A 57,671-nucleotide genomic window follows, 5' to 3' on the forward strand; every position below is an offset into this window, starting at 1 on the left:
GACCACCCGAATTCAATAAACGACCACCCGAATTCAATAAACGACCACCCGAATTCAATAAACGACCACCCGAATTCAATAAACGACCACCCGAATTCAATAAACGACCACCCAAATTCAATAAACGACCACCCGAATTCAATATATTTATTGCATAAATTCTCAAAACCTTACCTGAAACCTGATTTACTAAGGTTTTAGCTTTAGTTTTACCCCACCCTAACCATCACTGCGATTAAGTAGGTAATCTTTGGGATTTAAGAAGAAATTCGACTTGTGTGTACACGGTAGCGCCTTTAGGCAGGAAAGTGTCAAGAAATTGTATTCGAGATGACTCAGAAATTTCTCGATTAACTTCTACTCTAGTTATTAGAGTAGTTAAGGTCTGAAATCAAGTTATGGATACAACACGTCGTAACCTCATCTTCGGAATGCTGGCAACAAGTTCAGCGTTGGCAGTTACAACTCCAGGAGTTAAGCAAGCTTTATCTCAGATTACAGATATAGTTAACCCAGCGATGCCTGCGGCGGGCTACGCCTACGCTCAAGGCAACACAACCAAAAAATCTGTTTTGATTACAGGCTGTAGTTCTGGAATTGGTCGGGCAACAGCACTTGTTTTTGCCCGCTCTGGATACCAGACAATTGCTTCAATACGAAATCTTCAGACCAAAAACGCCAGAGCAGCGTCTGAATTGCGTAGTATTGCCAAAAATGAAAATTTAGATTTGCATGTGGTTGAAATTGATATCACCAGCGACCAGTCTGTTCGTGAAGGCATTCAAGCTGCCGCCAAAATCAACGGGAATCGATTTGATGTGGTGATCAACAATGCTGGAATTATGCTGCCGTTGCCAGTTGAGCTATTGCCTGCAACTGCGTGGCAGATGACCTTTGACACAAACGTTATGGGTGCATCACGAATTGGGCGCGAAGTGCTTCCCTATATGCGTATCCAGCAAGATGGCTTGATTGTGCAAATCACTAGCGGAGCCGGGCGCGTGGTCTTTCCACTGCTTGGCTCTTACTGCGCGAACAAATTTGCATTAGAGGCAATGTCTGATGCAATGCGCTATGAACTCGCACCATTCGGCGTGGATGTAGTTGTTGTGCAACCAGATGATACTAAAACACGACTGTTTGCCAATGCACGAAACTATTTGCAGCAAACTTTGAAAGCAATGTCATCATCGGTTCCTGGTTACTAGTGCATACGATGTTTGCAGTGCAATATGCACACAGCTATTACAAATATATTAGTCGTAATAATAGTGAAGAAATCACCGGAGGTTTAGATTTTCCTCATAACGACTATCCAGACTACTGGGAATTTTTATATTATTCATTTGTAATTGGCATGACTAGCCAAGTTTCAGATGTGGAGACGACATCACGCGAGATGAGGCGCTTGACATTGCTACATAGTATATTATCCTTCTTTTTCAATACCACCATTCTGGCTATGAGTATTAATATTATTGCCTCGTTAATCTAAAAATTATTTCATGGCAACAGAACGAAATAAACTTCCCATGACACTATTCGTCAGACACTAAAAAAAACTACGATATCCACTAAGAAAAGCCTGGTTTTTCCAGGCTTTTCTTAGTGCAAGCTTTAACTATGATACGTCTTGAATTAAAGGCTTTCAGGCCATTCTTTGCGAAAATCGTATCTGCCAGGAGCAAGTATATTGTTTGGGTCTAAAGCCTGCTTCAAATCTTGTAGTAATTTTCCATAGTCATCTTTTACGGGTGGTAAAGAATTCATCGTCGAAGTACTTAAGCGATATGGAATATAACCCTCTAACATCAACTTCTGCATCATCTCATCCTGACATGCGATCGCACGTTCATCTTCTCCTACCACATCTCTGTCGTAAACAATGGCTACAGTCATATCGATACTTCTTTCTGTTACGCATTGCAGTCCTATATTTGGCTCAAACTGATGTAGCTTTGCAGTTTCTTCAATAATTTTCAAAGCTGCTCTCACATGCTGTCCATCAAAAGGTACGCTTGGAGCCAACCAGATAAGCCCACAGCGATCTCTGTCCGGGTCCATATTTGACGGCACAGGCTCTCGCTTTCTCCAGTAGGTCATAGAAATAACTTTGTCCGTTGGAATGCCGCGCTGGAGATTTTTGTTATAGAAAAAATCCATGATGTCTCTCAAGTCAATTCCAGTTATCCATTTATAGATTGGTCGAATTATTTCGGCTATTCTTGCTTTGCGATCGTCAAAAAAAATAATTTTATTAACTGTTTTTTTCAATGCTCGTTTAATCAACTTTCGTTCTATTCCACCCTGTTGTCTGCTAGCAGAATACAAAGCTCCCTCGCCAATCCATAAACCACCACCCCATGTCTTTCTCAATGTCTGCATTAAATCTTCTGAAAGGGGTGTTTCTCCATCAGTTTCTTTCCAAGGATACTGCTGTTTAGTTGATAGCATTCTATAGTCATTAAATATGACAAAACTGTTTCTTAATAGTCCCTGAAACTTCAAACTTTGTAGTGTATCTATAAATTCTTCAAAAGCAGAATCATCCTTAAGAGAATAGAAAAAAGATTGGAAATATTGGGGACGTGGAAGTAACCACATTGTCATTTGGGTAACAATACCAAGGTTGGACTGAGTAAATATGCCATCGAAATAAGGCCCTATTCCCCAACGGTTAACCTTACCGGCTTTGGCATTTGGAAAGCGCTCGAATCCAGTGTGAATACATTCTCCTGTTGGTAAGACAACTTCAAGTCCACAGACGTGAGCAAACCTGTCTCCATAAGGCCCTTTAGCAATCCCCCTTTCTAAGGTATTTCCCACTAAGCTGGAATCGGCGACGCTGCCAGTTACAGACATCATTAAATTTGATTTCTTCTTTTGCAAAAACTCGAACAATTGGCCTTGTGTGACACCAGGCTCTACAGTCACATAAGCCAACTTCTCATTATAATCAACAATTCGATTTAGTCTACCCAACTCCATAATCACACAGCCATCTTGAGTTGGAACTTTTGACCCATACCCCCAGTTTTTTCCTTTGCTAACAGGGTAAATTGGTATCTTATATTGATTGGCAATTCTTACACATTCTTGTACTTCAGCACAATTGCCCGGTCGAATAATGGCGAGAACCTTCTGAGTAGTAGCGAATGTTGCAGTTTGTGCAGCAAAGATTGATGCTTCATCGACTATGACATTCTCTGAACCCAAGATATCTCCATACGCCTTAAGTGTATCTACCAAGTTTTCCATATCTTATCTTCCTTCCTGTATTTCATGGCTTTAAGTTCTTCTATATACTGTGTGAAACTTACAGTAATCGTTATTTTTGTTTTAGAGGATTAGGACTTACGCATAAGAGATCCCCCAACTCCATTAAAAAGGGGAGCCACTGCGCCTTTGCGGTTTCGCGACTTGTAGCAAGTGGCGTGGATTTAGGAGGATCTAGAAAGTGTTGATACCTACAATAGGACTTTTAAAACCTCATCTTAGACCCAGACTGTCTAATTAGTACTTTGAAGAATGAAAGAAGCTGTTCTTAGGCTGACTTTTCACGGTATCTGAAGAACCTCTCTCTAAATCTCTCTCCTTTTAGGAGAGAGACTTTGAATTTTCCCCCTTCCCGTGTCGGGAAGGGGGTTAGGGGGTTAGGTTTTCGTGGACTTATCCACATAACGTGAAAAGTCAGGTTCTTAGGTGGATAGTGAATAGAAAGAATTATTGAACAATAACTCTTTCTATTCATTCCCCCTGCTCAAGAACAGATTCTTTGGAATAAACTATTTCACAAGAAGAGAGTCAGGGGTTTTAGACTGAATCTGATTAATTCTGTTGATTAAGTCAGGGCTTTTGGGCAATCGTAATTTCTCCTGGACATAGCATTAAACTAGTATCATGGTCAAAATGAATGCGCCCGTTCAATCTCATCTTACGTGCTCTTACTTGAGCAGCTTGATGTTCAAGATCCCCTCTGATTCTTTCCTTGTCCGAAAAATATTGTTGGGCAACGATTGAAGAGTTAATGTTGTAATTAAAAGATTTTTCACCCCTAATGTTAACGAAACCTGCTTCAGTCAACCAACCATATAACTCTTCTCTGGTGAGAAAATGACGATTGCTTGTCAGATCAGTCATATTGGCGAAAGTATCTTTAACTTTGGCAATCTCGCGTAGTTCGTCCCGTTCTTCTGCGTCATCAAACAGCATCCCAAGGTTAACAGGTAAATAAAGTTAAAGGTGCAAGTACCAACCAAGGACATACGCGCTTGCCAAACTTTGTCCAAAACAAAAGTGAATTGAGCAAACCACAATCATAATAATTTTGTCCAAAAGCTATTCTATGTTGCCTAGACTGTATTACTATAAGCAAAGTAAAACAGCTGCTAAAACACTTTATTCATTGCTTTTGGAATAGCACGTATGTTTTAGTTTCAGTACTACTTACGGGTAACTTACTAGAGTTGTCAAGGATAAATTCATAAATTATGCGAATTAAAAATAAATTTATATTTTTACTGGCGTTGTTGCACGAATAAGTCTAAGAGTAGGACGAACGGCATCTAAATATTGACGAGCCTGAATAAGAGTAGAATGCACCAAGACCGCAATCAGATATGACTTTCAGGAAATTAAATGTTCATCCTCATCATCGCTAAAATCTGAGTGTAAATGACAGCTTTGAGTAGCGCCAACCAGATTTATGGATAAAATCCTTGTTTAGAGGGACATGACGCTAGCTCGAAAGAAATTATTACACTGAACATCATCCCACCGCTATAATTTCTGTAGGGATGCGATTAATCGCATCCCTACTCCCTCGATTCTTAACGCAGGGATTCAATAATTACTACTGTTGTAATTAAACACAACAGAATAATTCCCAGTGGAAGCAAAAACTGTTGTAAAATGTACAACAATATGGGTATGATTTGTAAGATACCCAAACCACTTGATAAAACGTAGGCGATCGCAATCCCAAACAGCACCAACAAGAAATATTTCAGGGACTTAGAGGCAAAACGGAATAGAAGCGTATCCTGATTTGTATCCATAATTTCACTCCCGAAAGTAGCTGAATTTTTAGCATTCTGATTGCAATCATGATGACGATCTTTGTCTAACATCATTGAACCTCCTGTATAGGAAAGACTTACATATTTGGTTGTAAATACGCTCTACAGAATCTAGTTAGTTAATATTTACTGCCTGTTTAATAGAGACCACTTTCATGAGTCATTAATATGGAAAGGGAATAAATAACATTTGTGATTTACTAAACTTGCAGTAGTAACGCTGGTAAAATCTCTCCTCAACCACCTTTTCTTGGCGCTTAACTTAACTTCACCTGTATTAATTACAAGAGTAATACACTCTCTAATCCTTTGCAGTCCGATAAAGTAAGTTTCCTACCCGGTAGGAAAAAGTAGTTTGTAGTATGACGAGTAGGAAAAAGTAGTAAAAATATGGTTATAATGCAGTAAAAAGGATACATCAAGTTAACAAATGGGTGCAGAAGAAGCCTTAGAGTTTGTAGATAACTTGGTTTTTCTCAAGAAGAGAGAACACCTAGATAAAACTCAAAGGATTATCTTGCGTCATTTGTGGGAAGATGAAAAACGGACTTACCAAGATATCGCCAATAGCCGTGGTTATACAGAAGCGCATTTAAAAGCAGTTGGTGCAGGGCTTTGGCATCTATTATCAGATGTGCTAGGAGAGAAAGTCTCAAAATCAACCTTCCAAGGCGTGGTTCAGGGATTTTGGACAACTCAACAGTCGCAAAAAGTTTCCCATATTCCAAATTTAGCGAATAATGGCGCTAAACCCCAAGATATAGATTCTAACTTTCTAGGGCGCGATCGCCAAATAGCCGAACTCCACACCCTCGTCAGAGGGGGAGCAAAAGTTATTCTTATCCAGGGTGAAGGCGGTGTTGGTAAAACCACCCTAGCACGTAAGTATTTTAAAACTAAAAAATTTAATTTTCTTCTAGAACTGTGGATGGCCACAGAAATCCAAAACATTACTCCAGTAGAGAGTGTGGTTGAAGAATGGTTGCGGCGAGATTTTAACGAAGAACCAGGGCGCGACTTTGGTATCAACTTAGAACGACTACGGCGGAAACTACGACAGCAAACTCCCAAAATTGGGGTATTTATCGACAATTTAGAAACTGCTCTCGATAAAAATGGCAAGTTCCTTGAATATCGCCGCCCTTACGTTGAGCTATTAAGAGTATTAGCAGATGCAGATGTGCATTCAGTTACTTTAATAACAAGTCGTGAACGCTTACGTGAGTCTAGTGTAGAGCTTCATCTTTACCCACTAGAAGGTTTAGATGATGAGGCGTGGCGACAGTTTTTTAGCCGCAGCCACATTAATTGTGATTCTACTATTCTCAGTGAAATGTGCAGAGCTTATGGAGGTAATGCCAAAGCAATGCAAATTCTCAGAGGAGCAATACTGACAGATTTTCACGGTGATATCCATGTCTATTGGCAGGAAAACTGTACAAATTTATTAATAGAAAGAGAGTTAAAAAATTTAGTCACTAGTCAATTTACCCGTCTCCAAGAAAATGACATAGAAGCCTATCGTCTCTTATGTCGTTTAGGATGCTATCGTTATCAAGATATTTCTTCTATACCCGTTGAGGGAGTTTTATGCTTGCTTTGGGATGTTCCAGAACAACAATCTAAACGTGTAATTAAAGCTCTACAAGATTTGTCTTTGATAGAAGCGAAAAAAGGACAGTACTGGTTGCATCCGGTAATTCGTGATGAAGCGATCGCTAGGTTAAGGTTAGTCGTTGAAGAATGGGAATTAGTCAACCGAAAAGCCGCACAATTTTGGACACAACAGGTTGAAGTCGTCAAAGATATCACAGATGCCTTAACCGCTTTAGAAGCTTATTATCACTATGTAGAAATTAAGGATTTTGAGCAAGCTGGTGATGTAATTTTGCAAGGACGAGGTAAACAGTGGAGTATAGGGTTGCCTTTGGGTTGTTCGTTTTATCAACTTGGACTGCTCCAGAAAAATTTCTCTGTAATTAAACGGTTAATAGACGATATAAAATCGCAAGAAAGACTAATTGAACTTTACAATATTCTTGGGTATACATATCGAATTATCGGGTGTATTAGAGAAGCTATAGAATGCTATGATAAATCAGAAGAAATATTAGACAAGTTAGATAAAAAGCCAACGAAAATCTCTATTTTGTTTAATACAGGGCTTTGCAAACTTGAATTATGGGAAATAGAAGCAGCCGAAAATTGTTTCAATTCTGTTTGTAGCCTTGCTGAAGAAAATACCAATCTTGATGATTACATGACTTATGCTCAATGCTGTCTAGCTTTAATTAAATCATGTTCTGGCAGTACAGAATATGCTTTTCATGTTGCTAAAGAAGCTTTTTCTGCACTGTCATCATCAAATAGAGTGACTTTATGGGGAATAGGGCATAGCTTAGTACAGCTTTGTTTAACTTATAAAAATTTAGGTAATCTTAAAAAATCATTTGAGTTGTGCAAAAGAGCTATATCTCATTCTGAAGAAAACAACTTTACTCAGATTAAGGCTAAAGCTATAAGTTGTCTGGCTGCGCTTTTTGGAGAAGAGGGAGAATTTGACAGAGCGCTTTTTCATCATTTAGAAGCAATAGAAATTCTTGATAAAATAGGTGCTAAATCAGACTTAGCTGAAGCTTACTATCAAAGGGCATTGACTTATCAAAAAATGGATGAAATCAACATGAGCAGGAAAAATTTTATTCAGGCGATCGCACTTTTTAACGAAATGCAAGCACCCAGGCAAGTTGAGAAAGTAAAAACAGCAATGGGGTATTTTGAAACATAAGCGATACTATTCAATCTTTTGAATTTTGAATTGTTATCCATGTTCTCGAATCACCTGGCTAAACTCATTGACTGCATCAAACTGATCAGCCATGCGTGAATACTGCGCCAGCAATTCTATATCTAAGTCTGGGAAAAAAGAACTTTGGGATACTTTTTGATATTCCTCGTCTCGTAAACAATATACCGAAAGTAACCCATCTTCCCAAAACCAGACTTCTGGAACTTTCAGACGTTTGTATATCTCCAACTTATTAATTCCGCCACTGGTGACAATAATTTCAATAATCAAATCTGGAATCGGTTTTTTAGTTCCAAAGTTATAAGACTCATCTGGTTCTCGTCGCGTACCATCTTTGCGTTTGCCGAGTGTAGCACTTCCTCTAACGTAGAAACGGATTTTCTTTTCTCTTAAATATGCCTCCAATAAAAGACTTGTAATACTTTTAGCATCTTCATGGTCATCGGAAAGTGGAGACATAATTTCTAAAATTCCATCTAAATAAGTTAGTCGCGCACTTGTACCTTCTAAGTCTACGTCTAGCTTTTCTAGTTGATCCCAACTGACGTTATACAGCAAAACATAGGAAGTCTTTGGAATGACAGATTTGGTGATGACTGGGAAATTCATGGGGCGATCGCTCCTGGAGAGGTCTATAAGTATTACCATATAGTAATTCTAGGCAAAATAAAGCGATCGCTCCTACAGAGGTTTTATGTCCCTAACGCTTGAAGACTTGGAAAAAATGCAGCAACAGCATCCCGACTTTCGCATGGAATTAGTCAAGGGTAATATTATTGTCATGAGTCCATCAGGATACGAATCAGATGAAGTCGCAGCAGAAATGGTAGCCCAATTACGTAACTGGGTTAGACCGCGCAAACTGGGACGAACAGCAGCTTCTAGCGCTGGTTTCAGGTTGCCAAATTCAGATTTGCGCGCACCGGACGCCTCATTTGTTTTAGCCGAACGCTTGCGTCGCAGTCCCAAGTCTTTTGCTCAATTGGCTCCCGATTTGACTGTAGAGGTGAAGTCTCCTAGCGATAATTTAGAGGATCTAAGAGCCAAGATTAAAGAATTTTTGAGTTTAGGAACTAAGGTAGGAATTTTGCTCAATCCAGATGAGCGGATTGTTGAAGTTTACAACTTTGGACAAGAGGCAATAATACTTCGTGATGGCGATGTTTTAACAGTTCCCGAACTGCTCCCAGGATGGGAAGTACCAATTATAGATTTGTGGCCTCCAGAATTTGACTAGGATAGTAAAGGGAAACCCATATTTAAAAATAGGGGTTTAAAAGAAGACTATACTGAAATTTTGAACTAAAAAGCCACTATTCCCGATTGATAAACCGGGGTTTAATTTCCTAGCAAGACCCTGTTAATTTACTCCTCACTCCCCGAAGAAATTTATCGCCAGAATGATGCTCATTAGTACTACTAGCATCTAAGCTAGTACGGGTGAACTATATACAGTATGGAATGTCTGACTTAATTCTGTTTTGGCATCGGCGTGATTTACGCATTTCTGATAATACGGGACTAGCTGCGGCAAAACGGCAGAGTCCGAAAGTGGTGGGCGTGTTTTGCCTTGATCGGCATATTCTGGAACGGGATGATGTTGCTCCTGTGAGAGTAACTTATATGATTGGCTGTTTGCAGAAACTCCAAGAGCGATATGCTAAAGTTGGCAGCCAGTTATTAATACTCCACGCCAATCCTGTACAAGCGATACCAGCTTTAGCAGAGGCAATAAATGCCAAAGCTGTTTTTTGGAATTGGGATGTAGAGCCTTATTCGCAAGAACGCGATCGCATCATTATAAATGTCCTCAAAGAAAAAAACATTGAGTTTCTTAATAAAAACTGGGATCAGATCCTCAACTCCCCAGAGGAGATCCGCACGGGTGGTAACAGTCGTTACACAGTTTACACACCCTTCTGGAAAAATTGGATTACCAAACCGAAGAGTCAACCAGTAGAAACTCTGCAAGATGTTGAAGGGTTAACGGAAACGGAACAGGAAATTGCAAAACTTGCAGGAGCCTTGACACTACCTTCAGCCAAAGATTTAGGATTTATTTGGGATGGAGAATTAATTATTCCACCGGGAGAAGCGGCGGCGCAAGAACGGCTAGAGGAATTTACTACTAAAGCTATTACCGAATACCAAGAACAGCGAAATTTTCCAGCAGTAAATGGCACATCGCAACTGAGTGCAGCTTTGAAATTTGGGGTAATTGGCATTCGCACCGTTTGGCAAGCCACCATAGAAGCGCAAGAAAATAGCCGCAGTGAGGAAGCTGCCACCGCTATCCGCACATGGCAACAGGAATTAGCTTGGCGGGAATTTTATCAACACGCAATGTATAACTTCCCCGAATTAGCTGATGGTGCTTTCCGCGACATCTTCAAAAACTTTCCTTGGGAAACTAACGAAAAACACTTCCAAGCTTGGTGTGAGGGGAAAACAGGCTATCCCATCGTGGATGCAGCAATGCGCCAGATGAATGAAAGCGGCTGGATGCACAACCGCTGTCGAATGATTGTCGCCAGTTTCCTCACCAAAGACTTGCTAATTAATCCCCAATTGGGAGAAAAATACTTTATGCAAAAGCTAATTGACGGTGATTTATCTGCCAATAATGGCGGTTGGCAATGGAGTGCTTCTAGCGGTATGGACCCTAAACCCGTGCGGATTTTCAACCCAGCCAGTCAAACACAAAAATTTGATCCAGAAGGGGAATATATCCGGCAATGGGTCTCAGAATTGCGGTCTGTAGATACAGAATATTTAGTTACTGGTAAAATTCCACCTTTAGAACGTCATGCTGTTGGCTATCCTGAAGCAATTGTGGATCATAAAATACAGCAACAGCAGTTTAAACAGCGTTATCAACAGCAAAAAAACATCAGTAGTGCTGAGTAAAATTGTCAGTTTTTGTACAGTTTAAAGGATTTGCAGATTTGATTGCACTCTTTAGTTATTTAGAGTAGAGTTTCCTCCAGAATCCTAAGATAAATAAAGCACTAAATTTTAATAAACCTAACACAGGAGTAGGTTCTGGGACAGACGTGAGTTTAATATTATCAACCAATAGTCCAGAATCAAAAATGCTATCTCCTACATTAATAACTCCAACTCCCAAACTATATGTTCCTGTATTCGGCAACTTGAAGGAAAAAGTTTGAAAGCCAGTTTCTTCAAAAAACTCTGTCAAGGAAGTTGCCGATGCAGCCTCGCTCACATCACCCAGTTCTAATAAGGAACTGATTGAGCCATCTGAAGAGGGAGTGATTGAAACAAAGGAGAAATCTGAAAAAGGAACTGGTGGTAATACCTCATTGGTCAGAAAATTCCAATCGAAACTCAAAATATCTCCAGCTTGACCTGTAAATGTTTGTTGAATAGTGGAGCCTTTAGTAACTTGTCCCTCACCAAGATCATTCAGACTTCCAGCTTCTAATCCCAGCAATTGTTCTATAATTGAATCATCAAATGTGGCACCCCCAGTTGACAACAAAGCTTGCGAAGTTCCTTGGGTTGGACCACTGCCAAATGTTGTGGTTTCAATACTGGTAGAACCTAATGTTGTCCATCCAGTAAAATTGCCAGTTTCAAAACCACCGTTTATGAGTGTTGCATTAGTAGAGGAACTGGGAAAAGGAAATGTTTTTAATGATAATGTGTATGAACCAGATTCAAAGTGATCACCTATAAGGTTAATGTCTCTTAAGCCAGACACGGCCAAGTTCAGGTTGCCAGTTGCGGGTATCCTTCCGGTTAGTATGGGTTGAACATTATTGTCAGATTGGTCATCGTTGATTGCTAAAATATTACCAAAATTATCCAACTGTCCTAGAAGTGGATCGAATGACTGTGAATTTACCTCTACATTAAATAAGTTTCCGATATCAAAACCTGAGAATGTATAAAAGTCAGCGTTCTCATTCTTTAGTTGCCCCTCTACACTACTAATGCCAGATGACAGAACGTTTGTGGTAGCAAAAGAGTTATTAGTCTCGCTTTCAGATGCCGCATGAACAGGTGGAGCTATAACGAGAAAACTGAGCGAAATTGAATAACTACTAATAGCTAGCGTGGAGAGTAATTTCATGATATTTACCTTGGAAAATTACATTCGATCGCATAAGTGTTTTCCTGCTTACCTGCTTATACCAGGGCAAGCGCACGTAATTTATGAAACCCTTGCTGGATAAAGATATTGATGAAAAAATGAAATAGTCAATACTTCGTCAAAAATATAGGTAGTCTAGGTTTTGCCAAAACAGCCCAATAAAGAAGTATGCAATACTCTTAGAGGATGTTTGAAAAGTCCTCTTGTCGGTATCAAAAATTTTAGATCCCTCTAAATCTCCCGGTAAATTGGGAGACTTTGATTCCGGTTCCCCCCCTCTTTTTAAGGAAGGTTAGGGGGGATCTAGCGAAACACTTTTCAAACAACCTCATAGGGCAACATCATTTCATTGTCCTCATGTCCAAGCATATGGCAGTGCCAGACGTAGGTTCCAACGAACGAGTTGCCGAAGGGGAGATTCTCTGCTGCTTGAGCTCCAAACGGAACGATCAGACGGGTTACCTCATATGGGTTGGCTAGCACTGTATCCTTCCATCCGGCCTCATTGGGCGCCGGTGGTCTTGCCGGACCGATCGCAAAGGGGGTGGGATCAGGTGGTGGATAGCCACCTGGCACCGTCGATCCAGTTAAACTTATTCCATGCTTGCTGATGACTGTACGAGGTCCGTTAGCAAAGTATGCTTTTAGATACTTTGCTGGATTAATTTTTTGTCGATTAAGGATCTGGAATGGGACTAGATGCAAGTGCATTGGGTGAGAAACAGGCTGAAGATTGATGATGTTCCACTGCTCCACGGTATCCACCTTCGGCCGCTCCATCAGTTCCGGGTTTTTAAGTGGCTCATCCCAATAGAGATAGTTAAGCAGCAACACAATCGGCCCGGCTGATCCTGCAATCTCCACCAGTGTCAGAAACCTTTGCCGTATCGGTTTAACAGCTATCGGCTTTATAAGTGGTTTGTACAGTCGCAGTCTCTTGGGAACTGGCTTGGGGGCAGCAGCACCTGCGTTCACTGTGAATTGCATGATTTCGGGCAGTTGGGGATTAAATATGATTAAGTTAGCCCTGCCAGATGGATATGGTGAAATAGCGTCATTTTCCAAGATGATCTTGTCTCCCGGCAGACTACTAGAGAAATCGATCAGCACATCAGCTCGCTCGCCAGGAGAGATCAACAGACGAGACAAATACACCGGGGCGTTTAGCATACCCTGGTCAGTGCCAATTTGAATGATTGGCTGCTTCGACGACAGCTTGAGGTTGTAAGTCCGGGCACTTGAGCCATTGACAATTCGGAATCGGTACAAGGTACGGTCTACATTGAGGTTCGGCCACGCCTTTCCGTTTACAGTAGCAACGTCAACAACATACTCTATCAACCAGGGGGGCTGTTTGGGGTGAGACACCGAGCCATCGGTGTTGAAAGAACGGTCTTGTATTACCAGAGGTATTTCATAAGGATCTCCAGCTGGCAGACCAAGTGGCCCATTGCCACCCACGGGATCGTCAATGTCCCTGATTAGGTAAAACCCTGCTAGACCAGCCAAGACATTTAAACCAGTAATTCCCATCGCATGATCGTGATACCACAGGGTAGCTGCTTCCTGATTGTTGTTGAAGTTGTACAGGTAATTCTGCCCTGACGTAAACGTGTCCATTGGGTATCCGTCACTTTTGGCTTCAGCGTTGCTACCATGCAGATGCAACGATACCCGCGGATTATTCTTATCAGACTCTAGAGTGCCATTTATACCCGTGTCAACTGCTTCCAAGAACGGATGGTTCCCAACGATATTGTTAACCACGTTGAGGCTAAGGGGTGTGCCTCTTGTAGCTTCAATAGTTGGACCCAGAATTGATAAACCACCATAAGCCAATGTGGGACCTGCCCCTAAGTTGCTGTGGAACGAGTGCGAACTCCGGGCAATCGTCAAAGTGCTGGGTGGCGGACTGGCGAACGGGGTGGGTAAAGGCTCGGTAAACTTTGTTATCTGTACAGGGTAGTTCGCATAAGTTCTATTTGCTTTAAACATTGCACCACCAAGAAATGCTGCTCCCCCCCCTGCACTTGCCAAGATGAACTGCCTTCTTGTTAAGAGTGCCACCTTTTTTTTGTAAGTAGACATAAGTTATAAAACAAGTTTACATGGATTGGTTTAGAAGACGTTTGCATAAAATGCGCTTTGGAGCTTGGTATCTTCTATCAGGATGAAGACTTCGCCAAGCTTTAGCCAGTACAATCTAGGTAATCCTGAGGTGGCCTATTGAGTTAGATTTAAGTATAGTTTTCACTTTCAAAAAATTTTTGACCAGATAATATCCTCACGTTAAGGAAAATTTTAGAGGACGTTTCAGTCCAAGCGGGTCAAAAATCATCAGAGTCGTCAGGGTGAAACTAAATTTCTGGATCGGCCAAGCGGATAGTGGAACGACTCTGATACACATCCTGAACGACTTGCACAGTAGAAACTACAGCTACAAGGGTAATGGCTACGAATGATTGATAGGCAAACGAATTTGAAAGCGTGTCTGACCAGGTTTAGAAAAGCAGCGAATGTCTCCGTTATGCTGAGTCACTACAATTCGATAGGAAATTTCCAGACCTAGCCCTGTACCTGCACCCGCCTCCTTAGTTGTAAAAAACGGCTCAAAAATTCGAGATTGAATCTTAGAGGGAATGCCCGGTCCATTGTCTACAATCTCAACAATAATATAATCTTTGTCTTTGGAAGTACGTACCCAAATATTGCCTTGTTCACCTAAAGCATCGATCGCATTATCAATAAGATTAGTCCACACTTGATTTAATGCACTTCCATGAGCTTCAATACACGGGAGACTTTTTTCATACTCGCGTGTCACCACAATATTGTGCTTTCTCAGCTTGTAGCGCAAAATCGTCAAGGTATTTTCCAAACCTTCATGTACATCTATCTTCAATAGCGAAGCCCGATCCATGTAGGAGTAGTCTTTAATAGCCTTGACTATTTCTGAAACACGAGTAGTACCTTGCTCTAGTACCTTCAACAGTCCGGTTATAGACAGCGTTGCTTCGAGCCAAATTAGCACATCACTAAACGTATCAGCTGTTAAATACTCGCTAATTGCTTCTAACTTTTCATTGTTTAACCCAGCAGCCACAAGGACAGGAGCAATTTTCCAAGCATCCCTAACATTGTGTAACTCTAACCAATGCGTTAATTCATCTTCCCAATCAATCTGAATCAAGGGATCGTGAGGGTTTTGTGTAGCAGCATATGCAGTATGTTCAATAGCATCTTGCCTGAACGTTAAGAGGTGTTTTACTTGAGTTGGTGGGAGATATTGCTCAATAAATTTGATAGTAACAGCATCCAACGACTTAACTGTATCCTGCAACTGACTAGCAGCCCTATGTGCTGCTGATACTGGATTATTTAATTCATGAGCAAGACCAGCAGACAAAGTACCCAAGGCAACGAGCTTTTCGTGTTGCTGAGATAACAACTGCAACTCTTGCATTCGAGAAGCCATATGACCAAGAACAATTTTTCTAACCGTTGGGCAAATAGTAATCATTTGCCAAAAATCATTTTCGTGTAGACAATACAGATGACTTCTACGCACTACTTGCCCGCTTGCAAGGTGAACTGTACCTGCAAGGAGAGGTACTTCACCAAAGAATGTACCAGTACCGTATGTAGCTAATACGATGTTTTGATTACCAATCTCTCGTGAAAGCTGGATTGCTCCGTCAAATACTACATAGAAGTACTCTACAGTATCTCCTTGGTGAAACAATATATCTCCTGAATCCAGCCATAACTCAGTACCGTTGAGAAAGCACTTAAGTTCATTTTCATTTAAGTGCTCAAAAACCGATATTTTACGCAATTTATCAAGCATGGTGATTAAGTGGAATATCGCTATAAAGATGCAAGATATTGGTGGATTAATTGAACTGCGATCGCGCCTTCGCCCACCGCCGAAGCGACCCGTTTAACTGAGTGACAACGCACATCACCGATAGCAAAAATACCCGGCACGCTAGTCTCAAGAAAATAAGGATCACGCTCTAATGTCCATCCTTTCGGTGACATCCCGTTTCGCATCGTATTATCTCCAGTGAGAATAAAGCCATTTTCATCACGCTCGACAACACCTTGCAACCAATCGGTACGCGGCTTTGCACCAATAAAGCTAAACAGGGCATTAGTGGGAATAGTTTCGACTTCACCAGTTATTGAATTCAAAAGGGTTATTGCTTCCAGCCTGTCTTGCCCAAAAAATTCAGTAACCTCGGTCGATAGCTTGACGTAAATATTATTAATCTCCTCAATCTGCTCAATCAAATACTGAGACATACTTTTCTTGAGCGAGTCTCCCCGGACTACAAGAGTAACAGAGTGTGCATATTTAGAAAGATATACAGCTGCCTGTCCAGCCGAGTTACCCGCACCCACAATAAATACCTCTTCACCTTTACAAGTAACTGCTTCGGTCATTGCAGCTCCATAGTACACACCTGCACCTGTCAATTTTTCACTTCCAGGCACATTGAACTTGCGATAGGATACACCAGTTGCAATAATCAATGTATGTGTGCTGAGTTGCGAATTGTCTGCTAAAGTGATAAATCGATATTGATTATCCAGACGAATGTCGGTGACTTCTTGTGGCGAAAGAATTTCTGTTCCAAACTTTTGAGCTTGTGTGACAGCACGTTTAGCTAGATCTCCGCCATGAATACCACCCGGAAAGCCAAGATAATTCTCAATCCGGGAACTAGTACCAGCCTGTCCTCCTGGAGCCTCTCGTTCAATTAACACTGTGCGAAGTCCTTCAGATGCCCCATAAACTGCTGCTGCCAAACCAGCAGGGCCAGCACCCACAATAATTAAGTCGTAAAACGGCATTTTGGGGCGTGTTTTTAACCCCATCTTCTCAGCAATTTGGATATTTGTAGGCTCTACAAGATTTGAACCGTCGGGGAAGAGGAGTATCGGCTGGCGTTTAGTATCAGAGCTAATAGCGTATTTAACAAGGGAATGGGCCTCATCTAATTCAATGTTTAACCACTGATAGGGAATATGATTGCGGGCTAAAAAATCTTTGACTTGATGCAATCTCGGTGACCAACGGCAACCAACAACGCGAACACCCTCAAAAGGTGGACGGAAAGAAGCTTGCCAAACCTCAAGCAAATCGTTAAGCATCGGATATAAACGTTCTTGAGGAGGGCTCCAAGGTTTCAAGAGGTAGTAATCAATCTTTGCCTTGTTGATAGCATGGATAGCCGCGTTAGTGTCTGCATATGCTGTGAGTAAGACGCGTTTGGTCATGGGAAAAATTTCCATTGCCTGTTCTAGGAATTCCACACCGGTCATTTGTGGCATTCGCTGGTCGACAAGAAACAGGGCTGTTGACTCGTTACGTAATTTTAACTTTTGCAGCACCTCCAGAGCCGTCTTAGCCGAGCTGGCTCGCATTACCCGGAAGCGAGCGCCATACTCACTGCGTAAGTCATGCTCAATCGCTTGCAAAACTTCCAAGTCATCATCTAATGTCAGTATTACAGGTTTAGCCATAAGTTCCTTAAAAATGCTGCTTGAAGCAACATCCAGCAAACGACACGATTCTTTTCTATAGTCGGTGTGTATTCAGTCTCTTCACAAGTGTTATGTGTGAGTCTCTAACTAGCGCTAAAACACAAGCTACATAGGTCAAAAGCACAAAATATGAATTTCCTAAAAGCCCTGCTACATAAACCTTATCCATCACTTTAGGGTAAAGCCTTAAATCTTCATTGGCTGTATCCTGAAACTCACGTTGATTGATTCGAGAGTAAGGAAAGAAGGTTATACCAATTTCATTTAAAGATACACATTCTACGATAGATAAAAGCTTAGTATGCAAGGCTTTGAGGAATTATGAAGCTGTGTGCTTCATCTAAAATTGGTATTAGTGACAAGTTAAAGAAGTTGTTGCCCTTACCTACACGAGGGCCAGTTCAACACTGTCATAATGCTCTAAAACAGTAACACCCTCGCAAAATGCGCCTTTCTTCAAGAAATCTAATACATTTTCAGGTGCGCCAACCACATAAATATCAATATTGCTACCCAACTTTTGCTTGGTGAAAATGAGATATCGTAGACCAGCTGCGCTAATACATTTCAAATCGTCTAACAGCAAGACTAAGCGTTTGATTGACTGGGCTGTTGCTTTCTGCAATTCTTCCTCAAGTAGTCCCAAAGCATTGGCATCAAGTAAACCACTTAAAGATATTTTAGCAACACCTCCGGTTAATTCTAACAAAGTTGCATTGAAAAATACTTGAGCGGGAAGAAGTCTAACTCTAACTTTTAGTTCGTCCTGAGTTAATGGTAGTTTGACTGTCAGGTTTTGGGCATCAAAGTCAGAATAAGGCTGCCCATTAATCCAAACTTCGCCAATGTGTACACTGCCAGGTGGTAAAATATCGGGCTGAACTCGTAAAATATTATCTTTGAAACCTCCTTGTTTTGGCTTGAAATACAGATCCATCGGCTTTTTAGTAAGCAATAGATTAGTATAAACACAAGACAAGTACGCCAGTTCAAACGAGTGGTAACCGCTCATGGAGTGACTACCCTTGCCCCTTTCAGTTCCTAGCAAGTAGGGAACTCCATTAGCCAAAACATTGAAGTAGATACCCCCATCGGCGTAATCGAGGAACCAAGCATTATAAAAAGCTGCTGATTCCCGCGCTAGTTTTTGGTACTGAGAATTTTCAAGTGAGCCAGCGAGGATCAGGTAGGCTAGTATGGCCTGTTCCTGCTGCCACCATGCTTTGCGATCATGCCAAACAAATCGGTGTGTCTTTTGGTTTGGTTCTAAAATGCGCTCTACAACATCGTACCACCCTCCCCGCTGTTGGTCGCTGCCAACAGCGGGCATGATGTCTGCAATTTTTTCAGCCAAGGCAACATACTTCTCTTTTGGTTTTAGGTGGTGCATCCGCATTAGATTCCAAGCAATTTTGAGATTGTGACCCACAACTGCCCGGTTCTGTTGCCATCCCCATGTTGTATCATGACTCCAATCTTCATGAAAACGTTCTTGAACAAACGGACTAGAGTCGTAATCTGGAAAATGCTTTTCAATTGCGTCAAAGGTATACTCAAGTAAATCAGCATATTCATTCTTACCACTCGCCAGCCAAAGATTGATTAAGTATGCTGGGGCATGATCACCTACTGAGTTCCAATTCTTTTTCGCCCGGTTATGACCCAAGGTGCTACTGTAGGGACTGAGATTAATCGGATCAATGTGTGAGAAAAATCCGCCTTTGTCTGTTTTGTCTAGAAAATAGTTTTTGAACAGATTCATAGTCAATTCGATATCATTCATGATACCTGGGTCGCCCGTCACCCGATAAGTCTGAGTCAAACCAGCTAGTGCATAAATCTGTTCATAAGCTGGTATTGCGTCGTAGTCATCCCCAAATTCTGAGGAAAATATTTTTTGCTCTCTACCGTCTGGTTTAACGTCGATTGCGTGATACCAATAGCAAATTCCTTCACCCTCATCCAGAAAACGCATGTGATCGCGCAAATATTCAGTGCCTTTTTCCGCAGCTTCTAAGTAACGGTCATCTCCAGTCATTAGGTAGGCTGTAGCAAAACCGTAAACTAAACGCGAAATCGTGTCGGTTTCTTGACGATTGCTTATTTCTTTCGCACCAACCAAACCTAAATTAGTGCGATATTTCCGATAGTCGATTTCCCCATCTTCAAACTGCATTTTTAAGTAAAAATTGGCAAGGCTCCGTACTTGATTGACCCACCAATCCTGCTTTTCAAATGCATACTCACTTTCAGTTTTGCCAAGGAATACAATATGTTTAGCTTCAAACTTATGCTGACTATCCTCAGGATAAAAAGTCCCGTACACGTAAAGGTAGCGATCTGAAACCAACATTGCTCTCATTTGAAGAGTGCAATCGTAATAAGGTTCACCCAAATTTCGGACTAGTTCAGCATAGGTCGTATCAGACAGGGCTACTTCAAACTCCCTTCCATCGGTCGTTTTAAGATTGAATGTCCCAAAAGCTCCATTTTGAGAATTAAAGTTTGTAACATACCCAGCGATTAAATCTGAGAATGGGAAAGTCACTGTATTCATTGAATTGTCTCCTAAAATGTAATGTCGATGACCAAAGCCTTTCGGGGCAAGTGTCAGGGTGTAGGCGAAAGAACTAGCCTTGAAGGATATTGAATAGACCTCTTGCAAAAGTCCTTCTTTTCGCTTTTTTCTTTGCGCCTTTGCGTGAGACAAAAAATTATTTATGCAAGAGGTATAATATAAGCTCCTCAATTTAATGATGGAAAATCAAGGAGATTTTTAGGGGACTAATAAATTTAGGACTTACGCACACTCTACGATTCTTCTCGTAGAGAAGGCGTCTTGGCAGTTCGATAAATTAAGCTTTTCGGCGATTTTTGCGTAAGTCCTAAAACTGAAAAAAAGGTGCTCTGATTGGATACTGCTAACTTTAGTTATGGGATTTTTCTATCCCTAGTACAAAACACATTAACTGCCAAACTATTTGGAAATGAGAACAACGATGCTACGACCTTGAACTAAGCAGAAATCCTCTGGAATTAAAGTCTCTTGCCCCGATTCCACAATATCCATCGGAGAAGGTTGAGCAGTATCCATGACTTTGTACCATTTCCTAGCTGCAAGAGGAGGAATTTCAAATTTTAGAGTATCCCAGTACATATTGAGCATGATGTGAATATCTGATGCTCCTTTAAAGCCTGCTAATGTAAAAGCAAGAATTCTGCCATGAGCCTCGTTCCAAGCTGGTCTAAACAAATGTAAGCCATGCCAAGAAATGTCTGCCAAACCTCGCTCATTAACTTCGCCGTTGAAGAAGTGGCGGCGGTGTAATGCGTCATGGCAATAGCATTTACGGAAATCAATTATCAGTTTGAAAAACCTGTATATATCTGCATTCTTCTCCACAAGATTCCAATCAAACCAGCTGATTTCGTTATCTTGGCAGTAAGCATTGTTATTGCCATTTTGAGTACGTCTAATTTCATCACCAGATGTAATCATCGGCACACCCTGAGACAGGAAAAGAATAGCTGTAAAATTCTTAATTTGTCGCCGCCGCAAAGCATCAATTTCGGAATTATTAGTTTCTCCTTCAGCACCACAATTCCAACTCAAATTGTCATTTATTCCATCCCGACTGCCCTCGCCATTGGCTTCATTGTGCTTGTTGTTGTAAGAAACTAAGTCATTGAGAGTAAACCCATCGTGGCAGGTAATAAAGTTAACGCTGTTAATTGGTAAGTGTCCGCTTGCTTGGTAAAGATCAGCACTTCCAGAAAGACGCCTAGCAACTGCGCCTACAAGTCCTGAATCTCCCTTGATAAAGCGTCGAATGTCATCTCGGAAGCGTCCGTTCCATTCCGCCCAACGATATCCTGGAAAGTAGCCAATCTGATACAATCCAGCAGCATCCCATGCTTCAGCAATAATTTTTGTCTCCGCAAGGACTTCCGATGTTTCAATTTGCCAAACTACAGGCGGATGAACCATCGGGTTTCCGTTTTGGTCACGGGATAAGATAGAGGCTTCATCAAACCGGAAGCCATCAACGTGCATCTCTTGCACCCAAAACTCTAGGCAATCAACAATTAACTTCTGGACTAAGGGATGGTTGCAGTTAATTGTGTTCCCACACCCTGAGTAATCCATGTAGTACTGTTTGTCAAACGGCACAAGGTGATAGAATATACTATTAAAGAACCCTTTAAAGTTAATAGTTGGGCCTTCATGGTTTCCTTCACCAGTGTGGTTAAAGACTACATCTAAGATGACCTCAATTCCTGCTTTATGCAAGGCTTTTACCATATCCCGAAACTCTGTAATTGGGTTTTTCTCACTGGGAGAAGCACAATATGAAGTTTCTGGGGCAAAAAAGCTGTGTGGATTATATCCCCAATAATCTTTCAGTTGCTTACCGTTGACTTCTCGAAGAACTTCCGTTTCATCAAAGTCAAATACTGGTAACAATTCAACAGATGTGATCCCTAATTCTTGCAGATAAGGAATCTTTTCGATAACTCCAGAAAAAGTACCAGGATTTTTGCAACCAGAAGAAGGTGATTTAGTAAATCCACGAACGTGTAACTCATAAATAATGGTTTCATTCATGGGTCGGTTAATGGGGCGATCGCCTTCCCAGTCATAATCTGATATGTCTATGACTACACTACGCATTGAAGTAGCCAAGTTATCTTTCGACCCTAAAGCATCAGTGCGCTTCCATAGCGCAGTACTGTTTCCCTTTGAGTAAGGATCAATCAGTACTTTATTTTTGTTAAAACGGTGTCCTTTTCCATGTAAATCTTGAGGGCCATCAATGCGATAAGCATAAGCAGCACCAGCTTTTAAACCTCTGATATAGATATGCCACAAGAAGAACGTTTTGTTGAGCTTTGGGTCTAACTGAATGATTTCTATGGGTTCTGAGTCATTAGGTGTCTCAAACAACAACAATTCGACAGATGTGGCATGTTCAGAAAAGATTGAAAAGTTGACTCCATGTTTGTCGGGCTTGGCACCTAAAGGATATGTACGTCCCAATTCTACTTGGTAGTTTGTTGTTATTTCAGCTTGATATTGAAGTTGTGTTGTAATCATTTTGTCTTTGTTCTCATCTGGAGCGTTAATTGATAATTAACTGAACAATTCCGCAAGACTTAATTGGCTATTAGGGTTAACGTAGTTGCAAACAATCCAACCAGACTGCTCAGAAACTAGCAGCGTTTTTCTTTCCCACATGACAGACTCAATTTATTAATCCTAGTACTTTACCTGGTAGTTACCTGTAATCTCTGCTCATTAATTGCCTTTAAGAAAATTTCCATGAACTCGGCAACTACTTCAGGATGTTTTGCTGTGATCAGATTGCCATCAATGTGTAAATTTTTAGTTCCATCTCCATCAAAAATAATGATGCCTCCAGCATTTTGTACGTCACAAAGAATGTTATGTGCACAAGTAACTTCACGATTCTTCAGTAGTTCTGGGTCAGCGCAAAGCAGCCAAAGGCTATGACAGATAGTTCCAATCTTTAATTTGCCAGCATCCATAGCCTTGACAGCTTTTCGGAGAAATCTGACAGCAGGAGATTGATTGGGTTGACCTTGTTTAGGATACTTTTCATAGCGAAGACGATCCATGGCGTATGCACCGATGAGAATAATAGCTTCATAATCGGTAGGTTCAATATCATTTACTTCTACTGTAACAGTCACTTCTTCTATTAAATTAATTCCCTTAAATGTCAGTTTATCTTGATTCCAAAGATGAGAAATGTACTCTATCTCGTATCCATTATCCGGGAAAAAACTATTAAATGCTCGAAATTCAATTTCGTCAAAATGCTCTTCGATTAGCACACCTATTTTACCCTGATTCTTAGCATTAACTACCATGTTTTTGTGTCTCCTTTATACCTATTTACAACAGCCTTTTCTTCATCTTCAATCTTGTACTAAATCAGTCTGCTATTCATTTGAATTGAGAATATCATTCAGAGTACCAAAGCACCCCGCGGCCTTATTAAATCCTGCATAAACGCACATGAACAAAAGAAGCTCCTCTATTTCTGCACGAGTAGCGCCTTGTTGCATAGCCATATTTACATGTGTAGCAAAAGGACTGCCAGCCCCAACTTGATCTTGATTGACAACATCAATAGCAATTGTTATTAAAGCCTTGGTTTTTTGGTCAATTAACGGAAGACCCCATGCTTCACCTGCTACTCGAGTACAAAAGTCCCCAAATTTCGGATTGATACTTTTTAAGGCATCTTGAAGTTTTACATTATCTAAAACAGCATTTTTATATACTGTTGTATTGGCATTTTGCTTCAGTGTTGGATAATTAGGCTGACTCATATCTTTTCTCCACTTTTTACATAGATTTAGCTTTTCCGCCACCAAAGTTGTTTTGGAATAAAAGCTATTAAGTGCTTTGCTTGTTTAATAAAACAGAAAACTTTGATGAATGATTTGCTTTAGCTTTCCATCGATTGTGACAGTGCAGCCGTTACAATGATTATTTGCACTGGATTTTGATAAATCTAGAAAACTTGTTTCTCTATGTATCTTTAACAATTTAGGAAAGTATTAGCCAGCTAAAATCTTTGAGTTAAGACCAAATTTAAGCTTTTATACTATTACGGTGGGAGTTTTGTAAAAATTCTCTTATTAAAGCGGCTATTACGGAAAAATAATAACTGACTTATAACTACGCTCTTTTTAACAGACTAATATTTTTGGACTTCAAGTCCTTTGTACACACATGTTGGACTGTTTTGGAAAGTGATTTCCAGACTGGTCAATTATTTTTGCAATACATCTAATCAATCAACCTCTTGTATAAATTAAAAATAATAAGCCCACCCCATAAGTAAGGAGGGTTGGGGGTGGGGTATTAGGGACTTTTGCAAAAAGTCTAATTATGAATCGACTACAAAGTACCTTCCAACTGCGAAATAGTCTAGACATCTTAATTTGCTAATTCGCTTCAAAGCAAGAAAAGAAGTTATTTAGCAAAATTTTATGGGTAGCTTGGAATTGTGCTTCCCCAGTTTCGGAAGCAGTGAATTGATTTAACAGCCAGGATTGGAGAAAAAAATAAAAATATTGGCGTTTCTGAACAAGAGTATGAATTTAGTCTCACACAAAGACGTAAAAGTAGTTGCACAGAGAAGTCTGAGCGCCGATTTCCCCGGACAGAACTTCGGTGGTCAAGAAATTAAAGAGGAGTTGAGTGACAGTAGAGATAAAGCAAGTGTTTCAGCGCTTTTCTTATGCAGTTAAGTTGTTAAGTCTATCCTTAAGTTATCGATGTTCATTTTACAAAACTTTGTAGGGCTGCAAGACTCAGTATCAATAAACTTCAGTTCTGTAGGACAATCTATGAAAAGTATTACCTCATAACATACTGGAACTTCAGCCTTTAAAAAGGGCATCCGATTGCTATATTAGCATTAAATAATACTAACTCTTCGAGGGCAGTTTTAGATTTATACACTTCGCAGCTTTAAGTTTCTTGTTTCTTAACCTGTTTAACTAGATTGACGGGTAACTTGAAGTATTTTATTTCATGCTAGAGGCTTTACCGTCACCATCGCCCCAACCCCCATCAAATAAAAAATGATTTTTTGATTCGCATTTTTAAATTTATCTTAAGAAAGGGATGGTGATCTTAACCTAGTCAATAAAGGGTTGAGCGGCCTGAACTAAAGGTCGTTTCCAGCACAGATACCCACTAAAAACCATAGACTTGCTTCGCTGTAATCGGCAAAATTACAAAAAATGTCAATACATGTACACTCTTTATCCAAAAATTGTCAGGGCATGATAATATGACTTTGTTGTTGCAAATAAGAAAGAAAGTTTACCTAAACTTTCAGAAATATTTCTGTAGCTAAGCTTTTTCTAGTTAGCCTACAAACGTTTTTGTCAGTATATGCAATTCAGTTATAGACCACGATAACTGATAAAGCATTTTATTGCGCTGTGAAATATAGAGCCTCCAAAGTTTTTTTGCTTGAAGCAGATATACGTAAATCGCTTCTGAGAGGTTTGAAAAGATATATTGGAACGAGCTATTAGTTTGTTCCTTTCTGCAATATAACTTTTAAGTATTGGGAAAATTTTGTTGTGATTAAAATCTCCTGCTGTGTCATAAAAGTATCATAATGAGTATCAAAGTTCTTTTGAGCTTTAGTACAAAAGGACTTTTTAACTTTTAAACTCAAGACCTTTAAAAAGTACTTTAGTACTTTTTAAAGGTCTTCAGGAACTACGCGCCAAGAATGCTTTTAGGTGAATAAATCTTTTGCAACAACTGGATTATTGCCACAAGTGACTTTTTCTCATTCTGTCTGTAGTAACCGCAACTGAGGAAACGAACCATGCGTAATGACTTTTTGATTAATACTAAATCCGCGTGTATTCTGTCTGACGAAGTAGTGGTGGCAACTGCCAAACGCACTTGGATACATCAACCTAATCCTGCGGGAAGCAGCGATCGCACCGCTTCAAAAATAAGTGATGCAGACAGGATCGCTCAAACTCAGAAGCTTTTAGATAGGGCGATCGCCTATGCTTGGCACACTGTAAAGAGCGATCGCAGACCACCAAAGCTGACTCCTATACGTTGGGTATGGCGAATGGCAGGTGCGTACCATTCAAGCCGCCATACCTCACGACTGATGGAAGAAGCGGCTCAACGCTTTGCTGCATCTGGTCGCACAAACTTAGCAGAGTGGGCTGCACAGAAAGCTAAAGAGGAGGCTGGTCATGACCGACTCGCCCTGCTCGATATTCAGTCAATGGGATATGAAGCTGAGGCTGTAGTGCAAGCACTCGTTCCATCTGCTGCGACAGCTTTGGTAAATTACTTCACTCAAAGTGTGCAAGCTCCAGATTCAATTGGTTGCCTTGGCTATTGCTATACTTTGGAACGTCTTGCTATGGGTATTGGAGAGAAGTATATTCAGGGAGTAGAAAAATTGCTGCCACAAGAGATTAAGGCTACCCGTTGCCTCTATGTACACAGTCGTTTAGGCAGCGAGGAAGAGCATATGAAAGGAACAGTTAAGATGATTGCGAGTCTTACTCATGAGCATTTCGTGCCCGTAGTCAGTGCCTGTTACAAAACTGCACTGATATGCTTTAGCCCACCTAAAGAAGGCTACGTATTGGAGGAGGAACTCCAGAATATATTAAGGCCACTCAAGTCAGTCATATAGGCATGGCATCTCAATGTCAACCACTATCAACATGACCTGAAAGCTTAAGATATTTATCTCAGGCACTCTGAACTGTACTTTCTAAATAACCTTTACGAGGATACGATGATGACCATAACAAATATCAGCATTGAGCAGCAGTCTTTAAGCCAAGACTCTATAAGCCAGTTCACTGCGATCAGCTCCCAAATCTTGTTGCAAGTCTTGAATGATGTTGAACTTGAGTTGGAAACAATTTTGGTCACGGAATTTAAGCAGGAATTGTCAGCAGACATTATCCCCTCTTTTTGAAATATCAGGGCTATTCAATGAAAGCCTAAGATATTTATCTCAGGCACTCTGAACTGTACTTTCTAAATAACCTTTACGAGGATACGATGATGACCATAACAAATATCAGTATTGAGCAGCAGTCTTTAAGCCAAGACTCTATAAGCCAGTTCACTGCGATCAGTTCCCAAATCTTGTTGCAAGTCTTGAATGATGTTGAACTTGAGTTGGAAACAATTTTGGTCACGGAATTTAAGCAGGAATTGTCAGCAGACATTATCCCCTCTTTTTGAAATATCAGGGCTATTCAATTTCAGAACTTACGCAAACAATACCCAAAACCCTGATTTTCAGGTAGGGGCAATTCATGAATTGCCCCTACACCGTGTAGTTTTGCGTAAGTCCTAAACTTGTGAATAGATTAGGCTTGATCTAACAATCGATATTTTCAACTTTTTAGCTACAGTAAGTAGGCGTACAAAAAAAATATTTATAGTCATTGCGAACGTTCGTGGAGAGTCTTGTGGAGATGCTACGCGAACATTCCGCTTCTTTCCATTCGCAATGACATTGTGTAATTGATTTTGTCCCCTTACTTAAAAAAGAGTTAAATGAGTGGCAGCTAACATGGAAATAATACGGTAACTGACAAAGTTGATAGTGACCCCAAATTAACCGATTAATCGGTTAATTTGGGGTTGTTCAATCAACTGCCCCTAAGGTTCTCAGCGTCATAATCGTCGCTTCAGTTAAACCTGCAACTCCCTTAATCTTTATACGCTCGTAGAGTTTCTCAGCTTTTAGAATTTTTAAGCAATCACCTGTTCTAACATCCCAAAGTCTAATTGTCTCATCTTCGCTACTGCTAACCAAAGTTTGATTATCCGGGCAAAAGACGACTGACCAGATGCAAGCTGTATGTCCTTGCAAAGTTTTAAGGCATTCATCAGTTCTGATATCCCATAACTTGACTGTATTGTCAACACTACTCGCTAGTATCCGGCTGTCTGGACTAAAGGCAACTGATTGTATCCAATTTGTATCTAACTGCAAAATTTTAATGCATTCACCAGTGCTAATACTCCATAATCTTAATGTTCGATCTGGACTTGCACTTACCAGCGTATCACCATCCCCAGCAAAGGCAATTGCGTAAACCCAGCTAGTATGCGCTTCTAACGTTCTGAGGCACTCACCAGTGCTGACATCCCATAACTTAACTGTATTGTCCCAAGCACCACTTGCTAGCATTGTCCCTCTGGGGCTAAAGGCAACTGACCAGACTGCATCATGATGTCCTTGGATAATTTTTAAGGTTTGACCTGTAAGGACATTCCACAACCTTATTGTTTGGTCTTCACTACCACTTGCTACCATACCACTATCAGGACTGAAGGCAACTGACCGGACAGCAGCACGATGTCCCTGGAAAGTTCTCACGCATTTATTATTGCTAACACTCCATAGCTTTACCATTCCGTCTTTGCTACCACTGACTAAGTTATCGCCCTTTGGACTAAAGGCGACCGAAAATATCTGATTGGAATGGCCTGTCAAAGTTCTGAGACATTCACCAGTACTGATATTCCATAACCTTACCCTTTTGTCACAACTTCCACTTGCTAGTATCTGTCCATCCGGGCTAAAAGAGACTGAGAGTACTTGATTCGTATATCCCTGGAAAGTTCTGAGGCATTGGCCTACGCTGACAGTCCATATCTTTGCCGTTTGGTCGTCGCTGCCACTAACTAGTATGTCACCCTTTGGGCTAAAAGCAACTGACCAAACCCAGCCCGTATGTCCTTGCAAAATTTTAATGCATTCACCACTGCTGACATCCCATAATCTTACTGTCTGATCATGACTGCCAGTTGCCAAAGTATTACCTTGTGAGTTGAAGGCAACTGAAAATATACGATGAGAATGTCCCTGGAAAATTCTGAGGCATTTACCTGTGTTAATATCCCACAACCTAACTGTGTAATCATCACTGCCGCTCACCAATGTCTGACTGTCAAGACTAACACTGATTGACCGTATCCCATCATCATGTCCCTGGAAAGTTCTAAGGCATTCGCCAGTGCTGCTATCCCATAACCTGACAGTGTGGTCATCACTACCACTCATCAGCTTTTGACCATCTGAATTAAAAGTAACTGATAGTACCCAACTTGTATGTCCTTGAAAAATTCTTAAGCATTTACCAGTGCTGATACTCCATGTCCGAACTGTCTGGTCATCACTACCACTCGCTACCACATCACCATCAGGACTAAAAGCGACTGACCAAACCTCATTACTATGTTCCCTTAAGGTATGAAAGCATTGACCTGTACTGACATCCCATAGCATCACAGTATAGTCAGTACTACCGCTAGCGAGAGTACTACTATCAGGACTAAAAGCAAGCGACACGACCCAGTTAGTGTGACCCTTATATATTCTAAGTTGTTTCCAATCCGAAACTTGGTACAAGTGAATCTCACCATTGGTATCACCCATAGCCAAGAGTTTACCATCAGGGCTAAAGGCTACCGATAAAATACCACCGAAGATGTCAGCAAAAACAGACCTGTCGAAATTGGCGTTTTGGAAATTTACATCGTGCAATTCTACATTCCGCAGATCTACTTGCCAAACAGTCAGAGAAGAAAAATCATAGCCGCTGAGGTCAGTTCCCAGATGACAAAGCAGATTCAGGACATTCCCAGCCGTATAACTTTGTTCTAAGGGTGATGTTTCTCGTAGATTTGCCAAAATTTTGGTTAGGTGATTTTCCAGATTTTTTTTGCTTCTAAAAACACCAAGCGACCCATCTATAACTGGTTGAACAATCAGGCGAATTTGAATATCCCTCACGTAGTCTTTCGCCATTGCCTTCATCAAAGCATGACACCTGAACAAATCAATATGATGATTAGCAATTTCTTGACAAACTTGATCTATAAATCGCTGAGTCATGTACTCCATCACTACAGCTTGTAGCGTGAATAGTCCTTCACTTTTCTCAATTAGCGATCGCCTCACCAGAGACTCTAAAGACTCCAACAATCTTTGTGGTGGTATTTGTGATACAATATCGTCCCGTATTTCTGATAGGGAAACTGGCTCCCGATTAATGGCTAGCCAGTACATTGCATCCTTTTCTAAATCTGACAAACGCAAAAACTGCTGCTCTAAAAGCTCATGAATATCACCAAAAACAGTTGTTTCTTGTTGTAAAAATTCATCAATTTTACCACAAAATACATCTTGAATAGTGGTGGCAACTACCTTTAAAGCTAAGGCATTACCTGCATAGCGCTCTACTAGTTTGCTGGATTCTGACTCAGAAGCAGAGACTCCCTTGACTTTCAAAATTTCTTGCCCATCCGCCGCCTGCAAACCACCGAGAAGAAGTGAACGTACACATAATGTTTCTCCTTCTAATGCTGCTACTTCTTTAGGTTTTTCTCGACCTGTCAGCAGTAAGCAGCTTTGGTGAGTTACTTCTCCCACTCGTTTGAGCAGATCCCCATAACCTTCATATCCTTCTCGGTAAAGTCCGGCTCGACTACCACTTTGCAGAATTGACTCTATATTATCTAGTATCAGCAGACACCTATACTGGCGCAGAAAATCAATCAGTCGGGATATTCTTTCGCCTACACTTTCTGGTAAAGAAGCTTCTGTTTCTTGCTCATCGGATAAGAACTGGATCAAGCTAGCTAAAATATTTTTGATGGGCGGAGCTTCTCGCAGCGATCGCCATATGATATATTCAAAATTATCTTTAATACGCTCTGTCAGCTTTATAACCAGAGCCGATTTACCAATTCCTCCCATTCCCAACACTGCTACTAACCTACACCGATCCTCAAGGAGCAACTGTTCCAATGTGGCTGTTTCTTCTGTGCGCCCATAAAAAACTGATACATTAGTTGCTTCTCCCCAATCTTGGTGTTGAGCTTGGTCAGAATTGGTGTAGCAATCTTTATCCAGCTTTATATTAAAAGCTTGGAAGAAAAGCTCAATTGTTCGTTTGTCAACTCCGTCTTCGCGAGACAGCACCTTAGAAATTGTCGCCGTGTTGATTCCAATCCGCTCACTTAAATCTTCAAAGGTATACCTGTTTCCATAATTTTCGTTTGATTCGGCAGCCAGTCTAGCAGACTGAAGTTTTTGTAATCCTTCTGGAGTCAGAATAAGCCCACGTTTGCGCTTCTGCTTTGTAAGTTTCATTCAATCCCCAATCTTGGTAGCTATAAAATAACTGGCTTGGTTTTGTGATTAATTTACCTACATTTTGCACCAAAGCACCGAACTACTGAAGTCGCAACGACACAACCGAAATCCGCCTGCGCGAACTGACGGAAAATCAAGGGTTTGGTAGTCTGCGGATGCACGCTACCAAACCTTACGGGACGCCACGCAAACGGAAACTTACTCCGCATCTGTGTTCGGGTAGCCACGATTAAAATCGTTACTTTGGTGCAACATGTGATTTTAGTTACTCTGGAGCAAACTATTTTGGAACTATAGTTTGTTACTTATTTTTTACTGCAACGAAAGATATTTAATATAAGAGCAGCAGACGTCTACAAGTATGAATATATCACAAAAAGTCCTTGCGGACTTAAAGACAATATCCGTAAATGAAATTCTCAAGCGAAGATAATATGTACCCCAGAAAGTAAAAGCTCCAGCAGATACAGTCAGATTAAATGCACATAGCTGGTATATTGAAAAAATCGCTGTTCACTTCAACTGGACTCCACAAACAGTGAACAGCAATATTTTGGCTGCATTTGCTCGGATAATTTCCTGATTCTCTTAGCTATTTTCCATAAACTCTGTTAGTGATTGAATCTATATACATAACTACAATTTATAGTTGGTTTCCAAAAATACTTTTATAGCATTTCCTAGTCTACTGAGGTATGTTAGCAACAATGAGTAAGCCAGCTTCGGATATCTTTTAAAGACAGTGTTTAATAGGAAGTTTACCTTTCACTCGTTTGCCTTTGGGCGCAGGAGTAAATACTCGTAGTAAACAGGACTTACGCAAACAATAGCCGAAACCCTAATTTTCAAGTAGGGGCAATTCATGAGTTGCCCCTACAGAGTGTAGTTTTGCGTAAGTCCTACTAAAGATAAATTTATACTAGACTCGTCGATAAATATAAGGTCTTGGGCGAGAATTCCTTGAGCAGTTTGCCAGAATTCTACCCTTAGGGATTGAACTCGTTCACTCTCTTTTTCGGTAGAATGTAGTCTTTTTTTTGAGATTCAGGTTTAGCTTTTTCAGCATTCTATCTAGGGTTGAGCGACCAATCAAAACTCCGGTTTGTTGTTCTAAAAGTATACAAAGTTCATTCAAGGTTGCATCATTATGATCCGATACAATCGAAGACAAAACGTTTAATTGTTCCTGCGAGAGCTTTGTTGGCGTTTGTTGTATGCGAACCTTGGGAGCAATATTTCCAGTCTCTCGATATTGTTTCAGCAATTTTTCCACAAAACTCAAGGTTACTCGAAATCGTTCTGCTAGCTGACGCTGAGATATTTTGTCCTTAACGTAGGTATCGATTATTTTTTGTCGTAAGTCGAGCGAGTATGCCTTCATTGCTAGTTAAGTAAAATGATAACTGTAAATATTTTTGTTCATTTACTTATCTCTGCTGGTTAGAGTATTTTAAATTTAGAAGTATCATAAGCTGCCAACATTTTAATGATCGCTCCTTGAAGAAAAAGTTTTTGACTTACTGATTAATCTCCTCGCTTACCTGCGGAATATAAGGTATATTTTTAGAAACAATTGTAATCATCTCTTCAGCATTATTTAGTATCGTGTTGCAAATCAAATCCAAAGGTAAGTCATTTGGATCATTTCCAAAAGGTTCCTCAATTTCTGAACCAATGTGTTCAATACTTAATAATGTAAAGTTCACAAAAGCTATGACTACACCTGTCCACCAAGTTAGATAAGTAACTATTTCAAGAGGCAATATTATGCAGTATATTCCGACTAGTAGTCTGAGTTTAATGGCGTATATTAAGGGAAGTGGAGTTTTCAAAATACGTTCACAGCCACCTAAAATGTTTAACAATTCATCTACTAATGTGTGTAATGTAGTGAGTTGGTAGATATTGAGACAATTGCGGTCATGCTGATACTGTAGATAATCCCTAATCCAAAAGGCAATTTGTAATGGAGGATGTTTTGCATCTTTTAGCTTGAAATATTGGCTTTCTGACATCAATGACGCTAACTGCTCATTCACTTTTTCTCCCCTGAGATGTATTTTCATGGCGAAAGCAAAAGCAACGATAAGACGAAGAATTGCCTCTTTGTCTCGTCTATCTTTGGGTGATTGCTCTTTAATTACTACGTATATGTTTTGGATTAGGTTCCGAACCGTATTAACTAAAGCTCCCCAAAGCTTACGACCTTCCCAGAAGCGTTCATGAGCTGTATTTGTCCGAAAAACCAATAATAGCGTCAAGCCTATATTAAAACTTAGAACAGCATTAGTAACAACACGATTCCCTTGGGGAAATCCTATAGGCAACCCAAAATGGTAAAGTAATGATACTAAGAAACCATAGATGCTAAAAAAGATAACCCAAGGAATGACAATTGGAATGATTGAACTTTCTAGTCGTAAAACAACTTTAAGCCAATGCAGTTGTTCACCACTGTAGAGTTGATATTTACCTTTAAACGAATTCTTAACGCGACTAATAAACTTTTTACACTCATACAGTGCACCACTATTCTTGGAACGTTTCATGTGCTATGGCAATCCGATTTGATTTTGAACTTATCTGTGTAGGCAGGCAAGAGGTGGTCAGTGAGCTTGCCGTTGGCGCAGCCTCTCGTAGAGAAGTGCAAGAGAAAAGAATGCTCTTTGAGTTTTAGTTGTACGGAGTTTTTTCAAAAATCAAATCATAGTCCTATATATTAGGCGTGTATATTAGTTAAAGGTAAAGGATTAGGTACAGGGGATAAATTTTCAATTGGCACGAACTGTCCTAGACTGGCGTTGTAAGCGAAAACTCTTCCTATTTCAATTTCATACACCCAAGCATGTAGGTACAGTTCACCTGCTCGAAGTTTGGAGCGAATGACTGGATAGGTCTCTAAGTTTTGGATTTGAGTCAGAATGTTTTCTTCAATTGTGACCCTTAGAAGAGACTCACCAGAACAGTCTTTGTAGTTATCCTCCACAAGGCGACGGGTCGCCTGTCCATGATGTTTTAGCCAATCGTAGACTAAAGGCATCTGTTCAGAGAGTTTGCCTAGCTGTAACAATCCTTTCATCGCTCCACAATCGGAATGACCGCAAATAATGATATCTTTGACCTTCAAAGCCTGAACTGCATATTCAATGGCAGCGCCCTCGCTACTTTGAGTTATTCCATACGGTGGAATTATATTGCCAATATTACGAAGGATAAATAGCTCTCCTGGCTGGGTTTGAGTTAGCAGATTAGGATCAATTCGAGAATCACAGCACGAGATGAAGAGTACTTCAGGAGCTTGGTAATGAGAAAGTCGCTGAAACAACTCCTGATGTGTGCAGAAGTAGTTTTGACGGAATTCTCTTAAACCTTTAATTAATCCCTTGATTGACATAGAGCCATCCTTTAGTTATTAACGAGTGTTGAAAAACAAAATTCATGTGAATAGAAATAATTATTAGAATTCAAATCTATTCATTTATGTTTCGGTAATTAGCAATACATGAGAGCGACACACGATTTAAATATTGGAAAATTCAATATTTAAATCGTGTGGTTTTTTGGCAACTAAAAATGATGTAATATGCCTTCCAGAATAATGTCACAACCATGAACTGAGTGAAACCATACAAACATATCAGTAAATAAAATAATGCTAAGGCATTTAGCATTATTTAGATATGAACTCCGGTCAAGATAAAGTGGTTCCAATATCAGACGACAACCCTCGATTTATCGTTGCCAAGCATAAGATTGAGTATGTTGTCCTGTGTTTGATTGGTTGCACCCAGGTTTGCGATAAGTTCCGCTACTGTGGAAGTTCTTTGTCCAGCTAGGGTTAACTTACCGTTATCGACAAAAGTGTAAGTACCCTCTTCTAAAAAACTAGCAAATTGCTTTATATACTTACCCTGATCTTTCATTACAGAAGCATACGGTTCTGAATTAAAGAAAGTTTCCATGTCTATCTTATTTTTAAAGGCAATTTCAAATATAGCTATAGAATGTTTGCCAATCTATTTCTTCTCGCTTTTTAAGAAGTATATATAATACTGTTGTCCCATCTTTGTCATGTGCTGAGTAATTGACCTTTGCCATAGTTAATCTCCTAGTAATATGAAGTTTTACCTAAGAGGTTGTTTGAAAAGTGTCGGCTTGAGCCTTAAATGCAACTCAGAGAAGTGCTACCAAGTCCCATAACCCTGATTCTCTCGTTTCAACTTTTCGGTAGCCAGGGTAGTCAAACATACGTTGGATGAATTTTCAAACATCCTCTAAATGAGAGGTGCAATATTGCTGTTAAATTGCTATCGCATAGTTCTTTTGTTAAAGCCGCAGACTCATAACACCACCTCCAGTTACCTACACTTTCGTCAGATAAATTCATTCGAGCAGAAGTATTCAATCCCAAAATATCTTGTAAAGGAATAATCGCCTGATTAGTGACAGAACTATGTGCTAACTGGATTAAATCTGAAAAAAATCTGAAAAGATGAATAACGATTAGCTTATTTTCTTAAAAGAGGAAGGAAAAACTTGGCATTGCTGAATTTAAGTATGAATCATTCCCAACTATTGCACAAAAGTGCGAAAACTTAATCTTTTCTCTCTGCGTGAGATTTTCATACTTTTATTCAGCAATGCTATAAAGTCTTGAGAAACTTCAAGAGCCTTCAGACTTTTTTCGCTATACCTCTGAAAGAAGCAATCAAACTATCTTTATATGGCTCCTTCTAGCAGTTAGATCACATTTGCTACGGTTCAGTAAAGAAAACCATCGCTAGTTATTGACCACTTAGGTGGGTTAGCTACTGACCATTTAGGGGCAAATCCAGTTTGTACCCTTTGTCTTGCTTCAGGATGTTCAGCGAAGTGCTTCTTCATAGTGTTGGGCGGCATTAGTCTTTTACCTTCACTGACAGTAAACACAGAGGCGGAATTAGGGACAGTAATTGTAGGATCAAATACAGGATTCACATCCATAAAAATCCGCAGTTCTGAGAATTTATCTCCTTCTACGCGGAAGATATCGAAACAAGGAAGTGTAATAACTGAGCCATCTTTACGCCAGTAGGTAACATCCATTTCCACAAATACTATGTCACCAACTTCCCACATCATTTTGATGTCGTGGTAGACAGCAGAGATACCATTAAAGAAAGCGTCCCCAGATTTCTTCATTGCTGCTTTATCAAAACACACATCAAAATTGCCAAACTGATAAACTGGTGTGTCGGTAAAAAAGCTTATGAATCCTTCCGAATCAAACGCTTCACCTCTGGAGAACAGCTGCTTAACTAAGTCTGTTGTTGCACCTGGAAATTTTTCGGAAGTAGATTGGCTGGCATTTTTACCATTAAAAACTGTAGTTTGTAATCTATTTTCTTGCTGTTCGGCAACAGTTTTTAAGTTCAGAACAACCTGCTTAACTGATTGGGCAATATTTTCTTGAATTTTTTGAGCAACCTTTCGACCCTCCTGATTGTAAGGTTCCCAGTCCAAGGTATAACTAATTACCAGAGGTTCATGAGGATTGTTACTAGCAGGACGAACAACTGCATTAACTGCCTGACCAATGAATAAAGGATTATTGACTAAGGTGTGTCGGATTTCCCCAGTTTTTTCGTTCCAAGTTATTTTTTCCTCAACCGTGATATTGAGAACTTTGATTTCACGCAGTACGTCATTGTTATATCTCTCCAGAATTTTGTAATTGTGAGCTTCTGGATTGTAGCGTCCTGGGTTTTCAATTGTGTCCAGTAACACATTGCAAACAGTTGATAATGAAGCATTTACAGGACTGCTAAATGTGGCATAAACTCTTTCCGATATTCCTATCTGTTGAGAATCTTTAGAATCTAAAACAGCGAAATGTGTATTGTTTACCATGTTATATTCCTCCTGTGCTTTAGTAAAATGTCCTTTAACTGTGCGAGTAGCTTGGTTGAATTCTAATTGTTCTCCGTTTGGCCCTTTACAGTAGAACAATGCCCAACCTTCTAGTTCACCAAAGTCTTCCTCTGGTTGATCTGCATTTAATGAATCTGGCTCGTGCCAAAATTTAGAAGAATTATATTTGAGGGCTACTTTTCTTCTTTCTTCTTCAGATTTGACTTTAATTACGCGATTACAAACAACCTTTTCCATGCCGCGTCTATGGCATTCTTCTTCAAATATTTTGGCGAAAACATTTAAATCCACATCATCTTTTACGTGAAAAGAGAGGTGCATGGCATTCACATGACCAATGTGGAAAGAAATGCGATCAACGGCTGAATTATGGGAATTTTGTATTGCCGCATCTCGAAAATAAATCAGTTCAACGCAGGTATTACCAAAGGAGATGAATTTAATATCTAAGGCTTCTTTAGCATCCCTAAGACTGGGGATACCTAAAGTTTTGGGGTTAACTCCTTGGGTTAATGCATCTAACTCCTCTTTTTGAAAGAGAGTGTTTTGCATTGTATCTCCCATGAGATTATTTTCTATAACAACTATCTGCCCTCCTAACACCTCTGTGTAAAATTCGAGGGATTTTTCCATATCTTGAACTGTAACCCCGACGTGTTGCACTCCTTGGAGATAATGACCTAACCCAGGCTTAACAGCTTCTTTACCGTTTAGTAGAGAAACTATGTCTAACTTTAATTGATTGGTTGCTCCTACTTTCACAATTAAATCTGCAACATTAGAACTCCACTGACCTGCTAAGGTCAATTTGCCGTTATATACAAAGGTGTAAGCACTGCGTTCTCCCAATGGTAAAATCTGCTTCACATATTTAGCTAAGTCTTTGAAAGCAGCAGCGTACTCTGGGGAGGCAAAGAATGCTTTCATTTCTAGAGGATTGTCAAACGCAATTTCAAACGCCGCTTGATATTGCTTCTCTAGTGGTTCGGAATGGGACACCCCAGCAACATCTGGGCGGGAATTGTCTGTTTCATCAAACAAATGCAGTCGGAACTTTAGGACGTTATCACTCTGGACAATCGCTGCGGCAAAGCGCTCTGTCAAATGTTGGTGAAAGGCTGCTAGATTAACGCTATCAGCTTTCTTGAGCATTACATGGAATTTCAACCCATCTACGTTACCGTTTGGTTCTCCCGTGGGGATACCATCAATGAAGGTTCGGGAATTGCCATAGTTGGTGTTGTAGCCGACTGCTTTCCTGAATAAGTTATGTTCGTCAGCCATAAGAGGATCTGACGATTGAAAAAAGGCTTGGCGATCGCTTTCTGTCTCAAAGGTTAGTTCTGCAATGCCATCAAATTGATCTTCTGTCTGATATGTGTAATTAATCCCTGGAATGCTTGGCCACAAACTACCCTCATGATTATGAGTCAGGTGAAATTGCCAGTATTGATGCTGACCTGGTAATCGGGCGCAGAGAGGCCCATGTACATTTCTCCAGTAGTCGTCAAAAAGCTCTAAGGAAATACCTTTTCTTTTCCACAGGAGAACATAGAAGGCTACTTTGCCACTTTGATCTCGGATTGCATAATTGGCTTTTTTTGTTGCTGCTTTCATTGCAGATATCCTTGATTCAACACTACTCTGGTTAAAAATCTCATTTAGCGTGCCGAAGCAGGCTGCGACCTTATTAAATCCTGCGTAAACGCACATAAATAAAAGAAGTTCTGTGATTTCCTTACGAGTAGCTCCTTGTTTAAGAGCCATATTTACATGTACTGTAAAAGGATTGCCGGGGCCTTTGTGATTCTGATTAGCAACATCAACTGCGATCGCAATTAGCGCCTTAGTCTTTTGATCAATTAATGGTAGACCCCATGCTTTACCAGCTACACGAGTAACAAAGTCACCAAACTTCGAGTTGAGGTCTTTTAAACCTGTTTGCAGTTCTAAGTCATCCAAAACTGCATTTTTGTATTTCCGATTTTCATCTACTGCCATTTGGTTTCACTTCTGCTACTTGTTTTCGCAAAATTTAAAATCCAAAATGGTATTAGGCAGTTGTGATCAACTTCAGTAGTCCACCGGGAGCAAAAACATCGCGATAGAAGGTCAATTGTTCTGTTTTGAGATAGCATCCACCTCTATGCCCGCGTCGAATCCAGGTAACATTTCCCTTGGCGAATGTTTCGTTGGTTTCATCATCTACACACTTCCATTCAAAGAAGGTAACTTCACCATGAAACATGACGATTGGCCAGCACATAGTCACACCTGGTTGGGCAATTAATGCCCACCAATGTTGCTCACGCTCTTTTTGTTGCTCCAAACCTTGATAGGGGCCATCCTGACAGAAATAAACCAAATCATCGCGATATTCGCCAGTTAATATATCGCCTCGTCCCTGCCTTAATGCCTCGCAATGAGTTGGCCACCATTCTCTGTTCTCTTGTTCAATCTGTTCCAGAGTATAATCCAGACCAATTTGTGGCAATGTCCTTTGTTTTATGGCGATAAAATTCTCGGCATCTTCTATGAGTTTTTTCGCTACATAAGGAGTTACGAGTCCTGGTCGAGAATAATCTGCTGATAAATCTTTGTAGTAGTTAGTTCGTTTATTAATAAATGTGCTGGTAGTATTTTGGGAACCATTCGAGTGATCATTTGAGTTGGAGATAAGTTTCTGTTCTAACATAAGACTAACTACGTCCTCCTTAAGTTGATTAGTTGCGCCAATATTTGCAATCAGTTCTGCTACTGTGGAACCTCGCTGACCCGCCAGAGTCATTTTGCCGTCGTAGACAAAGGTGTAAGCCGTTCGCTCAGGAAATGGTAAAAGTCGCTGGACATATTTAGCTTGGTCTTTAATAGCAGCAGCGTATTCTTTGGAAGCAAAGAATGTTTCCATTTCCAGAGGATTGGTAAAAGCAATTTCAAAGGCAGCTTGATACTGTTTCTCTGACGATTCGTAATGAGATACTCCAGCCGCATCTGGGCGAGAGTTATCTACTTGCTCAAACAAATGCAGTCGAAACTTGAGAACAGAATCACTCTGGATAACAGCTGGTGCAAAGTTATCTGTCATATATCGGCGAAAAGCTTCTACACTCACGGCATCGGATTTCTTCACCATGACGTGAAACTTAATTACACTTAGTTTGCCGTTAGGATCTCCTGCGGGAATACTATCAATATAGGTTTGAGAATTACCAAAACTAGTGTTGTAGCCAATTGCTTTGCTGAATATGTTATGCTCATCATCCATGAGGATGGTAGCAGATTGGAACCATATATCACGTTCGGCTTCTGTTTCAAAGGTTAATTCGGCAATCCCGTTAAACTGGTCTTCTTGTGGACATATGTAGTCAATGCCCCTCATAGTTGGCCACAAACCACCTTCATTTTCAGACAGGTGAAATTGCCAATATTGGTGTTGACTTGGTAGTCGTGCACAGACTGGGCCATGAACGTCTCTCCAATAGTTATCAAAAAGGTCTAGAGAAATTCCTTTGCGTTTCCACAAGAGAACGTAGAAGGATACTTTGCCTTTTTGATCGCGGATTGTATAATTGGATTTTCTAATTGTTGCTATCATTGCTACTTTCCTTTGTCCACATTTACTGTCTTGACTAAGGCATTTGTTGAGTTTAGCGATAGCGATCGCCCTATTCATGACAGGTTAAACCCCCGATCCCTAAAACCTCAGTGAGAGCCTTGCTCTCCCGCCGGTCAATAAATTGCGATTTAAGAGCTAAAGTGTTTTTCAACGCACTGAAATTAAAGAAATTAAGATGGATTGGTGCTGATGGGTTACACGCACTGTCAATTCCTCAACACTGTCATATAATTCGCTACTACACAATCAAAATCCTTTTACAATCCATGTAAGTGGGTTTCGACTGTGTAAAAGCGATTTCTAGTCAGGAGCATCTCACGTACTAAAAAAATTTGGGATGCTCTTTTTTTTGTAATCCTCACCAAAGAACTGGAGTAGCTTTTCAACCAGGTACTCCAGTTCTTCAGGAATAAAATGTCCGCAGCCTTCAATGACTGTACCGCGAACATTTTCAGCAACTGCCTCCATCGCCTTAATTGGGCGATCGCCTAAACAGTCGTTATCCTTTTGAGTTAATCTTTTCCCGTAAAATACGGGCGGCTTCGGCAGGAGACTTAGCACTGTAGATGGCAGCACCAACTGCTGCTACATCGGCTCCTGCTGCTTCTACTTCCTGAATTGTTTTCTCATTAATGCCCCCGGCAGCCGAAAGAGAAATTGAGACTGCGCTTCGTATAGCCGTGAGATCATCTACCGTAGAAGCGCACAGATGATGAGCCTGTTCGTCCAGTCCGCAGTGTAGTTCCAGGTAATTAACTCCTAGCTTTTCTAAGCTGCGCGCACGTGACACACGATCTGAAACAGAAATCATATCAGCAGTGACGTACTTTCCGTATTTACGAGCAGCAGTAACAGCACCCTCAATCGTGCTGTCATTCGATACAGCTAGGACTGTTGTGAAGTCCGCTCCTGCTTTGAATGCCATCTCAGCCTCTAAGCTTCCAGCGTCCATCGTCTTCATATCTGCAAAAATCAGCTTATCGGGAAAATATTGTTTGAAAGTTGCCAAAACCTTCAGTCCCTCTTGCTTAATAAGAGGAGTGCCTGCTTCAATTATATCGACATAAGGAGAAACTTCTTTGAGTAAGTTCATTGCCTGCTCTAATGACAACAAATCTACAGAAACTTGTAACTTCATAAAACAACCTCATTTTTGTGGGAATTTTGTACTTTAGTACAGTCTAGGAAGACTTTGATTTAGTTACTCAAGATTGGCGTGTAAAGACCAAAGAGTTTCAGAACTTTTGCTTGAATTCTGAGACATAATATGAAACAAAGCATCAAATATTAACAAGGATGATTGCTCGAATAAAGACCCACTAAATTGTTGTGAATGTTGATGGCTATGATCTTGTTTAGCTGCCGCTTCAATTATGATTAGAAAATCTGCAATTTTAGCTAAAGGAGAGTCTGTTTGGGTTGTAATACTAGCAACATATGCACCAATTTTTTTTGCTTTGTGAGCAATTCCTAAAACATATTCTGTCGTACCCGAACCAGAAAAATTAATCAGTAAATCCCCTTGCTGAATTGCCGGAGTAATTGTTTCACCCACCACATAGACCTGACGGCCTAAATGCATTAACCGCATAGCAAACATCCGAATCACTAAGCCACTGCGACCTTCACCAATGACAAAGATTCTTTGGGCATTCATAATTGCTTGCCCAAGCTGGTCAATTGCTGGGTAGCTGATTTTTTCTAAAACGCGTTTGTTCTCGATTAACACTAATTCAATGGCTTTACCAAGACCTACCTTGATGTCTGTGTTAGTGACAGTTTGAGCAATATTAGCCATGATTATCTTTTCCTCTCAAATACTAAAGTTTGATACTCATGCAACCAACTGCTACCATAGTTGCAAAAAACTCGTTACTGTGATGTATGGCATTGGAGAAGAGAAATGGTATAGCTATTATTATTTAGTTTCAGGACTGTCTTCACCACCAAAGATCTGCACGTTATTACTGAAGTTAAGGCTGTTAATCAAGTCCCATCATAAATCTGACTTTTCTGCATCCTATGAAAAGTGATGAGAACGAGAAAAACTCAGTAGTTTACAAAGTTTTTTAGAAGTCCTACCACATAGACATTTCTTAAGGTGCCCCCAGATTATTCAAACTTTTGACATTCTCGGTGAAATCAAAAAAGTAAACCGATAATCCCACAAATATTTCAGCGTAATGGCATTAAGTTAAGCCTAAAAGTAGCCAGCATAAGGGTTGGACAAGGGAATTTCTATCACTTGCGCCTTCACATCTGGAACTTCTTCTTTCTCCCCCTGCTGCTTCGATTATTTTTCTTATCTTAGTGCCATTCGGTTTCAGAGTTAGCGATCGCGTTCATAAAAAATGGATAAAGTCAAGTTTGGAGGATGTCTGAAAAGTATTGGGAGAATAGAATGAGACTGTTGGTAAATGAGTGAGGGATATTAAGCTGTTACGTATACAACTTGCATTATCAGGGCGGGCAAGATGCTGACCTAAAATCATATTTAAAAAATATTAGTGCAAATTAAAGACGCAACAGCTTACCCACTGACTGTCTAATGAAAAATCTTCCTTTAACTTGTCCTAATGGTACAAAAGTACAAGAATTCAATCTTTGTCTAGGTGTAAAATTTTCATACTTTCATTCAGCAAGTCTAAAAAGTCTTGAGAAATCTAGAGAACTTTAAGACTTTTTTAGTATACCCCTAAAACAGGCAATCAAACTATCTTTATATAGCTCCCTCTAGCAGTTCTAGTACATTCCCATCCGGATCAGTAAAGCAAACGATAGTAGCATCTGTTCCAGGCAATTTTTGAGGCTCAGACAAGAAATTTACACTCTGTGTCTTTAAATTTTCGTATACCTGATCGATGTTGCTGGTACGAAGACAGATGCGAGCCACTCCAGTATGGTTTAGATTAGGATAAGGTTGTCCTTCTGTTTTCGGGTCAAGAAATTCAACGAGGTCAATTCGAGTTGCTTTTGGATCATTTTCTAATATCAAGTGGACTCCTCGAAGTTTTGCATATGGTAATCCAAATGCCTTAGCCATAGCTGTGCTACTCATCCCTTTGCTGAAGTCAGCTATAACCTTAAAGCCAAGCATTTCGTAGAACGGCAGTGAGCGATCAAGATCAGTGCAATTCACGTTGCAGTGGAAGATTCCTTCAATGATTGTCAAAGCTGCAACCCCAGCTTCGGCAACTTCTTGGTCTTGCTCACCAGGACCACCGCTTACACCAATAGCTCCAACAATTGTACCGTTTTGCTTGAGGGGAATCCCACCGGCAAAAATCATCACTTTGCCATTGTTAGATGCATGAATCCCAAAAAATTCTCCACCACATTGACTGTGTGCTGCTAATTCTTTGGTTGAGATATTGAAGGCGCGAGCAGTATAAGCCTTCTTAATGGCAATGTCAACACTGCCAATCCAGGCTCCATCCATACGCACATGAGTAATTAAGTTTGCCCCATGATCTACCACTGCTATATTCATTGGCTGACCAATTTCAATAGCTTTTTGTTCCGCAGAAGCAACTATTTTTTGTGCATCTTTGAGTGTAAGCATGACAGTTAGTTATTCCAAATTTTGCTGTTTTTTGTTATCTTTAGGTGATCAGTCCAACCTTACTCTTCGTATCTGTGTTTTTCTGCTTTACCAAGATTCTTCAAGCACAGATGTCAGACCACCATCTACAAACAGTTGCGTGCCAGTAATGAAAGATGCCTCCTCACTAGCAAGGAAAGCAGCAGCATTACCGATATCTTCAGGAGTACCGAGGCGCTTCATCACCTGCCTTTTTTCGACTATATCTCGTTGTTGAACTGGGTTGTCATAGCTATTGAAGAGGTTTTCAATCAGAGGTGTCCATACCCAGCCAGGAGCAATTGCATTGACCCGAATGGTTGGGCCATAGTCAATAGCCATACTACGGGTTAAGGCAGTCATTCCACCTTTAGAAGCTGCATATGGTGCCACATTGTTAACTGTGGCATGAGAGTGGACTGAAGACATATTGATAATTACACCTTTCCCGACAGCCTGCATATGAGGAATCGCATATTTGGAGCAGAGAAATGCACCTTTAAGGTCAATAGCTAAACAATGATCCCATTCCTCGCTTGTTGTCTCCAATACTGACTTGTAAATCCCAACACCTGCGTTATTCACTAAAATGTCTATTTGACCATAAGTATCAATGGTCGAAACAACCATTGCTTTAACTTCTTCTTCGTTGGAAATATCGCAGGGGATGAAGATAGCTTGACCGCCTTTATAGCGAATTTCCTCAGCTGTTTGCTCACCCGCTTTAGCATCCCGAGCCACAACAGTAACTTTGGCTCCTTGCTTGGCAAAAACTGTAGCAACTCCCCAGCCAATACCCTTTGAACCACCAGTGACAATGGCAACTTTATCTTTTAGCTTCATGATTCAACCTCACTAAATTCACAATTTATAAGGATTAGGACTTACGCATCTGAACAAAAAAATCAGGGCTTTGGGAGTCGTGGAAATAGCGATCGTATCTCGATTCACTACCTGTAATTTGCTGTAAATCCTATTATTATGAGACTGTTAGCGAATTGATAGGGAGTTTAACCCATCAGATCCAATCAATCCTATATTTATTTAATTTCGGTGCGTTTCAACCCACTTTAGCTATTAGCCCGCAATTTATTGTAGGGCGGGAAAACAACGCAAAATCAAGATTTTAGGGGGTGGGGGGTTTAACCCATCGTGAATTCACCAACAGTCTCTTATTATTGCTCTACAATTCCATCGGGAGTAATACGTTTTACACCTTCTCCTTGGTAAGCAACAGCAATTAATTCCGTTTCAATCACTTCGCCTGGTTTCATTGTCAATGCTGTACCGTTTTTAACAGCATTCTTAATCCCAGAAGGAGGAAAACTAGTGAATGGCTCAAGAGCACAATTATATGTACGCCCATACCAAGGATAATCAGTATGTCCACCGTAAACCTGCCACATCCAAAGATATTTAAACAGATCTTTGTCCCAAACCATCCCAAAGCCTACACGTTTTCTTTGATTAGTTAAACCGTACCAACCTTCGGTTAATTCTTTGAAAAAGACGACATCAACCGATTCAGTTTCCCTAGAGAGTATAGAGGTAATGTCTTGCATAACTCCGCTACGTCGGTTTTTGACTTGAGGGAAATCATAATCTCCTCCTGGTTCCCACAGACCATTTTTATGGTAAGCCATCACTTCAACTTTGGAAGCTGGGGTCTGAACGACGCAACTATCATCCAGGAATGGCTCTCCAATAGCAGGATGATGACCCCACATAATGGCAAATTCACCTATTGATTCGTTGACAAGACGTTCGTGAATAAACAAAGCAGCAATATCGCGTTTGAGTGACATCGTGCGCTCAAGTATTAATGGTGAACGGTAAAGACGTACACGCATATATAAAGTGACTTGTTCTTTAGTGTCTTCAGAGATAGTAGCCTCAAAAGGGAGGAGTGATAATTCACCATGCAGACCTTGAGAAGCGCCCATATAGGGTTCTGCCGCCCATCCTGCTGAAGGTAATATTTCCTGCCAACCACCGTAGTAGTTATCATGGAAAGCTCCTTCGGGTAGCGCACTAGTCGCAACAAAGGGGCGTCGCATGGGAATCGGTGATTGCCACATGAAGTCCAAGTTGTAAGGCTTGTAGGTGAAGTCAAAGATGTCTGCACCTTTTTCCAATAGTATTCCGACCCGCAGTAATTCGTTCTCTAAGTATGCAATTTGCATACTCTTGTAGGTGTAATCCAAACTAATGCGACAACCCTCTTTTCTTCCGTGCGTGTACATAAGTTCGACTCTATGTCTTTCTATAAGTTCGGAAGGTTATACCTTAACAAGCGACCATTTAGACGATTCTTCAGACCATTTGGGGACAAATCCTGCTGCTACACGTTGTTTTCCTTCATCATGTTCGTTGAAGTACTTTTTCATGATGCCTGGTGGAGTTATTTTATGTCCTTGGCTTATAGTCAATACAGAAGATGTGCTAGAAACGGGAATGGTCTGGTTAGATACAGGATTCGCATCCATAAAAATCCGCAATTCTGAGAATTTGTCGCCCTCTAACCTGAAAATATCGCAGCAAGGAAGTGTGATTACAGAGCCATCCTTGCGCCAGTAAATCACATCCATTTCAACGAATACTACCTCACCAACTTCCCACGTCATCTTAATTTCGTGGTATAAAGCAGAAACCTGATTGAAAAATGCATCCACAGATTGCTTGATGGTAGCCTTAGTAAAACATGGCGCATAGTTGCCAAACTGATACACTGGGGTATCGGTAAAGAATTCAATAAATCCTTCCGAGTCAAATGCTTCGCCTCTAGCAAATAAGCGCGTTACAATCTCTGACGCTGTTCCTGGTAGTCTCTGTGAAATATTTCTTTTCTGGTCTGAAGTTTCACTAAAAACGCTATTATTTGAAACTGAGAGTTCGGACTCGATATTATGTTTATCGTTGGAGAGAGAAAGTTGAACGCCCATAACAAAAACTATTTCCTTCTTCAGTTGATTGATTGGATCGATACTTGTGATTAACCCCGCCTGAAGCTAAATTATCAATGCTCTATGTAAGAGTCACAAACCTAGAATTAGGATTTGTAATCCTCACCAAAGAACTGAAGTAGCTTTTCAACCAGGTACTCTGGACGTTCTTCAGGAATAAAATGTCCGCAGCCTTCAATTGGGGTACAAGAAGCTGAATTACCCGCACCATAGAAATCACGTTAGCGTTATAGACTTTAGCCCATTCCTCTGGCTTACTATCAATCCAGCTGTGGTCTTCGTATGAGCCAGCATTATTGACCAAAATTTCCACACCATCAAGAGTTGATAGTATTTTTTGGGCGACTTGACTTGCGCCTTCATTGGTTGTCAAATCTCCAATAGCAACAACAGCTTGTCCGCCATTTTTACTGATCTCTTGAGCCACTTTATTGGCTTGCTCTTCCTTTCGTCCGTGTATGACAACGATCGCACCTTCTTTTGCTAAAGCTTTAGCGATCGCTGCACCAAGCCCACTACTACTACCAGTAATAAGAACTCGCTTATCACGTAAATGTAAATCCATGAACTGACCTCATGGTTATATTTTTGTAGCCTCTATAACTTTGTTCCATATTATGGAACAAATAAGACGAACCTTAGGTCGACTAATATTTTAATGAACCGATAAGATGTCTCTATTCAACTTTGTAGTAATTCTCAGTCACGAGAATCTGTGTTGAATTTATCTATTCTGAAAAATAATCACCATCAAAGTTCAGTATTTTAAGAATAAACTTATAATATTTTATTACAAAGTCTTAAACGTAAGGTTCAGTTTATAGCGGTTCCCATTCAGATGCGGTACAATGTCATACTCCAGGGTGTCGTAGGGGCAAGGCATACCTTGCCCCTACGGATGTACCTTACGTAAAGGAGAACTGCTATATCTCCAATTTTAACTACATAATGGTTAGAAAACACAGATATAAAAAAGAATACAGTACAAATAAAATATTTTTTAAGTATGATGAAACCGAAGTTAGTAATTTTTAGTAAAAGTAGCAATTTTTACTCATGATTGAAACCTAGATATATTAAGAAAACAAGCAAAACGATGTAAAAGTCTCTCTGTATATATAAGGCTTTCTTGGGTGTTTTTTGTCTAAGTTCCACTATCAGCTACTGGCTTCAGTAATTTTTCCAAAAATTAAAGCATCTTAAGTTACTTTTTCCGTAAAAGCATAAGTTTTTCTTAAAATCGTGAACTTGACTGGTTAAATTTACGAAAAATAGTCAAAGTAAATTTACATCTTAATTATGAAAGTTTCAATGTCAAATTTAGCGGTTAAATCAACTAAAACACAAATAATTAAAACTCTGTTTGAAGCACTGGAATCTGTACCAAATTCTCCAATCGAGTCCTCAGAAAAATATGTTACTTTCCTCACCGAAAGCGCAAAATTTAGGTTTGGAAACTTAGATACTTTAGTTGGACACAAAGCCATCAAGGACTCTTTAGTTGATTTTTGCCAACAAGTAAAGAGTATATATCACGACATCAAGGAAGAATGGGAGATTGGAGATGTGGTATTCCTAAAGATGGAAGTTACTTACTACCGTCTTGATGGCATTGCCGTGACACTTCCTGTGATGGATTTCATTCAATTTAAAGGTGACTTAATCCAAGAACTGCAAATTTTCATGGACATTAATCCAGTATTTGCCTCATTGGGTAAAGGCTAAAAGTTTGGGAGTATCCCAAATGTGCAATATCTGCCAGTTGCGTAAGTTCTAAAACCATAAAAATACTTTCCAAAAAATTTGAGCCAATTTTATTGGCTCAAATTTTAAACACAGTGTAATAAATTGTCAAATTTGTTGTAAGACAAACAAAAGTTCCTGGTTTCTATATTCATGGGCGATTCCCCGACCAATTATGGCTTTCGTTATTTAGCCTAGATTATTCTCTTCATAGAGTCATGAAAGCTATTTACGAGCGATCGCCATTATTAATAAAATCAACAAGTCAAATCTTCTTCCCTTTTGCCTTACTTCATAGTTCTATTAACGGCGTAACACTTTTAACGCGACGTTTGGGAACATGCCTGTTACAACAGCCATTTGCACCCAAATAGTCGCCAAAGACTCTAAAGTGCGTGCTGTTTTGAGTGGTCCGGCATCGATAGCTTCGTACCCGCTCTCCTTGATTAGTTCCGCAGTCACGTACTTAGCCTGTTCGTCATCACCACAATAGAAAACACTCGCCTGCTCGGAACCAAACTGCCGCGATTCAGATTCCAAAATCTCTGCAAATGTCAGGTTAAACGCTTCTACTACTTTGGCTGTTGGAACCAACTGGGCAATTGTTTCCGCAGCAGAAATTTCTAAGAATGCTGTTATACCTGTCGTTAATCCCTCAAAATCCGGTTTCAGAGGACTGACACATGTGATCAGTACTTTGCCATCGAGTGACCCGGCAGCACTGAGCGCATCCTCTACTGCCACCCACGGCACCGCAAGAAAAATTACTTCTCCAAACTGTGCCGCTTCAGCAGGCGTACCAACTAAAGCGCTGGGAGCGATGGAATCAACAAGAGCACGGAGATTGTTTGGCTCACGGGAGTAGCTGAATAGCACTTTGTGACCTTTGTTGCTCCAGATTTTTCCCAAGGCTCTGCCCATATTTCCTGAACCAATAATTCCAATATTCATGCAATCTCCTTCGATCAATTACAAAATTTAACTTACAATCTTAATCTTGACTACTTGCCCAATTCCAGCATATGAGCCGTAGTTTGAAACATAGATGGCTCCATCTGTACCAATAGTCATAGCGGTTGGGAAAACTAGCCCATCGCTAACCAGAGTCTTACGTTGCCCAGAAGGTGACAAATGAATAAGTATTCCGGTTGGGTCACCTGACAACAGAGAGTGGAAGGCGTATTCGAGAACATATAGACCGCCGTCAGGGGCGGTAGCGATATCTATTATTTGAGTGAAACCCTCAGCATAAACTTGTGGCGCTTGACCTCGCTTCAAGCGGAAGATACGTGCAACATTTTCTAAGAAAGGAAATCCAGAGAATTCACCTACGTAGTAGGCTCCGTCTAAACCAAGTGTGATAGCTGTAGGTACTGATTGCACGGGGAAATCTATGTTGGGAAAGTAACGGGGATTAAAAACAGCCTCTGTTGAGATATCCCCCTTTTGATTCACGCGTAGAAGATCGTTAGCACCTCCATCAACGACCAAAGTATCGTTGCCTTGGATTAAAAGAGAGCAGGGATCACTAACCAGATCGTCATTAGATGGATTTGCCTGTGATTCATACTGTGCGAAATCGGCGATTTTTTTGATCGACACGACTTTACCCTTTGGGGTTAAGTTTATCTTGAGAAGTGAAGGTAGATTTGCACCAGCTTCACCCAGGTTGCTTCGATAAATTGGATTAGTAGCATAACCAAGGACAATATAAGCATCTCCCTTTCGATCAAATGCTATGTCACTAACACCGAAAGTTTGGCTGCTGCCATTGACAGACGGCGTTAGCTGGGTACCTCTCGTCTCTACTGTTATCGATGGCAAATCGGTGATGATCCGTTCTTGGACTCCTTGATAAAGGCGAGTCACTGAGCCATGCGAGCCGAAATCTAAAATCACACCTGGCGCTGGTCCCGGAATTTCTATTCCTTGCTCATTTATACCAGCTTCTGTAATATAAAGTGCGCCGTCAGACTTGAAAGCAAGTCCTCGGGGATTATTAAGGTTTCTAGCAACTACGCTCATCTTTACTTGCGAGTTGGTAGATGTAAGGCTTTCCTGTGCATTTACAGTTGGTATTAGCACCCCAGAAACTAGCATAGGTACTGCGACTGCTAAACCTAGAGACAGTAAAGATATTAACAATAGCTTGCTAGTCTTTTTTTCAACCCAATGATACCATCTCGACATTTTCATGTTCTTTTTAAGGTGATAAAAATTTTATATTCAGGATGTATCTCGTTTGACTTGGTTAAACATGTATTGCTTTTATTGTTGTTATGAAAAATCTTCTATTCACGTGTAAACTTTACAGTTTTGGTTATCACTAACTGGAATTCGAGTATCCGTGCTATGGATTTATTTTTCGTTATTGTTTGATCTTTGCTTTTGATAACAGATTGTTTCGCCCTAATGTTTATAGATTATGGTGAGAACCGTCACAAAATGGAGCCTTATTCGTGTATTTACACTGACAAATAGCAACGCGCTGTTTTTCCGTAATCTCAAATTTAATTGGTTTGAATCCAGTTCCTTTATGAGCACCATTACAGAAAGGTTGATTACTGGAGTACCCAGATTTGCACCAGAGATATGTACCAGGTTCCAGTTCCATTACTATTGGTTTTTTGTCAACGATAATAGGTTCATTTGGAATAGGTTCATTTGGTTCTTGATTGACCGATATTGTTTCACTCATCGTGTTCTCCTTATTAAGGTGTGATTGATTAGAAACTGTCTTTGTGTGTTGAATAAGAACGTCGATATAGCGGTTCTCGGTTGAGTGAGGTACAAGAATCCCACCCCCTACCCGCAAGCAATGCGGGGAGTACGATGTACTCATGTGATTAGGAAACGCTATATAAGCAGCAATAAAGCCATAAACAGACATGCCTTAATCAGTTTTTGTGTCCAGCTAGTTTGTTAAACTGCCTTAACCAAGATAAATAATTCTTGACTTTTTCTCAATTTTTGAGTATGGAAGATCGATAAATTAAGGATAAATTTAAGAATATAGATTTAAAAAAATGCAAAATTCTGGGACTGGAGTTTAGTGGTTCATGAATTTAACAGGCTAACCACATCACAATGATTATCATTCTTGAATAAATGGTATTTCTTGAGTTTCTTTTGGATAATTTATTCTTTGGAAGTCCCCTTATAGGGGTTCTCACTCGTATGAAGTACACAAAAACCTTTACCCAACAAGAGATTTAGTTCTAAGAGTGGACATCACCTAGACAATAAACGCTATATAACGGTTCCCACTTAGATGCGGTACAACATTATGTTGCGAGTAGGGGCACGGCAGTGCCGTGTCCCTACGAGTGTACCTCACGTAAACGAGAACCGCTATAACAGCCTTAACTTCAGTAATAACGTGTATATCTTTGGTGGTTAAGATAGGCTTGAAACTAAATAATAATAACCATAGGACTCCGATTTGGTTTTTGAAATCCACGTAGGGTGTGTTGACAGAAAGTAAGCCATTATTCTAAGCTTTCAGTGCTTTATAGCAGTTCTAGGTTGAGTGAGGTACAAGAACCCAACCCCCGCCTCGCAAGCGAGGCGGGGGCTACGATTAACTTATGTGATTAGGAAACGCTATATGCTCCCCTAACACACCCTACAAGACTACTTAAGATTTTTTCAAAAACAATTTATGATTCCTATATACTATTTCTTTTCTTTAATACCATATACCACAGTAAGGCAGCAATTCTAAATTTAAGAATTGACAAGGGACATACAGCAATCAGTCCAAACTACGTGAAGAATGTATTTGACGAACTGCTCCCAAAGAAAGAGCTAATGATTGAAGTGTTGGGTTTTGCCATTCTCCTCGGATAATTACATACTGCGATCGCCAAGCAGACTTGTTTGAACCTAGTGGGATCGCGTAGTTAGGCGATGACCTCTGTAGTAGGCAAAGGATGTGTGAATTAACACAAAAAAAGGCTTCCATTACATCTTTCTTTGCTTGTCAGAGTCTCACATTTAAAGAAATTTGGCTTCATTCCTGAGAATATCTTTTTCCTAGTCAAGGTGCAATGAGCAAAAGCTTAAGGAAACTAAATCATGACCGTTTCGCAAACTATAACCAATCCTTTGCAAGCATTACAAAATTATGGACAGTCTATATGGCTGGACTATATCCGGCGCAGTCTGATTACTAGTGGCGAACTGCAACGCCTAATTGATGAAGATGGTGTAAGAGGGGTTACATCTAACCCAGCAATTTTTCAGAAAGCCATTGCTGGTAGTACTGACTACAATGATGCCATCAAGACAATTGAGGATGGTGAGGATCAAGATGCTATTTCGCTCTATGAAAAGTTAGCAATTGAAGACATCCAAGCCGCAGCAGATATCCTGCAACCTATTTACCAGCAAACCAACAGACAAGATGGTTACGTCAGTCTGGAAGTTTCACCCTATTTGGCTCACGACACTCAGGAAACCATTTCAGAAGCACATCGGCTTTGGCAAGCGGTAAAAAGACCTAACCTGCTGGTTAAAGTTCCCGCTACAGATGCAGGTATCCTTGCCATTCAACAACTGATTAGCGATGGCATTAATGTCAATGTGACGCTGCTGTTCGCCCAAGAAGCCTATGAGCAGGTTGCAAATGCCTACATCGCCGGACTAGAGGCACTTGCTGCTAAAGGTGGAGATGTTAGTCAAGTGAATAGTGTTGCCAGTTTCTTCATTAGCCGGATTGATACCGCCATTGATAATCTGATCACTGCTCAACTCAAAACAACAAGTAATAAAGATGAGCGGGGATTACTTGAGGTGATGCTTGGGAGAATAGCGATCGCCAACGCTAAACTAACTTATCAACGCTACCAGGAGATTTATCAAAGCGATCGCTGGAAAAAACTTGCTCGATTGGGTGCTAACGCCCAACGACTTCTATGGGCAAGCACAGCTACTAAAAATCCCCAATACAGTGATGTTTTGTATGTGGAAGGATTAATTGGTCAAGACACCGTGAATACAATTCCTCCTACGACTTTGGCAGCTTTTGGCGACCACGGACAGCCTCGCCCTAGCTTGTCAGAGAACGTTGACATCGCTTCCGAGATGATGCTGAAGCTGCAAAGGGCAGGTATTTCCTTTAAAAGTGTCACAGATCAATTGCTGGTTGAAGGATTAGATTTATTTTCCGATGCCTTTGACCAATTGTTGGGTTCAGTAGAGAAAAAGCGAGAAATCGTTTTGGGGGCAAAACTTGACTCCTTATCCTACAAACTGCCAGAAGACCTTGCTACTAAAGTTAAAGTACATCTAGAAGACTGGCGTGTTAATGGCAAAATCCGCAGACTGTGGTCGCACGATGCTTCTCTGTGGACGGGCGCGGATGAAAATCGCTGGTTGGGTTGGCTTGGAATTACTGAAGATCAGTTAGCGCAAATTGACCACCTCAAACAGCTAGCACAAGAAGTTAAAAACTTAGCTTTCTCTCACGTTGTGCTGCTTGGTATGGGTGGGTCGTCACTCTGCCCAGAGGTAATGAAGCTCACTTTTGGGAAAATTGCAGGTTATCCAGAACTATTAGTTCTAGATTCAACTGACCCAGCTCAGATTCAGACGCTTTTAAATCAAATCAACCTGACCACAACCCTGTTTCTTGTTTCTAGTAAGTCTGGCAGCACCCTAGAACCAAACATCTTCAAGCAATATTTCTTTGATCAGGTGCAGCAAATTCTTGGGGAAGAATCAGCAGGAAACCGTTTCATCGCGATCACAGACCCTGGTTCCCATCTGCAACACATTGCTGAGGGCGACAACTTCCGCCATATCTTCTTTGGTCTGCCTAGTATTGGTGGTCGCTATTCTGCCTTATCTAACTTTGGGATGGTTCCAGCTGCGGTAATGGGTGTTGATGTTGCCAAGCTGCTAGACTCTGCTGAAGAGATGGTTCATTCCTGCGCTCCTTCGGTTCCAGCAGAGGATAATCCTGGTGTCGTTCTCGGAACTATTCTAGGTGTATTGACAAACCAAGGAAGAGATAAAATTACGCTGATTACCTCGCCCTTAATTGCAGATTTGGGTGCATGGCTAGAGCAATTGCTGGCGGAGTCTACAGGTAAAGATAACTTGGGATTGATTCCAATTGACCATGAATTATTAGGAGAACCAAAAGTATACGGTAGCGATCGCCTGTTCGTATACATTCGTCTGGAATCTGACCCTGATCCAACTCAAGATGCTGCCTTATTAGCGCTAGAACAAGCAGGACAGCCCATTGTCCGCATTTCTGTTGCTAATCCATACCAGCTAGGACAAGAGTTTTTCCGTTGGGAAATTGCCACTGCGGTTGCTGGGTCAATTATTGGCATCAATGCCTTTAACCAACCTGATGTGGAAGCTAGCAAAATTGCTACTCTTCAATTGACGGCTGAATATGAAAAAACTGGGTCATTGCCACCCGAAACACCAATTTTAACAGAAGCAGGCATTAAGTTATTCACTGACCCCAAAAATGCTGTATTCCTGTCCGAAGCAACGGGACATGACCAATCTCTAGTTGGTTATTTAGGCGCTCACTTGAATCGACTCGAAGCTGGAGATTACTTTGCATTGCTAGCTTATGTCGAAATGAACGAATCCCACAAAGCGCAATTGCAAGTTATTCGGCAGTTAGTTCGTGACTCAAAGCAAGTTGCAACCTGTTTGGGCTTCGGCCCCCGCTTTTTGCACTCCACAGGACAGGCGTACAAAGGTGGGCCAAACACTGGCGTTTTTCTACAAATCACCAGTGATGATGCCGTTGATTTACCTGTAACTAATCAAAAATACACCTTTGGAGTTGTAAAAGCAGCGCAAGCAAGGGGTGATTTCCAGGTATTAGCAGAGCGAAATCGTCGAACTTTAAGATTACATTTTGGTAAAGATGTCCAAGCAGGTTTAGACCTATTACAGACACTTATCAAGCAAGTTTTGGTCTAAGTTCCAGGGTATGTAGCGATTCTGATCTCAATTGCTAACACACCCTACGGATATTTCAAAAATCGGCGTTGCTGAATCAAGGGATGATTCTTGTAGGGTAGGCAAGATGCCCATCCCAGAAAACTAGCAAAATCATCCTGCTTTCTCTGCAACGCCCAAAAATCTACATAGTGCATCTTCATAGCAAGTATTTAGTCAACAGAGGAGAAAAATGATGCAAATTGGTGTAATTGGTCTTGGGCGCATGGGTGCAAATATCGTTAGACGGTTAATGCACTATGGACATGAGTGCGTAGTCTTCAACCGCACCCCCGACAAAGTTCGGCAGTTAGAAGGCGAAGGTGCCACAGCAGCCACCTCACTTGATGATTTTGTAAATCTACTCGCAAAGCCAAGAGTTGTTTGGGTAATGTTACCTGCTGGGGATGTAACCGAGGAAACGATCGCTACTTTGGCTGAAAAGCTGGAACCAGGTGATATAGTTATCGATGGTGGCAATTCCTACTATAAAGATGATGTCCGTCGTGCCAAATTAATCAACACAAAAGGTATCAACTACGTTGATGTCGGTACGAGCGGCGGTGTATGGGGATTAGAGCGGGGTTACTGCCTGATGATTGGCGGCAAACCAGAGGTTGTCAGCTACCTCGATCCCATTTTCAAATCCCTGGCTCCGGGAACAGGAGATATTCCCAAGACACCTGGAAGAGAAGACCTCAGAAGCACTGCCGAAATGGGCTACTTACACTGTGGTTCTTATGGAGCAGGACACTTCGTCAAAATGGTGCATAATGGCGTTGAGTATGCACTAATGCAGGCATACGCCGAAGGGTTTGACATTTTCCGCAATGCCTACTCTGAGGAACTGGGTGAAGATTATCGTTATGACCTAGATGTGGCAGACATTGCCGAAGTCTGGCGGCGGGGCAGTGTAGTGGGGTCGTGGTTGCTAGACTTGACTGCAATGGCACTGGCAGAGAATCCCACACTTTCTAACTACAGTGGGTATGTGCAGGACTCAGGCGAAGGACGCTGGACAATTATCGCAGCGATCGAAGAAGCTGTCCCGACTGATGTACTATCGGCTGCCCTGTATACTCGTTTCCGCTCCCGACAAGAGCATACTTTTGCGGAGAAAATCCTGTCTGCCATGCGCTACAAGTTTGGCGGACACGTTGAGCAACACAGCTAAGGGATATTACTTATAAAACCATGACTTTTGCAAAAGCAAATAACCTGACTAAATTGCCAGACCAACCAGCAAATCCCTGTGTGATAGTGATTTTCGGTGCAGCTGGAGACTTAACTAAGCGCAAGCTGATCCCTGCCCTGTACAACTTGGCATCCAATAACTTGCTGCCTGAGGAGTTTGCCATTGTGGGTGTCACTCGTGCCCCCATGAGCAGCGAAGATTTTCGTACCCAAATGAGTCGGGATATCGAAGAATTCTCCACTAACAAGATTGACCCCCAACTTTGGCAGTGGTTTGAGAAACGGCTGTATTACCTAGCAGGTGATTTCCAGGACACCCACACCTACAATCAGCTCAAAGAATTGCTAATGCAGGTTGATCAAGAGTGTAGCACCCAAGGCAACTATCTCTACTACCTAGCAACTGCGCCGAATTTCTTCT

At 40.7% G+C, this 57,671-nt stretch carries 46 protein-coding genes (1 of these 46 running past the window's edge); 12 read left to right on the top strand and 34 right to left on the bottom strand.

Annotation, left to right across the window (positions count from 1 at the left end):
- The first annotated feature begins 398 nt into the window (after window positions 1–398).
- A complete protein-coding gene (locus F8S12_RS33645) occupies window positions 399–1,208 on the top strand; it encodes an SDR family NAD(P)-dependent oxidoreductase (RefSeq protein ID WP_196520602.1) in 810 nt (269 codons plus the stop codon).
- An 8-nt stretch (window positions 1,209–1,216) separates the two neighbouring features.
- Window positions 1,217–1,495 carry a DUF1345 domain-containing protein gene (locus tag F8S12_RS33650; protein ID WP_230968455.1) on the top strand — a complete coding sequence of 93 codons (279 nt, stop codon included), beginning with the start codon at window positions 1,217–1,219 and terminating at the stop codon, window positions 1,493–1,495.
- A gap of 143 nt (window positions 1,496–1,638) precedes the next feature.
- Here the strand turns inward: F8S12_RS33650 and F8S12_RS33655 are convergent, their stop codons facing one another.
- From F8S12_RS33655 to F8S12_RS33665, 3 genes are all read right to left on the bottom strand, one after another.
- The gene (locus tag F8S12_RS33655; RefSeq protein ID WP_196520603.1) at window positions 1,639–3,258 is read right to left on the bottom strand and encodes an FAD-binding oxidoreductase; all 1,620 of its coding nucleotides are present in this window, start codon (window positions 3,256–3,258) and stop codon (window positions 1,639–1,641) included.
- Window positions 3,259–3,846: 588 nt separating this feature from the next.
- Window positions 3,847–4,212 carry a hypothetical protein gene (locus F8S12_RS33660; protein ID WP_196520604.1) on the bottom strand — a complete coding sequence of 122 codons (366 nt, stop codon included), beginning with the start codon at window positions 4,210–4,212 and terminating at the stop codon, window positions 3,847–3,849.
- A gap of 617 nt (window positions 4,213–4,829) precedes the next feature.
- The gene (locus F8S12_RS33665) at window positions 4,830–5,132 is read right to left on the bottom strand and encodes a hypothetical protein (RefSeq protein ID WP_230968456.1); all 303 of its coding nucleotides are present in this window, start codon (window positions 5,130–5,132) and stop codon (window positions 4,830–4,832) included.
- Window positions 5,133–5,508: 376 nt separating this feature from the next.
- Between F8S12_RS33665 and F8S12_RS33670 the strand changes: the two genes are divergently transcribed.
- Complete coding sequence (locus F8S12_RS33670; protein ID WP_196520605.1) at window positions 5,509–7,866, top strand: tetratricopeptide repeat protein; 2,358 nt, start codon at window positions 5,509–5,511, stop codon at window positions 7,864–7,866.
- Between the two features lie 33 nt (window positions 7,867–7,899).
- Here F8S12_RS33670 and F8S12_RS33675 read toward each other — a convergent pair whose 3' ends face one another.
- Entirely contained in the window at window positions 7,900–8,535 is a 636-nt protein-coding gene (locus F8S12_RS33675) for a Uma2 family endonuclease (protein WP_442946844.1), read from the bottom strand.
- Between the two features lie 46 nt (window positions 8,536–8,581).
- On the opposite strand from F8S12_RS33675, the gene F8S12_RS33680 reads away from it, so the two are divergent.
- A complete protein-coding gene (locus F8S12_RS33680) occupies window positions 8,582–9,124 on the top strand; it encodes a Uma2 family endonuclease (protein ID WP_196520606.1) in 543 nt (180 codons plus the stop codon).
- Window positions 9,125–9,348: 224 nt separating this feature from the next.
- Complete coding sequence (locus F8S12_RS33685) at window positions 9,349–10,794, top strand: FAD-binding domain-containing protein (RefSeq protein WP_196520607.1); 1,446 nt, start codon at window positions 9,349–9,351, stop codon at window positions 10,792–10,794.
- A gap of 55 nt (window positions 10,795–10,849) precedes the next feature.
- On the opposite strand, the gene F8S12_RS33690 is transcribed toward F8S12_RS33685, so the two are convergent.
- The 8 genes from F8S12_RS33690 to F8S12_RS33725 form a co-directional block, all read right to left on the bottom strand.
- A complete protein-coding gene (locus F8S12_RS33690; RefSeq protein ID WP_196520608.1) occupies window positions 10,850–11,983 on the bottom strand; it encodes a hypothetical protein in 1,134 nt (377 codons plus the stop codon).
- 339 nt (window positions 11,984–12,322) lie between these two features.
- Entirely contained in the window at window positions 12,323–14,092 is a 1,770-nt protein-coding gene (locus F8S12_RS33695; RefSeq protein WP_196520609.1) for a multicopper oxidase family protein, read from the bottom strand.
- 364 nt (window positions 14,093–14,456) lie between these two features.
- Entirely contained in the window at window positions 14,457–15,851 is a 1,395-nt protein-coding gene (locus F8S12_RS33700) for an ATP-binding protein (protein ID WP_196520610.1), read from the bottom strand.
- A 20-nt stretch (window positions 15,852–15,871) separates the two neighbouring features.
- Window positions 15,872–17,533 carry an FAD-dependent oxidoreductase gene (locus F8S12_RS33705; RefSeq protein ID WP_196520611.1) on the bottom strand — a complete coding sequence of 554 codons (1,662 nt, stop codon included), beginning with the start codon at window positions 17,531–17,533 and terminating at the stop codon, window positions 15,872–15,874.
- Window positions 17,534–17,939: 406 nt separating this feature from the next.
- Complete coding sequence (locus F8S12_RS33710; RefSeq protein ID WP_196520612.1) at window positions 17,940–20,111, bottom strand: AGE family epimerase/isomerase; 2,172 nt, start codon at window positions 20,109–20,111, stop codon at window positions 17,940–17,942.
- Window positions 20,112–20,531: 420 nt separating this feature from the next.
- Window positions 20,532–22,649 carry a glycogen debranching protein GlgX gene (gene glgX, locus F8S12_RS33715; protein ID WP_196520613.1) on the bottom strand — a complete coding sequence of 706 codons (2,118 nt, stop codon included), beginning with the start codon at window positions 22,647–22,649 and terminating at the stop codon, window positions 20,532–20,534.
- A gap of 170 nt (window positions 22,650–22,819) precedes the next feature.
- Complete coding sequence (locus F8S12_RS33720; RefSeq protein WP_196520614.1) at window positions 22,820–23,446, bottom strand: DJ-1/PfpI family protein; 627 nt, start codon at window positions 23,444–23,446, stop codon at window positions 22,820–22,822.
- A 72-nt stretch (window positions 23,447–23,518) separates the two neighbouring features.
- On the bottom strand, window positions 23,519–23,911 hold the full coding sequence (locus F8S12_RS33725; RefSeq protein ID WP_196520615.1) for a carboxymuconolactone decarboxylase family protein: 393 nt from the start codon (window positions 23,909–23,911) through the stop codon (window positions 23,519–23,521).
- 2,027 nt (window positions 23,912–25,938) lie between these two features.
- Here F8S12_RS33725 and F8S12_RS33730 point away from each other — a divergent pair.
- The 3 genes from F8S12_RS33730 (at window position 25,939) to F8S12_RS33740 (ending at window position 27,341) form a co-directional block, all read left to right on the top strand.
- Entirely contained in the window at window positions 25,939–26,778 is an 840-nt protein-coding gene (locus tag F8S12_RS33730; protein WP_196520616.1) for a hypothetical protein, read from the top strand.
- Window positions 26,779–26,883: 105 nt separating this feature from the next.
- Complete coding sequence (locus F8S12_RS33735; protein WP_196520617.1) at window positions 26,884–27,069, top strand: hypothetical protein; 186 nt, start codon at window positions 26,884–26,886, stop codon at window positions 27,067–27,069.
- A gap of 86 nt (window positions 27,070–27,155) precedes the next feature.
- Complete coding sequence (locus tag F8S12_RS33740; RefSeq protein ID WP_196520617.1) at window positions 27,156–27,341, top strand: hypothetical protein; 186 nt, start codon at window positions 27,156–27,158, stop codon at window positions 27,339–27,341.
- A gap of 409 nt (window positions 27,342–27,750) precedes the next feature.
- Here the strand turns inward: F8S12_RS33740 and F8S12_RS33745 are convergent, their stop codons facing one another.
- The 17 genes from F8S12_RS33745 to F8S12_RS33830 all read right to left on the bottom strand — a co-directional run bounded on the left by F8S12_RS33745 (window position 27,751) and on the right by F8S12_RS33830 (window position 47,906).
- Window positions 27,751–31,269, bottom strand: coding sequence for an NB-ARC domain-containing protein (locus tag F8S12_RS33745; protein WP_196520618.1), 3,519 nt, complete (start codon window positions 31,267–31,269; stop codon window positions 27,751–27,753).
- 1,006 nt (window positions 31,270–32,275) lie between these two features.
- The gene (locus F8S12_RS33750; RefSeq protein WP_196520619.1) at window positions 32,276–32,653 is read right to left on the bottom strand and encodes a helix-turn-helix domain-containing protein; all 378 of its coding nucleotides are present in this window, start codon (window positions 32,651–32,653) and stop codon (window positions 32,276–32,278) included.
- Between the two features lie 136 nt (window positions 32,654–32,789).
- The gene (locus F8S12_RS33755; protein WP_196520620.1) at window positions 32,790–33,821 is read right to left on the bottom strand and encodes a bestrophin family protein; all 1,032 of its coding nucleotides are present in this window, start codon (window positions 33,819–33,821) and stop codon (window positions 32,790–32,792) included.
- 170 nt (window positions 33,822–33,991) lie between these two features.
- Window positions 33,992–34,666, bottom strand: a complete 675-nt coding sequence (locus F8S12_RS33760) for a carbonic anhydrase (protein WP_196520621.1) — start codon at window positions 34,664–34,666, stop codon at window positions 33,992–33,994.
- A 173-nt stretch (window positions 34,667–34,839) separates the two neighbouring features.
- Entirely contained in the window at window positions 34,840–34,908 is a 69-nt protein-coding gene (locus F8S12_RS42520) for a hypothetical protein (protein WP_442946845.1), read from the bottom strand.
- A gap of 77 nt (window positions 34,909–34,985) precedes the next feature.
- On the bottom strand, window positions 34,986–35,234 hold the full coding sequence (locus F8S12_RS33770) for a hypothetical protein (RefSeq protein WP_196520622.1): 249 nt from the start codon (window positions 35,232–35,234) through the stop codon (window positions 34,986–34,988).
- A 278-nt stretch (window positions 35,235–35,512) separates the two neighbouring features.
- Complete coding sequence (locus F8S12_RS41265; protein WP_331001476.1) at window positions 35,513–35,776, bottom strand: 4-alpha-glucanotransferase; 264 nt, start codon at window positions 35,774–35,776, stop codon at window positions 35,513–35,515.
- Between the two features lie 257 nt (window positions 35,777–36,033).
- Complete coding sequence (locus tag F8S12_RS41270; protein ID WP_230968457.1) at window positions 36,034–39,183, bottom strand: EthD domain-containing protein; 3,150 nt, start codon at window positions 39,181–39,183, stop codon at window positions 36,034–36,036.
- Between the two features lie 52 nt (window positions 39,184–39,235).
- Complete coding sequence (locus F8S12_RS33790; RefSeq protein ID WP_196520623.1) at window positions 39,236–40,777, bottom strand: EthD domain-containing protein; 1,542 nt, start codon at window positions 40,775–40,777, stop codon at window positions 39,236–39,238.
- A gap of 336 nt (window positions 40,778–41,113) precedes the next feature.
- On the bottom strand, window positions 41,114–41,266 hold the full coding sequence (locus tag F8S12_RS33795) for a hypothetical protein (RefSeq protein ID WP_196520624.1): 153 nt from the start codon (window positions 41,264–41,266) through the stop codon (window positions 41,114–41,116).
- A 31-nt stretch (window positions 41,267–41,297) separates the two neighbouring features.
- The gene (gene hxlA / locus F8S12_RS33800; protein WP_196520625.1) at window positions 41,298–41,936 is read right to left on the bottom strand and encodes a 3-hexulose-6-phosphate synthase; all 639 of its coding nucleotides are present in this window, start codon (window positions 41,934–41,936) and stop codon (window positions 41,298–41,300) included.
- 63 nt (window positions 41,937–41,999) lie between these two features.
- Window positions 42,000–42,596, bottom strand: a complete 597-nt coding sequence (gene hxlB / locus F8S12_RS33805; RefSeq protein WP_196520626.1) for a 6-phospho-3-hexuloisomerase — start codon at window positions 42,594–42,596, stop codon at window positions 42,000–42,002.
- A 921-nt stretch (window positions 42,597–43,517) separates the two neighbouring features.
- A complete protein-coding gene (locus tag F8S12_RS33810; RefSeq protein WP_196520627.1) occupies window positions 43,518–44,360 on the bottom strand; it encodes a heme-binding protein in 843 nt (280 codons plus the stop codon).
- A gap of 87 nt (window positions 44,361–44,447) precedes the next feature.
- Window positions 44,448–45,221 carry an SDR family NAD(P)-dependent oxidoreductase gene (locus tag F8S12_RS33815; RefSeq protein WP_196520628.1) on the bottom strand — a complete coding sequence of 258 codons (774 nt, stop codon included), beginning with the start codon at window positions 45,219–45,221 and terminating at the stop codon, window positions 44,448–44,450.
- 332 nt (window positions 45,222–45,553) lie between these two features.
- Entirely contained in the window at window positions 45,554–46,561 is a 1,008-nt protein-coding gene (locus tag F8S12_RS33820) for an aldose 1-epimerase (protein WP_196520629.1), read from the bottom strand.
- A gap of 96 nt (window positions 46,562–46,657) precedes the next feature.
- Window positions 46,658–47,320, bottom strand: coding sequence for a nuclear transport factor 2 family protein (locus F8S12_RS33825; protein ID WP_196520630.1), 663 nt, complete (start codon window positions 47,318–47,320; stop codon window positions 46,658–46,660).
- A gap of 82 nt (window positions 47,321–47,402) precedes the next feature.
- On the bottom strand, window positions 47,403–47,906 hold the full coding sequence (locus F8S12_RS33830) for an SDR family NAD(P)-dependent oxidoreductase (protein WP_196520631.1): 504 nt from the start codon (window positions 47,904–47,906) through the stop codon (window positions 47,403–47,405).
- A 734-nt stretch (window positions 47,907–48,640) separates the two neighbouring features.
- On the opposite strand from F8S12_RS33830, the gene F8S12_RS33835 reads away from it, so the two are divergent.
- Window positions 48,641–49,066, top strand: a complete 426-nt coding sequence (locus tag F8S12_RS33835) for a nuclear transport factor 2 family protein (RefSeq protein WP_196520632.1) — start codon at window positions 48,641–48,643, stop codon at window positions 49,064–49,066.
- Window positions 49,067–49,387: 321 nt separating this feature from the next.
- On the opposite strand, the gene F8S12_RS33840 is transcribed toward F8S12_RS33835, so the two are convergent.
- From F8S12_RS33840 to F8S12_RS33855, 4 genes are all read right to left on the bottom strand, one after another.
- A complete protein-coding gene (locus F8S12_RS33840) occupies window positions 49,388–50,035 on the bottom strand; it encodes an NADPH-dependent F420 reductase (RefSeq protein WP_196520633.1) in 648 nt (215 codons plus the stop codon).
- 27 nt (window positions 50,036–50,062) lie between these two features.
- On the bottom strand, window positions 50,063–51,280 hold the full coding sequence (locus tag F8S12_RS33845; protein WP_196520634.1) for a ScyD/ScyE family protein: 1,218 nt from the start codon (window positions 51,278–51,280) through the stop codon (window positions 50,063–50,065).
- A 220-nt stretch (window positions 51,281–51,500) separates the two neighbouring features.
- Window positions 51,501–51,782: a CDGSH iron-sulfur domain-containing protein gene (locus F8S12_RS33850; protein WP_196520635.1), complete on the bottom strand. Its 282-nt coding sequence runs from the start codon at window positions 51,780–51,782 to the stop codon at window positions 51,501–51,503.
- A gap of 1,056 nt (window positions 51,783–52,838) precedes the next feature.
- Window positions 52,839–53,048, bottom strand: a complete 210-nt coding sequence (locus tag F8S12_RS33855) for a hypothetical protein (protein ID WP_196520636.1) — start codon at window positions 53,046–53,048, stop codon at window positions 52,839–52,841.
- Window positions 53,049–53,161: 113 nt separating this feature from the next.
- Here F8S12_RS33855 and F8S12_RS33860 point away from each other — a divergent pair, with 113 nt between their 5' ends.
- Window positions 53,162–56,038: a bifunctional transaldolase/phosoglucose isomerase gene (locus F8S12_RS33860; RefSeq protein WP_196520637.1), complete on the top strand. Its 2,877-nt coding sequence runs from the start codon at window positions 53,162–53,164 to the stop codon at window positions 56,036–56,038.
- 44 nt (window positions 56,039–56,082) lie between these two features.
- On the opposite strand, the gene F8S12_RS33865 is transcribed toward F8S12_RS33860, so the two are convergent.
- A complete protein-coding gene (locus F8S12_RS33865) occupies window positions 56,083–56,220 on the bottom strand; it encodes a hypothetical protein (RefSeq protein WP_196520638.1) in 138 nt (45 codons plus the stop codon).
- A gap of 29 nt (window positions 56,221–56,249) precedes the next feature.
- On the opposite strand from F8S12_RS33865, the gene gnd reads away from it, so the two are divergent.
- Together gnd and zwf are read left to right on the top strand one after the other, a co-directional pair.
- A complete protein-coding gene (gene gnd / locus F8S12_RS33870; RefSeq protein ID WP_230968458.1) occupies window positions 56,250–57,230 on the top strand; it encodes a phosphogluconate dehydrogenase (NAD(+)-dependent, decarboxylating) in 981 nt (326 codons plus the stop codon).
- A 20-nt stretch (window positions 57,231–57,250) separates the two neighbouring features.
- A protein-coding gene (gene zwf / locus F8S12_RS33875; RefSeq protein WP_196520639.1) for a glucose-6-phosphate dehydrogenase crosses the window boundary here: on the top strand, window positions 57,251–57,671 show its beginning. It continues 1,133 nt past the right edge of the window; only the first 421 of its 1,554 coding nucleotides appear in the window; its start codon is at window positions 57,251–57,253; the stop codon falls past the right edge of the window.

Source organism: Nostoc sp. WHI, assembly GCF_015714725.1.
Taxonomy (GTDB): domain Bacteria; phylum Cyanobacteriota; class Cyanobacteriia; order Cyanobacteriales; family Nostocaceae; genus Nostoc.

Bases quoted from the DNA above. Each gene is read 5' to 3' on its own strand.
- F8S12_RS33695 (WP_196520609.1), bottom strand. From the start codon at position 14,092: ATGTCTACTTACAAAAAAAAGGTGGCACTCTTAACAAGAAGGCAGTTC.
- F8S12_RS33690 (WP_196520608.1), bottom strand. From the start codon at position 11,983: ATGAAATTACTCTCCACGCTAGCTATTAGTAGTTATTCAATTTCGCTC.
- F8S12_RS33855 (WP_196520636.1), bottom strand. From the start codon at position 53,048: ATGGAAGCCTTTTTTTGTGTTAATTCACACATCCTTTGCCTACTACAG.
- F8S12_RS33755 (WP_196520620.1), bottom strand. From the start codon at position 33,821: ATGAAACGTTCCAAGAATAGTGGTGCACTGTATGAGTGTAAAAAGTTT.
- F8S12_RS33815 (WP_196520628.1), bottom strand. From the start codon at position 45,221: ATGAAGCTAAAAGATAAAGTTGCCATTGTCACTGGTGGTTCAAAGGGT.
- F8S12_RS33680 (WP_196520606.1), top strand. From the start codon at position 8,582: ATGTCCCTAACGCTTGAAGACTTGGAAAAAATGCAGCAACAGCATCCC.
- F8S12_RS33835 (WP_196520632.1), top strand. From the start codon at position 48,641: ATGAAAGTTTCAATGTCAAATTTAGCGGTTAAATCAACTAAAACACAA.
- F8S12_RS33710 (WP_196520612.1), bottom strand. From the start codon at position 20,111: ATGAATACAGTGACTTTCCCATTCTCAGATTTAATCGCTGGGTATGTT.
- F8S12_RS33650 (WP_230968455.1), top strand. From the start codon at position 1,217: ATGTTTGCAGTGCAATATGCACACAGCTATTACAAATATATTAGTCGT.
- F8S12_RS33675 (WP_442946844.1), bottom strand. From the start codon at position 8,535: ATGGTAATACTTATAGACCTCTCCAGGAGCGATCGCCCCATGAATTTC.
- F8S12_RS33860 (WP_196520637.1), top strand. From the start codon at position 53,162: ATGACCGTTTCGCAAACTATAACCAATCCTTTGCAAGCATTACAAAAT.
- F8S12_RS33705 (WP_196520611.1), bottom strand. From the start codon at position 17,533: ATGGCTAAACCTGTAATACTGACATTAGATGATGACTTGGAAGTTTTG.
- F8S12_RS41270 (WP_230968457.1), bottom strand. From the start codon at position 39,183: ATGGCAGTAGATGAAAATCGGAAATACAAAAATGCAGTTTTGGATGAC.
- F8S12_RS33840 (WP_196520633.1), bottom strand. From the start codon at position 50,035: ATGAATATTGGAATTATTGGTTCAGGAAATATGGGCAGAGCCTTGGGA.
- F8S12_RS33865 (WP_196520638.1), bottom strand. From the start codon at position 56,220: ATGAAGATGCACTATGTAGATTTTTGGGCGTTGCAGAGAAAGCAGGAT.
- hxlB (WP_196520626.1), bottom strand. From the start codon at position 42,596: ATGGCTAATATTGCTCAAACTGTCACTAACACAGACATCAAGGTAGGT.
- F8S12_RS33790 (WP_196520623.1), bottom strand. From the start codon at position 40,777: ATGATAGCAACAATTAGAAAATCCAATTATACAATCCGCGATCAAAAA.
- F8S12_RS33735 (WP_196520617.1), top strand. From the start codon at position 26,884: ATGATGACCATAACAAATATCAGCATTGAGCAGCAGTCTTTAAGCCAA.
- F8S12_RS33850 (WP_196520635.1), bottom strand. From the start codon at position 51,782: ATGAGTGAAACAATATCGGTCAATCAAGAACCAAATGAACCTATTCCA.
- F8S12_RS33720 (WP_196520614.1), bottom strand. From the start codon at position 23,446: ATGGTAGTTAATGCTAAGAATCAGGGTAAAATAGGTGTGCTAATCGAA.
- F8S12_RS33820 (WP_196520629.1), bottom strand. From the start codon at position 46,561: ATGCAAATTGCATACTTAGAGAACGAATTACTGCGGGTCGGAATACTA.
- F8S12_RS33740 (WP_196520617.1), top strand. From the start codon at position 27,156: ATGATGACCATAACAAATATCAGTATTGAGCAGCAGTCTTTAAGCCAA.
- F8S12_RS33730 (WP_196520616.1), top strand. From the start codon at position 25,939: ATGCGTAATGACTTTTTGATTAATACTAAATCCGCGTGTATTCTGTCT.
- gnd (WP_230968458.1), top strand. From the start codon at position 56,250: ATGATGCAAATTGGTGTAATTGGTCTTGGGCGCATGGGTGCAAATATC.
- F8S12_RS33655 (WP_196520603.1), bottom strand. From the start codon at position 3,258: ATGGAAAACTTGGTAGATACACTTAAGGCGTATGGAGATATCTTGGGT.
- F8S12_RS33795 (WP_196520624.1), bottom strand. From the start codon at position 41,266: ATGGAGGCAGTTGCTGAAAATGTTCGCGGTACAGTCATTGAAGGCTGC.
- F8S12_RS33700 (WP_196520610.1), bottom strand. From the start codon at position 15,851: ATGCTTGATAAATTGCGTAAAATATCGGTTTTTGAGCACTTAAATGAA.
- F8S12_RS33760 (WP_196520621.1), bottom strand. From the start codon at position 34,666: ATGTCAATCAAGGGATTAATTAAAGGTTTAAGAGAATTCCGTCAAAAC.
- F8S12_RS33745 (WP_196520618.1), bottom strand. From the start codon at position 31,269: ATGAAACTTACAAAGCAGAAGCGCAAACGTGGGCTTATTCTGACTCCA.
- F8S12_RS33725 (WP_196520615.1), bottom strand. From the start codon at position 23,911: ATGAGTCAGCCTAATTATCCAACACTGAAGCAAAATGCCAATACAACA.
- F8S12_RS33750 (WP_196520619.1), bottom strand. From the start codon at position 32,653: ATGAAGGCATACTCGCTCGACTTACGACAAAAAATAATCGATACCTAC.
- F8S12_RS33830 (WP_196520631.1), bottom strand. From the start codon at position 47,906: ATGGATTTACATTTACGTGATAAGCGAGTTCTTATTACTGGTAGTAGT.
- F8S12_RS33770 (WP_196520622.1), bottom strand. From the start codon at position 35,234: ATGGAAACTTTCTTTAATTCAGAACCGTATGCTTCTGTAATGAAAGAT.
- F8S12_RS33685 (WP_196520607.1), top strand. From the start codon at position 9,349: ATGTCTGACTTAATTCTGTTTTGGCATCGGCGTGATTTACGCATTTCT.
- F8S12_RS33665 (WP_230968456.1), bottom strand. From the start codon at position 5,132: ATGATGTTAGACAAAGATCGTCATCATGATTGCAATCAGAATGCTAAA.
- F8S12_RS33645 (WP_196520602.1), top strand. From the start codon at position 399: ATGGATACAACACGTCGTAACCTCATCTTCGGAATGCTGGCAACAAGT.
- F8S12_RS33810 (WP_196520627.1), bottom strand. From the start codon at position 44,360: ATGCTTACACTCAAAGATGCACAAAAAATAGTTGCTTCTGCGGAACAA.
- F8S12_RS33670 (WP_196520605.1), top strand. From the start codon at position 5,509: ATGGGTGCAGAAGAAGCCTTAGAGTTTGTAGATAACTTGGTTTTTCTC.
- F8S12_RS33825 (WP_196520630.1), bottom strand. From the start codon at position 47,320: ATGGGCGTTCAACTTTCTCTCTCCAACGATAAACATAATATCGAGTCC.
- F8S12_RS33660 (WP_196520604.1), bottom strand. From the start codon at position 4,212: ATGCTGTTTGATGACGCAGAAGAACGGGACGAACTACGCGAGATTGCC.
- F8S12_RS33845 (WP_196520634.1), bottom strand. From the start codon at position 51,280: ATGAAAATGTCGAGATGGTATCATTGGGTTGAAAAAAAGACTAGCAAG.
- hxlA (WP_196520625.1), bottom strand. From the start codon at position 41,936: ATGAAGTTACAAGTTTCTGTAGATTTGTTGTCATTAGAGCAGGCAATG.
- glgX (WP_196520613.1), bottom strand. From the start codon at position 22,649: ATGATTACAACACAACTTCAATATCAAGCTGAAATAACAACAAACTAC.